The sequence below is a fragment of the Lacticaseibacillus camelliae DSM 22697 = JCM 13995 genome, from assembly GCF_001436615.1.
Lineage (GTDB): Bacteria > Bacillota > Bacilli > Lactobacillales > Lactobacillaceae > Lacticaseibacillus > Lacticaseibacillus camelliae.
In genome coordinates this window covers 1-57,671 of record NZ_AYZJ01000077.1, presented here as the reverse complement: position 1 = coordinate 57,671, position 57,671 = coordinate 1, and the positions used below count along the sequence as shown (strand labels likewise).

The following is a 57,671-nucleotide window of genomic DNA, read 5'->3' as shown; positions in this document are numbered from 1 at the left end:
GTCCGGGACCACCGGCTCAAGGCCGTAGCCAACCTCCAGCCAGTAGTGGTGCTCCTTGGGCTCGATGGTGAGCAGCAATCCGTTGTCCCAGTCGGCGTGGCCAAAGCCGTACTTTTTGAACTGCTCGTTGGCGTAGTCCTGCAAGTCGTCCTCGTCCTTGCCCGACGTGACGATGACCGCGATCTGCGGCTTGCCCTTGATCTTCTGAAAAGCGCGGTAGTTCGCGGTGTACAAAGCCTGCTGCGTGTGCGCACCAATGACCCCTTGCGGATCGCGGTACCACTCCTGCGTCTGCTGAATCTGCTTGTCAGTCAGCCCCGCCGCCTGCACCGGGTGCCCGATCCCCAGCATCAGTGCTAGGCCCAGCACCAGACTGAGCCAAAGTCCCCATTTTTTCATGATGATATCCTCCGTTGATAACTACAGTCTACTGCGGCAGATCACGGGCGGCCACCAACTTTAGGCCGAAAAAAATGCCCACCTTCTCAGGTAGGCACTGATCACACGCGAGGATTACGCCTGGTAACGCGACTCCCCGTTCAGGTAGGTCTCGGCAAGGCTCATATCCGGGTTCAGGACCAGGAAATCGGCATCGCGGCCCGGCAGGATACTGCCACAGGTCTTGTCGATCTTGGCGGACTTAGCTGGGACATAAGCACCCATGTTGACTGCTTCTTCAGGTGTGGCAACGTTCCAATCAACAACGTTCTTGACCGCGTCCTTGAGCTGCAGGATGGAACCTGCCAGGTTGTGGGTGTCGTCCTTCAGCCGCGCGGTCCCATTGGCCACAACGACTGGGAACTCACCCAGCATGTAGTCGCCATCTGGCTGGAGACCGGCGGACATGCAGTCGGTGACCAAGGCAATGTGCTCGGCCGTCTTTTCGCGGACCAGCACGGAAACGACTTCCGGCCGAACGTGGTGCCCATCGGCGATCAGCTCGTCGTCGACGTTCTTCAGGTACATCGCGGCGCCGACCATCCCAGGCGCGCGGTGAGCCAACCCGCTCATCGCGTTGAAGGTGTGGCAGAACATGCTTGCCCCGGCTTCGATGCAGGCCTTGGCCTGTTCGAAGGTCGCGCTGCTGTGGCCCAAGGCAACGACTTTGCCGTCGTCGCCGGCCATGTGGCGGATGAACGGCACGGCGTTGTCGCGCTCAGCGGCCAGGGACATTTTCTGCAGCAGGCCCTTGGCGCTTTGCTGCCACTTATCGTACTCGTCGATGGACGGGTCGCGGAAGTACTTCGGGTTCTGCGCGCCCTTGTGCTCCTCAGTGAAGAACGGGCCTTCAAAATGAATCCCCTTGATCTTGGCACCCTTCTCCTCGCCGGCGTGGTCGCCGATGGTCTTGCAGACATCATTCAACTGGTCAAAGGAGCCGGTCAAAGTCGTCGGCAGCCAAGAGGTGACACCAGTGCGCAGCAGGCCCTCGGACATTTCCTCAAGACCGTTCCAGTCATTGTCCATGACGTCGTGGCCCAGCAGGCCGTGAATATGGGTGTCGACCAGGCCCGGCGCGATCCACTGCTCGCCGTAATCCTTGATCTCACCGGCCGGCTTGTGGCCGTAGCTCGGGATGTACTCGCCGAACTTGCCGTCAGCCGTGACTTCCAGCCAGCCGCCGATCTCGGTGTTGTTCTTCAGGAAAAACTTTGCAGCATGAATGTAGTAGCTCATTGCGTGATCTCCTTAGGTTTGATGTTGAGGGTTATTTCCAATCACCAGTGTAGCACGGTTCGCGGTAGTGGTCTAGGCCAAAAACACGTAAAAAGCCGAGCCCGGCATCCCGCCGCACTCAGCTTATCATCTTGCATTCAGTTTTGCCCAGTCCAAGCTCAGGCCTGCTTGAAGACTTTTTCGTACAACTCCGTAATGGGGTCATCGTTGTTCGTCGCGTCCAGCACCAGCCCGGCCGCGTGCTTGACTGCCGGAATGCCATTGGCTACGGCCACGCCCAAGCCGACCTGCTGGAGCATGCTCAGATCGTTGGAGTTGTCGCCCAGCGCGATGATCTCATCCTTGTTGATGCCGATCTGCTCACCGAGCGCGATGGCCGCCTTGCCCTTGTCGATCGCGTCGGGGTTGAACTCGACGTAGCGATTGGACGAATAGGTCACGGTCAAAGGGGCCTTGATGGTGTCTTCGACCTTTTCGTAGAAGCGGCGCCGCACGCCGAAGTCCAGGTGCTGGAAGATCACCTTAGCGATGGGCTGGTCTTTGAACTGGCTGAGGTCCGGCGCCGAGAACTGCTGGAAGTCCACGCCGCGGTTTTCCAAGTAGTCGCGCTCGGGCTCGTTGATGTTGGCCACGTAGACGTGATGAAAGGTGTACACATGCGTGCACAGGTCGCCTTCCGCCACCGCCATGCGGTAAATTTGGTCGGCAATGTCAAAATCCAGCGTGTGCTCCACGAGGATGCGGTTGTCCTTGTTTTCGACGATCGCGCCGCCGTTGTACGAAATCACGTACTGACCGGCCAGGCCCTTAGTGCCGATGGTCGCAAGCAGCGGCTGGACGGACGCAAATCCTCGGCCGGTGTTGGGCACGAACTTCACGCCCTCATCGCGCAGCCTGTGGATCGTCTCGATGTCCCTCGGCGACACCGACCCGTCGTCCCGCAACAGGCTTTCGTCCAAATCGCTCACGATCATCTTATACATGCAACCAGCCCCTCATCTCTTCGTATTACCATTATTGTACCGCACGGTCAGCTGAAAAAAGGCTAAGACTTGGTCACATTTTCTACGCATTTTCCCGGTATATTAATAAATGTAGAAACAAGCCTCCAACCTGTTTCGCCCTTCGCCGGCGGTGCCTCTAACACCGCTGGCTTGTTTTTTGTCATTAAAGATTGAATTGACCAAAACAAATTATTCCTAACTTTTTCGTCACATTTTCTTCACATTCCGATATTAGTATGAACAACATAGAAGCGAGCGAACAACTCGTTCCTATCCAAACCCTACTTTTTCATTTTTACTCCTCCAAAGTAAAAATTCGGCAGCGTGCTCCCCCAAAGCACGTTGCCATCCCTACCCCAATTAGCCGTCGGCCCCCAACCGGCGGCTTTCTTTTGCCCAAAAACTCGACAAATCATTACAAAGCCTGCCAATCTCCATCACCGATTCTTCACAGATGCCCGGTAATATTAACACCATAGAAACAAGGCAAACTTGCTTCTATCCCATACCCCAATCTTCATACTTAATCCTCCTATTTGAATCTCATTCCCCCAAAGTGAGACTCATCCCCAAATCTTTTGCCGCCAGTCCCCCAACTGGCGGCTTTTTTGGCGCAAAACAAAACCGCAAGCAAAGCGGCTTGCGGCTCATCGAAAACTTAGTCTTGCTTGGCTTCATCCACCAGCTGCTGCTGAAGGTCGGCCAGCTTCTGGGTCACGTAGACGGTGTAGGTGTCCGGGTTGACCAGGCGCTGGGTTTCGATCGGCAGCTCGCTGAGCTTGCCCTTGGCGTAGCGCTGAATTTCAAACACGTCGCTTGGCGCCGGCTGATCCAGCGGCACCGGCGCCGCCAGCGGTTCAGCGTCAAATTCCTTCAGCACGATTCGCTTGGAAGTGAGCAGCGGGTTGCTGTTGACCACGGCCAGCGGCGCTTCCAGCTGTTCGTCCGCCAGCGCGATGACGTCGGCAAACGCCTCGTGGGTGCCCGGCGTGTACAAGCGGTAGGTCTGCTTGATGCCTGGCAGCGTGGTTTTTTCAATCGACGCGGAAACCTTGATCTTCGGCTTCAGGACGCCGTTGGTGCGGGTGGCCGCCAGCTTGTAGACACCGGACAGGACCGGCGAGGACGAGCTGGTGATCATTTTTTCCCCGATGCCGAAGTTGTCCAGCGGCGCGCCTTGGGCCAAAAGCGCCGGGATGACGTTTTCGTCGAGCGCGTTGCTGGCGGTGATCTTCACGTCCTGGAAGCCGGCTGCGTCAAGCATGCGCCGGGCCGCCTTGGCCAGCCGCGCGATGTCGCCGGAGTCAATGCGGATGCCGACCGGCTTGTGCCCCGCCGCCCGCAGTTCCTTAAACACGCTGATGGCGTTCGGCACGCCGGAGTTCAGCACGTCGTAAGTGTCAACGAGCAGTGCCGCATTGTCCGGGTAGTGCTTGGCCCAGGCGCGAAAAGCGTCAAGTTCGCTCGGATAGGCCTCGACCCAGCTGTGGGCCATGGTGCCGGCGGCCGGAATGCCAAACATTTTGGCCGCCAGCACGTTCGAGGTCGAGCCCGCGCCGCCGATGATGGCCGCACGCGTGCCGTAAATCGCGGAATCTGGCCCCTGCGCCCGGCGCGCGCCGAACTCCATGACCGGCCGCCCCGCCGCGGCGAACGTGATCCGCCGCGCCTTGGTGGCGATCAGCGACTGGTGGTTCAGGATGTTGAGCAGTACCGTTTCCAGCAGCTGCGCCTGATCCAGCGGCCCTTCGACCGTCATCAAGGGCTCTCTCGGAAACACCGGCGTCCCTTCCGGCACCGCAGACACGGTGCAGTCCAGCTTGAGGTTAGCCAGGTACTGCAAAAAGTCCTCATCGTACAGCTTCAGGCTGCGCAGGTAGTCAATGTCCGCCGCCGAGAAGTGAAAATCACGCAGCACGTCAACGACCTGCGCGAGCCCCGCCGCGAGCACAAAGCTGCCCTTGTCTGGGACATCGCGGTAAAAAATGTCAAACACCCCGCGGGTCTGCGGCAGGTCGTGGTGGAATCCGCCCGCCATGGAAAATTCGTACAAGTCCGTCAACATTTCAAGATTACGCATGATAGCCTCCGTGTCTTGTCATATATTGACTTCCATAATAGCACAACGCCGATACCTTTTTCGCCAGGCAAAGGCTAAACTACTAATAGGAGGCACACCATGCAAGCAACCATTGACCAAATAATCGCGGCGCTGAAAGCCGCGGACACCATCATCATCCACCGGCACCAAAACCCGGACCCGGACGCGTTCGGCTCTCAGGGCGGCTTGGCGGCGGCGCTGACTGCCGCGTATCCGGAGAAAACGGTCCTCAAGGCCGGTGAACCCGATGCCGGCCTGGCCTGGATCACCACGCCGGACCTCGTGCCGGCCGAGGCCTACGCGAATGCCGTCGTGGTCGTGATTGACACGTCCAACCTGCCGCGCATTGCCGGCGCCCACTGGCAGGACGGCAAGCAGCTGATCAAAATTGACCACCACCCGGACCGCGAGCCTTTCGGCGACCTGAGCTTCGTCAACCCCAAGGCTTCCAGCTGCTCGGAAATCGTCGCGGACATGATTGCGGCGAGCCCCGACCTGCAGCTCACCAAGTCCGTCGCGGCGATGCTGTACGCCGGTATCATCGGCGACACCGGCCGCTTTTTGTACGACCTGACCACGCCGCACACGCACGAGGTCGCGGCTGACCTCATGCGCACCGGCATCGACGCGCCGGCGATCGGCCGCGCCGAGTCCGATTACTCGCCGGCCATTGCCCACCTTGAGGCCTACGCCCTAGGCAACATGCAGGTCTCCCCGCACGGCGCCGGCAGCCTGTTCGTCACGCAGAAGGTGATTGAGGAGCTGCAGCTGCAGCACGGCGAGGCCCAGGCCGCGGTTGCGACCGTCGGCAAGCTCACCACGGTCCAGTCCTGGGTCATGTTCACCGAGCGCGCCGACGGGCAGTGGCGCGTCGAGCTGCGGTCCAAGAACTGGCCAATCAACCAGCTCGCCGTCAAGCACGGTGGGGGCGGTCATCCCCTGGCCTCCGGCGCCGTGGCCAAAAACCTCGAGGAGTGCCAGCAGATCATCCAGGAGCTCGACGCACTCAACGCGCAGCACCAAGGCTGATTGACAAGTTTAGGGAAAAATTTTAACGAACGGAAGGATCAACGATGAAAACTCTCTATCTCATGCGCCACGGCGAAACGCTGTTTAACGTCTATCACCGCGTGCAAGGCGCCTCAGACTCCCCACTGACGGCGCGCGGCATCGCCCAAGCCAAGGAAGCCAAGGCGTTTTTCAAAAAACGTGGCATTCACTTCACCGACGCAGTGTCCTCCACCCAGGAGCGCGCGTCAGACACCTTGGAGCTGATCACTGACCTGCCCTACCAGCGGCTGAAGGGCATCAAGGAGTGGAACTTCGGCGTGTTTGAGGGCCAAAGCGAAACGCTCAACCCCAAGCACCCCGGCGAGGCCAGCTACGGCACCTTTTTTGCCGATCACGGCTACGGCGGCGAGGCGATGCTGGACGTGCAAAAGCGCATGGTGGCCACGCTCACTGACGTCATGCAGCACGCCAAGGGCGACACCGTCCTGGCGGTCAGCCACGGCGGCGCGATGCACGCGTTCCTGCTGCACTACCTGACCTGGCCGCTGACCGGCTACCAGATCTACACCGGTAACTGCGCGATCCTGAAAATGAGTTTTGACGGTAGCGAATTCCATTTCATCGCCAGTTACGACCCGCTGCAGCAAAACTGAATTAATGACGAAAATAGCGCCACGTACCGCAGCAGATTGCGGCGCGTGGCGCTTTGATTGACCCTAGAAAGCTCAATTGTGATTCATGTCAGGGCCCACTGTTAGCGTATCACCGTCAAGATTGGCGGCTTCTGCCCCAGCGAGGCCACCGGCATAGTTGACGGTAATATAGTCATTGCTCGTGGCCATGCCAACTGAATACGTATTGTGGCTCTTGGGTAATAAGTAAGCAGCAACGTTGGTGGCTTTTTGCTTGTCCAACTTGTCAAAGACGGTGAAGACCTGCTCGGGAAACTGCGAATTGGTCGTCTTCGTGGAGCACTTTGTATACACGATGACGCTGCCATTGGTGACCTGAACCATCTTGGTTGACGACAGGAACACGTACAAGTTGCCCCATAAGTCCCCGGAAGCCAAGGTGTGCCGGCCGATTTTCACCGCCAGCTTGGCCGCTTGGGCCTGCCGCAGGACGAAACTCGTGTTTTGATAGAGTGTAGTGGCCTTTTGCTTGCTGAGATCTTCGAGCTGCCCGCGGACAAACGCCCCGTTTTGAATCGTGACCACTTGCTGATCACGCACCATCGCCAGCTGGCCGGTGGTGCTTTGCCATAAACCACTCACTGCTTCAGGCTTCAGGCGCTTGCTGGCCGCATATTGATAGTGGTTAGAATACACGGTGCCCCGAATGACCGGCGCGGCGGTCGTGCCGCTCGTGTAGTCGATGTTGACGACGTACAAATGGGCGCCTTCGATCAAGAAGCCCGACTTGATCTGCGTTGTCGTGGTGCCACCGCTGGGTTGCAGATAGACCAGATCGCGATAATGCTTGATGGTCGTCTTCGCCCCCATGGCCGAAAGCGTCGCATTGATCTGCTTGATCGAAGCGACATGATAGTTTCTAGGCACCACAACGTCTTTTTTGGCGCGTTGCTTGATGTCTGCATAACTGGCGGTTGGCTTATAAGTGCCGACTTGGTACAAAACGCCGCGATCACTGATCCAAGGGGTCAAGGTCGCGTCCTTTTTCGCCTTTTCAGCAGACAGTTGCCCCTTTGGCGAGACCGTCGCCGTGACGGTGGCGACTTCCGCCCATGCATTATCCTTTTGCTTCAAAACCGCTTTGGTGTGGGCGGCGTGCTGGCTCACCGCCGCCGTCTGGGGATGGCAGGCGGCGAGGAATAAGACTCCGAATGCAACAAGTGCAAGCGACCATTTGCGCATAGTGTTCTCCTTATGATGGTTGAGATAGGCTCAGTATACTGGATAGTGGCGTCTCTGTTCGCTACCTTAACCAAAGTTTAAGTGCGGCGTGCCGCAGACAAGGGGCTGCAACAATCGTCACAGTCCCTGACTCAGTTTCTTTATTCGTACCGTAGCGCGGAAATTGGCACCAGCCGCGACGCGCGGATTGCTGGCAGGGTGCCGGCCAAAACTGCGATCACCGTGATCAAGGCCAGGATGCCCAAGGTGTTGCTTGCGCTGAACTGGATCAGCGTGAAGCCGGTCATGCCTTTTAGAAACGAGCTGGTCGCCGCCTTATTGACAAGGCCGCTGGCCAGCAGCGCCAGGCCGCAGCCGCAGCCCGCGCCGAGCAGGCCAATCAGGGCGGCCTCAAGGCTGAATGAGGCAAAAATCTTGCCGCGGCTGAGCCCCAAGGCCTTCATCAGGCCGATTTCCCGGGTGCGGTCGCGCACCGACATGTACAGCGTGTTGATGATCCCAAACGCGGCCGCGAGCAGGGCAATCGCACCAAACATGGTCAGGCCGCCGGTCACAGCGTTGATGGTTTGGTGAATGGACCCCACTTCATCCGTAAAGGTCGAGCTCGCCATTCCCTTTTTTGTCAGCGCCGCTTGGATCCGCGAAAGGTTCCGCTTGGTCGGGTGGCTCACCGTGGCCAGCACGTTGTAGTACTGGTTTTTGACACTGCTCGGCAGGCCGGCGTTGTTGACGCGGTTGATGGCATCAATGAGGCCTGGGCTGAAAACGACCTGGCCGCCATCGACAATGCTGGCGTTGCGGACACCGACGATTTTGGCCCGAAGCACCTGCCGGCGGTTCGTCGCCTGGTTAGCAGCGACGATGTGGACGGTGTGGCCAAGCGCCGCCTTGGCGTTCGAGTAGCCCAGCGCCTTGACATAGGCCTTATTCAAATCGACGGTGTACGCCTGGCCACTCGCCTGCAATCCTTGCGCCATGTCCACGTGCGTTCCCTGGCCATCGGTGGCAGTAATGGCGTACTTCTGCTTGCTGGCGCCTTGAATGTACTCGGCGGTAAAACTCTTCATCGGCGTGACCTTGGCAACGCCTTTCACCTTAGCAATCGTATTTAGCTGCTTAGTCGTCAGCATCTGGGTGCTGGCGGTGCTGCTGACGGCGGGATCGTATTTCTGTGGCTTATCGCTGGCACTGCCGGACGGCGTGTCGGCGTAGACCATCAGCTGGTCCTTTTCGCCTACGTTGTCCACCTGCTTGCTGATGTACGAGTTGACGCCGACCCGAATGCCAAGCGTCAGCGCGATGGTGAACGCACCGATCAGCGTGGCCAGCACCGTCAAAAGTGTCCGGCCTTTATTGCGCCACAGGCTTGCCGCCGCGGTGCCGATCAAATCACGCAATTTCATCGCACTCGCCTCCCACCAGTTGGCCGTCGCGGATCTGAAGCTGCCGGTCGCACTTGGCGGCCAGGTCCGGATCGTGGGTCACGAGGATCAGCGTGATCCCGTGCTCACGATTCAGCTTGAACAGCAAGTCTTCGATCATTTGCCCGGTCACCGAGTCCAAGTTGCCGGTCGGCTCATCGGCAAAAATGATCTTTGGCCGGTTGACCAGCGCCCGCGCGATGCAGACACGCTGCTTTTGGCCGCCAGACAAAGCGGTCGCCTTGTTCTTGGCCTTGTCGAGCAGGCCGACCTCGCGCAACGCTGCAAGTCCGCGCTCGCGCCGAGCCTTGCCGGTCACCCCGGCGATTTTCAGCGGCAGCACCACGTTGTCGTACACCGTGTCCTTGCTGTTGAGAAAAAACTGCTGGAACACGAAGCCAAACGTTGCCGAGCGCAGCGCGTTGAGCTGGCGCGTTTTGAGCTGGTGGGTGTCGCGGCCGTTCAACACCACGGTTCCTTTCGTCGGCTGGTCCAGCAGCGCCAGCAAATGCAGCAGCGTTGACTTGCCCGAGCCGCTTTTGCCCACGATCGCCAGCGCCTCACCGGCTTCGATCTGCATGTTCACGTCATGCAAAGCCGTGAACTGCGCCGCGCCCTTCCCATAAGTGCGCGTCAAATGCCGTGTTGCAATCATTGCCATGTTGCGTCCTCCAATCCCCTGCGGCCCCACGCCGCAATGTTCCCCATAAGCCGGCCCCACGCCGGCTGCTTACTTGAAACGACTCGGCTTTCTAAGCGTCGCTGCGTCCTTTTTGGTGATGCGCCAGGGACCTGCGCCCACCACTGGGAGGTGCTTCGTTTTGACCGCATCGGTGCCGCGGTACACAGTGAGCGTGATGCGGCGCTTTGTCTTCGCCACATGCAGCACATAGCGGTACGCGACCTTGGCTTGGGCCGGCAGCTTGGCCTTTTTGGCTGAGCCGAGGCGGCCGGTGATGGCCGAAAGCTTTTTCACCCCTGCCGTATCTTTGATTGTCGCCACGCGCTGGCCCGCATCGTTGTAGACCGTCGCATAATCAGCTTGGGGCTTGCGACAAGCCGCCAAACCCAGCAGGCAAGCCATCGCAGCGATAACAACTAACTTTTTCATCTTTTACCCTCCTACCCTGCGGCCTGGACCTGCTTGGTTTCGACCCAGTGGCTCAGCAAGTACATGTTGACCAGGCTGAGGATCAGCACGCCAACCGCAAACGTCGCAATGGCCAGCCACAGATCGCCGGTCACGGCCCCGTGGAACGTGCCGCCAACCGTGCCGGAATAGCTAAACGCGGCTGAAGGGATCCCGGTCAATTTAAACAGCCACGTCAACCCGGCGAAGAACCAGTCGACCAGCTTGATTGCCACCAGAATAATGACGAAGGTCAGCAGGCGCTTCAGCCATTTTTCCTGCATACCAGGCAGAAAATCAGTGATCATCAGACTGAGCATGTGGGCAAGACTGATGATCGCCCAAACCAGAAGCGCCAGCATGAGGATCAACACTGCGAGTGGCAACACGTAAGGGCCCGGCAACCCCCAGTGAATGTCCTGAGCCGGATCCACCAGCGCCAATCCGAAGCTAACAATGCTCAAAACCGCCCACAGCCCCAGTGACGTTGCCGCGTTGGCCAGCACACTGGCGCCGGATAGTTTCCACTCCGCGACCGGCACCAGCCGCCAGCGGTTGGTGACCCAGACCTGTTCCTGCCCCTGTGCCTCGGCAATGAACGCGACCAGCGCCGTCAACATGCCAAACATAATCGAAAAGCCCAGCAGATCTGCCGCGGTCAGGCGACCCAGCAGCCGCATCACAACTAGGACCGCCACTACGCCAAGGTCCACCCACAGCAGCTGGATGGCCTGTCGCCCGCGTTCTTTGGTCAGCTGCCACCACACCTTAAACCCACTTGTCATTGCCTTCACCTCCGCTTTTCTCTAGACAACCTGCTGCGGCTGCTTGGTTTCCACCCAGCGGCGCAGCATGATGCAGCAGCCAATGCTGAAAATCATTGCGCCAACGGCAATCAGCCCAATGGCGACCCACAAGTAAACGTACGCGATTGACGGCACGTGTGCACCGATTTCAATTGATGCATTCATGTCGATGCCGAGCAGGCCGACGAGCCACATCATGCCCCGGAACAGCCAACCGCCGAGTCTTAAGGCAATCAGGACAATGCCGACCGTCAGCAGCCCGCGCAGCCATTTTGCCCGCAGATCCGGCAGAAAGTCGGTGATCACCAGGCTCAGCATGTGCGCCAGGCTGATGAAGCTCCAGCTCAGGACCAGCAGCATGAACACGAGGAAAAACATGGTCGCGCCTAACTGGTCGATCTGCGGCTGAAAGCCAAAGTCGCGCCGGCCGTCGATCAGCCACAGGCCGATATCAAACAGCCAGATGACCAGCCACGCGCCCGCCATCGTCAAGGCGTTCGCAAGTGTGCTCACCCCGTATAGCTTCCAGTCGGCCAGTGGGACCAAGCGCCAGCGGTTTTCGACCCAGACCTTTTCCTGTGCCCGGGCTAGTATGACGAAGCTCGCGATGCCGGCGAAAATTCCAAACAGCCCGGCACCCATCAAATCACTGCTAGCCACTCGATGCAGCGCCCACATCACGGTGTAAATCGCCAAAATGATCAGCTCCACGGCAAGGACCGCCGCCACCCGGCGAACTCGTTCACGCAGCATCTGGCCCAGTACTTTCCCTGTTTTCGCCATCGCGCTCACCCCTCGTAAAAGCTTTCAAAGTAAGCTTCGATGCTCTGCCCCTTGGCGCGGATCGTGTCCGCTGCCTCTTGGGCGACCACCGTCTGGTCCTTGATCACAACGACCTGATCAAGAAGCTGGTCGATGTCCTGCACGTGGTGGTCGGAAATCACCAGCGTGGCCTGCTCTGGCGTCCACTTCAGGATGCTGCTCAGCATCGCCTTGCGCGTCATCACGTCGATCCCGTCAAACGGCTCGTCCAGCAGGTACAGCGCCGCGCGCCGCGACAGCGTCACCGCCAGCTGCAACTTGCGCTGATTGCCTTTCGAAAGCCGCTTGATGCGCTGCTTTTGGTCCAGGTCTAACAGCTGGGCCAGCTGGAGAAAATCGGCGAGGCGAAAGTCCGGAAACAGCGCCGTCATCACGTCGGCCACTTGGCCTACGCGCCAGTTCGGATCAAACCCGTCCATCTGGGCGGAAAAGCTGACCTGCCCCTTGCGCTGCACCGTCTGACCTTCCCCGGCCACTTCGATCGTGCCGCGGAAGTTGACCGCACTGCCGGCAATCAGCCGCATCAGCGTCGTTTTCCCTGCGCCGTTGGCTCCCAGCAGGCCGACAATTTGGCCCGTCGGCAGCGTCAGGTTGACGTCTTTTAAGATCTGCTTCTGGTTCCGTCGATAACTCAATCCTTGAATCACCAATGCCTCAGTCATGCGATTCACCACCCTTTCGCTCCTTGATGTACTCCTCCAGTGCCGCGACCATTTCCGCCGGTTGCATCCCCAAAGCGGCCAGATGATCGTAGGTGCCGGCCAGCTCGCCTTGGATCACCCGCTTTTTCATCTGGGCCAGCACCGCCGTGTCCGTCGTGACAAAGTTGCCCTTGCCGCGCTCGGACACCAGAATGCCTTCGCGGATCAGCTCCGTCAGCGCCCGCTGAATCGTGTTGACGTTGACCGTCAGCGTGAGTGCCAACTGCCGCACCGCCGGGACCTGCGCACCAGGCGCCAGGTTGCCGACGATGATCTCGCGGTCGATGTACTGCTCGATTTGAAAGTAAATCGGGACTTTATCGTCGAACTCCATGCCGCGCCTCCTTACTAGTGTTCTAGTTAGCTATTACACTGGTACTATACGTCGTCACTCAGAAAAGTGCAAGGCAAAACTGAATTATTTATTCAACCCTGTGTGGTCGCTCTTTTTGCACGTGATAAGCGGCTTGCTGCTGCCAAAACCAGGTTATACGGCGACTCTCGTTTCGCATTTTTCCGGCCGAAAGCCTACAATAAAGAGGCAAACTTTTGAGAAAGAGATGATCCTTTTGACGAAACGCTACAAAGGCTCCTGCACGACCATTCTGGTCGGCAAGAAAGCCAGCATTGACGGCTCGACCATGATTGCCCGCAACGAGGACGGCGCCGAGGCGCTGAACCCCGAGAAGTTCGTTTACGTGAAGCCGGAAGACCAGCCGCGCCACTACCAGGCTGTGCTCTCCAAGTTCCACGTGGAGCTGCCGGACAACCCGCTCGGCTACACCTCCACCCCAGACGCCGTGGACGGCCACGGCATCTGGGCCGCCGCCGGCATCAACAGCGATAACGTGGCCATGACCGCCACCGAAACCATCACGACCAACTCCCGCGCTTTGGGCGTTGACCCGATGAATCCGGACGGCCTGGGCGAAGAGGACATCACCGCCATCGTGCTGCCTTACATCCACAGCGCCCGCGAAGGTGTACAGCGCCTGGGCAAGCTGCTTGAGCAGTACGGAACCTACGAAACCAACGGCATCTGCTTCTCCGACAAGGACGAGTGCTGGTACTTCGACAGTATCGCCGGCCACCACTGGGCGGCGGTTCGCATCCCCGACGACGCGTACGTCATCGCGCCCAACCGGTTCAACATCGACCACTTTGACTTCGATTCCGATGACACCCTGTGCGCGCCGGACCTGAAACAGCTCGTCGACGAGAACCACCTGAACCCGGACCCTGAAGGCTACAACCTGCGCCACATCTTCGGCTCCTCGACCGTCAAGGACACCCGTTACAACAACCCGCGTGCTTGGTATGGCCAAAAGTACTTCAACCCGGAAATCGAGCAGAGCCCGATCGACCAAGACCTGCCGTTCATCTGCCGCACGGAGAAGAAAATCTCCGTCGAGGACATCAAGTTCGTGCTGAGTTCCCACTACGAAAACACCGACTTTGACCCTTATGGCACCACCAACACTGAAGGCCAGAAGAAGCTGTACCGCCCGATCGGCATCAACCGCAACCAGGAGCTGCACATTTTGCAGATCCGCAACGACGTGCCGAAGGAAATCGCCGGCATTCACTGGCTGGCTTACGGCCCGAACACGTTCAACGCGGTCGTGCCATTCTACGCCAACGTTGATGACACCCCGGCGCAGTACAAGAACACCGGCGCGCACTACACCCAAGGCAGTCAGTACTGGCTGTCCTACCTGCTCGGGACATTCGGTGATTTTGACTTCCACCTGTTTGAAGACTTCGAGAACATTTTCGAGCAAAACACGGTGGGCGAATGCCGCAACATCCAGCTGGAAACCGACAAGGTCGCGCTGGATAAGCCGGACACCACCGCTTACCTCACCGAGGTCAACGCCAAGCTCGCCGACGTCTCGTTCAACAACTCCAACAAGCTGCTGGGCCAGATGATCGAGCTCGCCGCCCCGCGGATGAAGCTGCAGTTCACGCTGCACGACTAACCAGAAGCACAAGTAAGGCCCAGACTCGCCGGAGTCTGGGCCTTTTTGCGTCAATTTTTGTTAGAACGTCTGCTTCCCATCAGGCGTATCCACGCTCACGCGGCTGTGGCGCCAGCGCCGCAGCACCATCCACAGCCACAGGGCCACGCCGACGCCCAGGTACACCGCAAACGAGAGCCACGAGTTCACGCCTTGGCCCAGCGCAGTGAAAAAGGCGATGCACACCGCGACAATCAGCGCGAGTACGCGCGTCACCTGCCCGCCTGGCAGCCGGTACGTCGCCCAGGTCGGGTGCGCGTGGTGGATCCGCATCGCGGAGATCATCGTCAGCGCGTACGCACACGCGCAGCCGAACGCCATCAGGTTGAAGAAGCTTTCCATGAAGGTGCTCGCGTTTTGCAGGAAGATGAACACCGTGCTGATCACCAGTAGGAAAATGTTCGGCAAAAGCGGCTGCTGATGACGGTTGACCTTCGTGAACGCCTTGGGCAGGAAGTTCTGCTCGCCCATCGCGTATAGCAGCCGCACCGTCGCCATCCAAAAGCCGAGCAGCGACGCCCCCATGCCCAGCAACACCGAGCACAGGCCGAACAGCAGCGGCCACACCCGCCAGCCGAGCAACTCCTTCATCGCGACAATGGTCAGAAAGCCGTTGCGGGCATGCGGCGTCAGCAGCTGACTGCTGGTCCCCAGCCCCGCGACGCAGAAGAAGTAGAACACGTAAATCGCCGCGCAGGTCAGCACCGAGCCGCGGATCGCCTTGCTGGTATTTTTAATGGGAAAATCGCCTTCCTCGACCATTTCCGGCACCGTTTCAAAACCGAAAAACGGGGTGATCAGCAGTGCCATGCCGATGATCCAAGCGGGGATGCCGGCGGTGCTGGTCAGGCCGGAGTGAAACAGCGGCGTGAAGTTGCTCAGCGACCAGTGGCCGGAAAACAGCAGCAGCACCGAGGTGATCAGGGTCGCACCAATGTTGGCAAACAGCATGAACCCCTGCGCCTTGATCAGCACCTTGACGTCCTGCAGGCTCAGGAAAAAATACAGCAGCAAGAGCACCAGCCCGCAGCCGATGATGCCGGAAAAACTGAGGTGAATGTGAAACTGGTAGTTCGCCCAGCTGATAATGCCCATGACCACGGCCGGCGGCACCGAGATCCACGCGGCCATGATCAGCCACGACGACAGGAACCCAAGGTGCTTGTTCAGCCCGACCGTGTTGTAGATCAGCTCGCCGCCATTTTGCTTAAACATCGAAGAGAGTTCCCCGTACACGAAGCCGATGGGCAGGATGCACACTGCCATCAGCGCAAACGCGATGAACGTGCCGGCCCCGGTGTACTTGTAAAACACCGAGTCCCAGTAGGCGACGAAGGTGAAAATGGCACCGGTCGCCGCAACGTACACGTACACCAGGTTGAGGCTCTTCTTTAACCCCGAGGCCGCCATACTCAGGCCCCGACCGACACGGTCTCCGGCAGGGTGCTGCCGCCGTCAATGACCACCGGGGTCGCCGTGATGTAGCTGGCCCGGTCGCTCAGCAGAAACGACGCCAGCTCGCCGATTTCGTCAATCGTCGCCAGACGCTTTTGCAGCGGCACCGCATCGGCGATCCCGTGCGTGGTGGCGGCCGGGTCATCCGGCGTCGACTCCCGCGCGATCTGGTCGGCCATCGGCGTTTGCACGTAGCCCGGCAAAATGGCGTTGGCCGTGATGCCGTACTCGGCCACCTCGCGGGCCACCGCCCGGGTGAAGCCCATGATGGCGGCCTTGGTGGTCGCGTAGGCGCACTCGCCGGGATCGGCGACCTTCACGCCGGTCACGCTGGACATGTTGCAGATGTGACCGGCCTGCTTTGCGATCAGCGTCGGCAGTACCGCCTTGGTCACGTTCCAGACGCCTTTGATGTTGATGTCGAACTGCAGATCGCGCTGCTCATCCGTCGTCTCAAGCAGCGAGCCCAGCTTGATCACGCCCGCGTTGTTCATCAGCCCGTCGATGGTGCCGAAGTGGTCAATCACCGCCTTGACCGCGGCCGTGACGCTCGCCGTGTCGGCCACGTCCATTTTGACGCCGAACACGTCGAACCCGTCCAGCTTGAGCGCCGCCACCGTGTCCGGCAGCTTCGGTGAGATGTCCGCCAGCGCCACCTTCGCGCCGTGCTGCGCCACCACGCGCGCGATGCCTAACCCGTTGCCCATGGCCGCGCCGGTGACCAGCACGACCTTACCCGTTAACTCGTCTGTCGCCATGAAAATGCCCCCTAATATTTTTTATGAATCCTTGAACAGCTTTAAGTTAGCACGGTGAGTAAGCGCTTTCAATTAAGACGTTCGTCCTTTTGCCGGGGTTAAATAGGGCATGTTGTGAAACCTGCCGGCACGCAAAAAAGGACCCGCCGCCACTGCTGGCAACCGGGTCCTCAGGCCGGGATTCGTTCAGTCAGGCACAGCCCTCACTGAATGATCACCGGCACCTTGATCACAATTTTTTCGACTTCCTCGGGGTCCCCCAGCGCCACGCCCGGCTGATGGGCGTCGCACGGGCCGACAATGGCAAAGTCGCCGGCGTGCAGGACCACCGCCCCGGTCGCCACGGCCGGTTGCTGGTACGTCACCAGGTCGCGGTCCGGATCGTAGTCACCGGCAGGCTCAAGGGTGTCGGTGTGCGCGATGCCGAGCAGCTCATCGCCGCGCACCATGAACTGCACATCATAGAACTTGAGGTGTGATTCAAACGTCGCCTCTGCGCTGGCCTTGGTCAGGTAGCACTGGTAGTGCGCGACGCATTCATCATTGACCGCGGCCGTTGTGCCGTCGGTCACAGGCGCCGTCAGCGCGTTTTTCATAAAGGTCAGGCAGTCGGCGAAATTGGCCGGCAGGAGCGCCGAGTGATTCTGATTTTGAACATTTCCGTAGTACATGTTGTTCTCCTCCCTACCTTTAGCATTCAGGCGGTTTCCTGCACCGTCAGCTGCTGCAGCTGGGCCAGGGCCGGCTCGGCGCCGGTTTTGGCGTACTGCGACAGCAGCAAAATATTGAGGACCAGCGGTGAGTACGTCAACTTGTTCAGCCGCCAGGAAAAGGCCATCGCGGCGATTTCCGACACCGCGCGGACCGTGGACTGGTGGTGGTAGCCGAACAGCTGCCACAAGTCGACCTTGGCGGTTTTGGTGTACAGATCATCGTACTTGCCTTCCGCGTAATGGAACAGCTCGTGGCCGGTCACGATGTTTAAGATCACGTCGCGGGTGAAGCCGGGCACCTGCAGGTCGGCCAGCTTGGTGATCGGCGTGTCGAACAGCTTGAGCTGATTGGGCTCGGTGAAGGTCGCCAGGAACACCTGGTGCAGGATCGCGTCGGCGTCGGTGTGCGTGATGACGCACAGCTTCTCCGCCAGCGCGGTCGCGTCTTTTGTGCCGTTTTCCTCTTTCAGCTGCTTGGCGATCTTTTCCCCGCAGGCCACACCGCCGGCGATCAGCTCCGCGCGCCGCTCAGGGCTCACCTTGTCCTTCAAGGGGTCCTGGTCGAACAGGTACTCGCACCACACGGATTCCGGGATCGGCACCAGCTGCTTGAACAACTCGGCCGGCGTCATAGCTGATCCACATTGGCCGCCACGATGATCATGTCGTCGTCCGGCTCCAGCGAGTCCACTTCCAGGTCCGTCAAGAGTTGCAGCTGCTCAAAGTCCGTGGAGGAAAAGTCCATGACCCGCGCGCCCAAGCACAGGTAGAAGTCCGGCCGGGCGATGTTTTCCGGCTGGTACACGGCCATGTCCTCCCACAGCTGCTTCATGGCGGTCACGTAGTTCTTGGCCTTGGTCTTGAGCGCCATGGCCCGGCCGCGCTGCACCTTGATGAAGCCCTTCTTGTCGACAATGCGGACCGGTTCCGCCGGATCGTCGCCCTTGTGCGGGCCGCCGAAGACGTAGAAGTACGCGTCGCTCATCTCCAGCTTGGTCTGCTCCGGCTTCAAGCGCATGTCCGTCGCGGCAATCTCCAGCGCCTCTTCCTCGGTCGCGTTCTTCGACAGGTCCGCCGTTTTGACTTCGGTCGACCCTGTCGCGATCGCCGTGATCTTGTTGGTCTGCTGATCGATTTCCACGTGGACGTCGACGGATTCAGGCGTGGCGCCGGATTCGACGGCCTTGTTGCTGGCCTCGGCCTTGATCGAGCGAATGTCTTCGGCCGTCGGGTTCGGGACGATCCGCTCGACCACGTCCCGGACCATGGATAGCGCGACCCCGATGGAGGAAATGACCTCCGCGTCCTCGGGGATGCTGTACTTGACGCCGGTCTTGTTGGAGAAGTACGGCACCAGGGCAGCGGCCCCACCGCCGACCCCGACCAGCGTGGTCTGATCCTTTTCCAGCTGGTACTTCTCGACCAGCTCGTTGTAAATGGCTTCGACCTTGCCGAACGCCTTCTCCATGATCTGCGTGGCGATGTCTTCGACCGTCGTGTTGCAGTAATCCGCAAGCACCTGGATGCCCTTCCTGCAGGATTCCTGGTTGCCATAGGAGAAGTACTTCGGCTCGACCAGCCCGAGGGCGTTGGCCGCGCAGGTGTTGGTGATGGTGAAGGCAGAGCCGTCCTCATTCACCAGCTTGACGTAATCGTCCGGGTCGCCTTCCTTCGGGGAAAAGAACTCGATGTGCGGGTTCTTAATGGTGCTCGGGTCGGTGAACGCGGCATAGTCCAGGCCGGCAATGTGCGCCGAGCGCGGACCAACATCGATGACGCCGTTCTTGTTCGCCCGGATCATGGAACCGCCGGCATCGCCGACAACCCGCACGTCCAGACTGGAAATGTATGTCTTGTGCCCGCCCACGATCGAGTAGTCGATCGCCGGCCGGCCGTTTTTGATGACCCCAATGTTCGAGGTCGTGCCACCCACTTCAAAGTAGATCCCGTTCGAGGCGCGCAGGTAGATCAAAGAGCCCATGACGGACGCGGCCGGGCCTGACAGCATTGTCAGCACCGGGCGCTTTTTCATTTCGGAGATCTCCATGACCCCACCGTCGCCGCGCATGATCATCAGCGGGACCTTGACGCCGGCCTCGCGCACGGACGCTTCCGTCGAGTTCGCGGTGTCCAGCATCTTCGGCAGGATCGAGGCGTTGATGGCCGCGGTCCGGGTGCGCCGGGTCAGGCCGTACAGCTTGGTGATCTCAGACGCCGCCGTGATCGGAATGTTCTCCTCCTTGGCGACCTTGGCCACGGCCGCCTCCGGCCCACCTTCGTCAACCCCGAACGCCATGGAGGCGACCAGCACTTTCGCGCCTTTGGCCTTCAGGTGTTCGATGACCTGCTTGATGTTTGCCTCGCTGCACTGCTTGAGCGGCAGGAACTCGTTGTAGATCTTGATCGACTTTTTCTCGTCCAACTGAATGTCATCGAGTCTGGTCTGGCGCTTGGCCAAGAAGCCTTCGACGCCGCCTTTGGCCATCCCGATGACGCCCACCGGCGCGACGTCCCCTTCAATGAGGGCGTTCGTCGCCTGCGTCGTGGAGTGGGCAACGAATACGACCTCATCTGGGGTGATATTGTTCTGTTTTAAACAGGTCTCAAACGATTGCACCACCCCGGCGGCGACCCCGCGCGGGTCATCGTGCGTGGTCTTGACCACGGAAGGTTCGCCAATCATTTTGTGAGTCTCATTGTCGATGGCGACGGCCTTGGTGTGAGTCCCGCCGACATCGATCCCCATACGTACAGAGCGTTTCATTGCGCATACCACCTTAATTAAGAATTTTGATTACATTGCACCGTACATGACATAGATCACCAGGCACATGATGGCCGCGCAGATCCAGCCAGTTGGAATCGAGCGTTTCATGTAATCGCTCGAGGACACTTTCGCGTAACTCATGCCCCAAGCGACCCAGGACTGCGTCAGGTCCAAGTGCTGAGGGAAAATGGTGACCGCGGCGGTCAACGGATACATGAACTGAACCGCGATCCCCGGGTTGGACGCCAGCACGACGGAGAAAATCGCCGCACCTGAGCCGACCCAGTTCATTGGGCCACGGAAGAAGGCCAGTGGGGCGAGGATTGCAAAGACAATGGCCAGGACCAAGTGGTTCGTCGGCACGATGCCGCCGATGATGGCGGTGAAGTACGGTGACGCGTAGGTCGCGGCGTTGTTGAACATCGCCAAGGCCAGCAAGAAGCCGATCATTGGCGCAACGTCGACGGTGCCGTCAGAGAAGTACTTGGCAAAGCGGCGGCAGACTTCCTTGTAGGAACCCCGCAGTTTGCCCGTGGTCGCCATCGCGTAAACCGCGGAGATGATGAACCCGGCAATGACAGGCACCTTCCAAGCAACCAGCAAGATCACTGGCAGAATGACGGCAAACCAGGACCACCAAGGCGCGTTGGTCGGCCCAGCAGTGCCGCTAGGCTGCGCGTCCACGACCCAGTTGTGGGTGGTTTTTTTCATGGTCAGGTTCGAGATGGTCAGGACCACGATCAGGCCGACGATCATCCCGATGATGCCGATAGTGAAGTAATCATTATAGCTGTAACTTGCGGCGGCTTTGACGAACCCGGCATACATCGTGCGGTACTGATAGAAGTTGACCGTGTTCGCGAAAATGCCCGCCATGATGGAACCCATAAAAGCGAATAATGCCACTGGTGCTTCGATCCCCAGTGAGAACAAAATCGGCAAAACAATAACGGCGATTGAAATAACCGGCCCGATCCCGGTCAGTGACATGAAAATGACCGAGGTGATGATGCACAGCAGCGCCATCGTGATGCGTGGCCGGTCGCCCCCCAATTCAACGACCTTGCGGATCAGCGTCGCAGCGATCCCGGTGTCGATCAGCACGCGGCCGAAGAAGGCCCCGAAGAAGATGTTGACCAGGATGGATGACGCGTAGGCCGCGGGCCCGTCCGCATAAACGAACGTTAGGACATCGACGATCGACTTCCCCTTGAGCGCGACCGTTGGTTCGATGGCATTACCAATGAGTACCAGTGCTGTCCAGACCGTGGCCATGATGAAGAACCCAACCATCAGGTTATAGCCCTTCATGCAGTACCAGACCATGAACAGGAATGATAAGATCAGCAAGATGCCGATCACTACATTTACCATGTTGTTACCCTCCTTTTTTTCGCACCAGTTGTCCCTCAACTGATGTTTCAGTTGCATCATACGTGCTCGTCAAATAAAATGCAACCGCTTCCAGCAAAAATATTTTGGCGGCCTTCCGCAAGCGTTGACGGGCCGGCTTTTCTTGTGAAATAAATATCAATATTATATTTAAAGCCCAGAGTTATTGGCCTTGATTCCCACGATTATAGTATTATGAAGCCAATATCTTAATGCTCTTTAAATCACTAAATTGAGCAAGCGTTCTGACACTCAATGTAAGCCGGTCGTGAAACCAGCCGATTTTTTGTGGTGGCTGTGCTATACTGCCAAGTAGAGTGAAACATCAGTCCGGGCTGTACTAGTCCCTCAAAATGGCACCGGATTCCCGAACATTTCGGGCTTAAAACTGAAACATCAGTTTTGCAGGCCACTGATAACTGCATTTCCGCAGCACGCGGCCACCGCCACCCCATCAATAAGCCAAATCATGCTAGGATAGGTCCTATGACTCAGACAACCGATTTGCAAACAGAAGTCTACTTACGAATAAAACAGCTGATTCTGCATTTCGACCTCACGCCGGGCAAACGCGTCAATAAGGCCGCTTTGATGACTCTGCTCAACGTCTCCTCGACCCCGGTGCGCCAGGCGATGCTGCGGCTCGAACAGGAAGGCCTGCTGACAGTGCGGCCTCAAAGCGGCTCGTACGTCAGCCTGATCGATCCTGCCATTGTGAAACAATCCGGGTTCATTCGCGGCAACCTCAGCGGCGCCGTGATGGGCAAAGCCATCCCCCTGTTTGATGCCACCAGCCTGGCGACGCTGCGAAACCTGACCGCCCAGCAGGAGGCCTCCCTGTACCTGCCGGACTACGACGAGTATTTTCGCCTTGAGGACCAGATCCAGGCGTTGTTCTTCCAGGTCGCCGACATGCAGACAACGTGGGACTGGCTGCAGGTCGTTCAGCTGCAGTTCACGCGCCTGCGATTTTTGCGGCTGCAGCTGGTGGAACTCAACTGGCACCAGATGTTCGTCACCAACGAGGACTTGGTCACCGCGGTTGAGGACGGCGATATCGACGCGGCAGTGGTCCTGAGCAAGCAGAAAATCACGCTGATGGAAGACGACCTGGGTCTCATCCAGCAGATGCATCCGGAGTACTTTGACAAAGGCTGATTACACCAAAAAGACGTACCTGCTTTTCGCGGGTACGTCTTTTGAGTCAGATTGTCTTCCGCAAAGCCCACTTAACTCAGCGAAGAACCTTCACTGATCCACGGCAAAGCCAGCGTCTGCTCCAGTTTACCATCTGGTAATTCGTCAAAGCATTTGATTCCATACGGCTGCCACCGGTCAACCAACCGTATCAACGCCGGTACATCGACCACTCCTTGGCCTGGTACAACAGTTTCAATCCGGTGGGCCGCCTCACTCACCCACCGGAAGTCTTTCAGATGAATCGCAACAATCCGCTCGCCGAAACGTTGCAATGCTTCTTGCAAGATTTGCTCAGGTTGGTCGGTCCCTGAAAGAACAAGATTCGCAGGGTCAATGATCAATTTTAGATTGGGGTCCTCCCCCACAGCTTGAATTAAGTCTGCCACTCTATCCAAGGACCAGAGCGGGTGGTTAATACCAGGTTCCAATGCTAGGTAAGTTCCAGAGTCATGCGCCACAGGGAGCAAAGTTTGCACATTTTTGATCAAAGTTTTAAATGGCGCAGAGCCGAAATTGTTCTTCGTGAAGACAAATGTTGGGTCCAAGCTCCCCGTTTCCGTGGCCACAATACGGGTACCAAACATCGGGGCAAGCTGAAGATAGTGGGCCAACTGGGCAATAAGTTTCGTTTGCTCCGGCTTGTTTGGATGGATCATATTCACGTAACAACTTAATGTAACTATCTCGGCATCATATTGTGCCAATCGACGCCGGACATAATTCGCAAGTCCAACGTTAACTGTTGTTCCGTTTCTAGTGGTAACTGGCAGTGATTTTCCTGGGGAATAGGCCAAACTGTGCACTTTAAGGTGCTGAAGTTCACGACCAAACTGGTCTAAATCATCAAATTTTAAAACGTCATGCCCACGGACGGCAAAATCGCGTCTCATTGGCCATCGTCCTTTCCTTTGTAACTCAGATACTCGGCACATGCGCATAGTGCGAGTGCTTGACCATAGGCCATCGGTAACTGTTTGATTGCCTTATATGCAGATCGATCATCCGTGAGTGAGGTTCCAGCAGAAACATGATGGAGAATACCTTGTTCATCCACGTTGCCGAGCAACGCTCTGAGTCCTGCTTGTGCTTGATCCAGATAGTAATCTGATAGAATGCCTAGCCGAAGTGCTAGAAACGTCCCAGCGAGGATCCCTGCCGAACCGGAAGCTTCGATGTAAGAACTAGAGTCGTCAAGAAGTGTGTGCCACAGATGCTCTGGTGATTGTAACGCAAATAATGCCCGCAGCTGGTTGCTAATGACTACTTCCAGATAACGGGATTCAGCTGGTGCTAGCGTAGGCCCAACCATCTCAAGATAAAGTGGCAGACCATATGCCAGCCAGCAGTTGCCGCGACCCCAAAAGGTCTTACCTAAATTATTCCGCTGATTAAAATCCCACCCGTGGCTGAACAAACCCGTGGCTGGATCCAGCAGGTACTTGATATGAAGCAGGGTTTGATAGTTAGCTTCCTCCAGCCACTGTTCATTGCCTGTCGATTGACCCATCTTGGCAAGAAAAAGCACTGTCATAAAGATTGTATCTGCCCAAAGCTGCCCTGGATTACGCGAAATACTGTTCTTATCCGCTCCCGTCGTAAAATGTTCTAATCCTCCCTCGGCGGTCCGGGGAAATTTAGTGTAAATATCAGTGGCCCAGTCAAGTGCCATTTTTTCATACTCCGGGTAAGCACTAAGGGTGAGCATCGGCACCGTGGTGTTAATATTACGCATTGGCAGACCCTGACTAATCCGTTTTTTCGCCCAGTTACGAATAAAATGATCATACGGATTTCCTTGCAAACGGGCCAGTCCAAATAGACCAACCCCCTGTGGCCAGTCCCAAAAGGCCATTCCAAAATCCCGTGGGAAGAATCCCTGCTTCTTCAGCTGGTCGGAAGATCCGTCTCCTTCCCAATGCACATCTTCACTGGTTAAAGTTGTCATTCGAGCGGCCAACAAATTGGCTTTTTCCTGCACCAAATCGTCAAAAGTTGCCATCTTTCCCCTTCTTTTTTCCATGTCATCCTGAAAACAGAAGCAGCCCTCGAGCGTGACGCCCGAAGAGCTGCTCAACAGATCAATCTGGCTGATCCTCATTGGACCGATACATGACCGAAAGCCCTGCCTGCTGATTCTGTTTGACTCGACCAACCAACCCACTTACCGGCATTATGAGAGACTGACGCTTTTCACTAGGACGTAGGTCATAATGCCGCATCTTGCCCACCTCTGTCGTGATCCACAATTGAGTCTGCACAAAACGAATATTCTTAATCCGTCCAGCCACATCACTGTATATTAGCGCACCAGTTGGACTGTTAGCATTGATATTTGAGAACTGAACATTCTCGATCCCATCATCAGGCTTAATAACAGTTTCGTGGTCACGCGCTACAAAAGTTATATAGATTGGTTCAGCATTTCCCCACCACTCTTCTGAAAAGTCTCGCGTAGAAATCTTAACGTCAGAAAACTGAAAGTTACGGGCAAGACCGCCGTCTCTCAGTTGAAACGCAAGGCCACGATTAGAGTTAACGATCAGTAATCGCACCACCTTAACGCTGAGAAAATTACCGAAGCTACTACTCCCAACCTTAAACGCTGCGCTTTGAGAATGAATCTGACAATCAGTAACTTCAATATCAGTGCAGTCGCCAAAACGCTTGGTCTCCTCAGTGCATTTTAAGCAAATACCGTCATCCCCTGTACTGATCTTGCAGCCTTGAACTACGACATACTGACACCGATCTAAATCAATACCATCAGTGTTGGGCATCCGGACCTCATTGTTGATGGTCAAATTAGCCAATTTCACTTGCTGGCAGCCAGCGAGATGAATAGTCCAAAATGGCGAATCGATAATTGTCAGCCCTTCTACTGTGACATTTCGCGAATCCTGAAGATAGATCATCTCCGGCCGCGGATAGTGGTGGGACTCAATATGAGCAGCCTGTTCCTGATTTGCCTTGATAAAGCACCGATAATTACCGCTGATTGTCCCCTTGCCGGAAATCACGCAATTATCACATTGATTTCCAAAGATCAGTGCGCATATCGGGGTCTGGTTACGAAGTAGCTCAAACGGCCCAGGGCGATGATGATATTTATCTTCATTACCACTACCCATCAGCGTAACGCCCGCCTGCACGTCAAGCGTCACCCCAGATTTCATCAACAGCCCGTCAATTACGTATACCCCTTTCCCAGCGAGGGAAACAACCCCAGCTGTGTGGGCAGCGCGATTAATTGCGCCCTGAATTAATTTCGTCCTACTTTCTACTGACTGCTCTAAAGTTAATTGAACAGTCTGAAATTTTTTTTCGCTCATCCGTTCGCCTCACACTTGCTTCGCATCGGCGATAGGAAAGATACCATATGTCCTGATTTCACCAGGCTTGAAGGGTGCTAGCTTTAGACTGGTGACAGAGTCTGCAATAGAACGCTGGCTCTTCCCAGCAAGGTCATCATCAGTGACATCAACAGGTCTGGTAAAGACTAACTCGCCGGGCACATCGACTCGAAAAGTGTTTGGGTTGTACAGGCGAATCTCACAACCAGCACCATCGGGTGCCGGTGCAAAAGCACTGAGAGTGACGCGAGAATTCTTGAGCGTCATCAACGGGGCATGCGTCACTGACCGCGAAAGCACATTGATCCTGAAAAACTGGATTGGCGTCGTGTACTGATTTAATGTCTGATTTTGATAGTACAATCCCTCCTGAGCCAGCCGCAGATATTCAGACTGGATCTGTTGAGGATCATAATTTGGGGAAAGCAGGATTCCCCCTGCAAACTTCATCTTCCCAAGAAGCTGGCTATCAGGCGTTGGCATTGCCTTGTTGATCATTCCGGAGGCTTTACCTGGGCGACGCAACATATCTGGCCGGCCAAGGTAGCCTACGCCCCGAAAAAGGGTAAGGGCTAACTCGTTAAACTGCTTACCAATGATTTGGAAGTCCTTCTCACCCAAGCCCAAAAAGGTCAGGCTTTCACTCTCGTTGTGCATATTAGCAAAATGAATCATCGGTCGCAGACTCGTTGGCTCTTCGTGATAACCGATTGCCCGCCAGTCTTTGAGATGTGGGTCCTCTAAGGGACGCTCAATGGTGCCAAACTGGGTGTCGGCAAATGACGACTTAACTGGTTTTGCACCTTTCAGGACCAACCGCATGCGGTGATCGCAAGCTTGATTGTTCAGATGCAACGAGAACTGAATGATTGGCGTTCCCGATTTAAGTCTTAGCTCGAGCTGGTAGTCTACGGTGCCACTTGTGACTTCTGTTCCTCGCTCTGCAAGGTCTTTTGGCACTTGCCAAGAACCACTCAGCTGCATTCTTTGTTCCAGTTTGCCATGCTGAGTCGTAACTTGGGCGTCATCAAATTTGAGCAATTTCACGGCATCGCGATAAGGCTGTGAGTAATCATAAGTATCCCCTTCGTCACCACCATCCTCAAGCATCAGCTGATACGTCTTGCCGAGCCCTTGTTTAGGGTGAATAAACAACTGGCCTTGATCGAATTCCACTAAATTGTTGTCATCTTCAATGGCCTGCTTTGTAACAGGAGAGATTAACACTGGCTTACCGTCGCTGAGCTCAACGCCATACCGACACCAGTCCATTGCAGGGATTTCAACCTTAACCGCGATAGTACTCATGAAGTACCAATGATTCTCCCGAGTCGCCGGGTCACGTGTCAGAAGACCGGCATTCATCCTCTTCTGACTGATCAGGTCATATTGGACAGGATTGCCTTTCTCGTCCGTCAGTGAAAATGATGGTTTGGTCGTCGCAATCGTCACCTCATGAACAGTATCATCCGCCAGTGGTAATGGATTCCACACAACCAGCGACCCGTCATCAGGACGCCCATCCCTCAATGAAATACTCAATTTCCGGAGCAGGTAATTGCGCAACGAGGTCGCCGTTTCCAAGGCGGCAGTACCGCGTGCGTATATGTCTCGGTTGGTGGCATCACTGTTGCTGCCGCCAGCGCTATCATGCGCTTGGCCCATAGCAATTGAACGCCAGACAGAATCAATCAGCCCCTGCTTGATACGTACTCCAAATTGACTGGCAAGTACCGAGAGCGGCTCAACAACCGTCGTCATCAAACGCTCAAGGTGGTCATAGAGCTGTTTCAAATCGGCACGCGAAGAATAGATGCCACGATGGATTTTCGAGGTCGACGGATCGATGAATTCACCTTCAAGAGTGGGTAGTGTGGTGCGACCGATGGCCGAGAAGACTGCTGGATAATTTGTCTCCATCACTTCTAGTTTCCCGACATTTTCCGTGTTGACCCGCTTGATCACCTGCTTTAGATTCAAGGTTACAGGCAGCTGATCTGATCCCACCGGTAAAATTGAAACAGCATCAGGATCGGCTAGGACATCGCGGACAACTTGGCCTGATTTGCCCGTAACAAATGGCACCCCAGTGCTGTAACCATTAGTTAAGTTTGCGGTGAGGACATCAGAACCGTCCTGACTGCGCCAGTGAAAAAACTTGTGATTTTTTTCCAACGGTAACCCGCGCCAGAAAACTGCGTTGTGAATACCAAACCCACCATAAAGCTTCGGAATATCTTGACTTTGGCCAAACGAATCTGGCAGATAACCAACCGGCATCGCCCCACCTAACTTATTGGCAGCACGCAATCCCAAGCGAAGATTATGAACTGCTGATTCACCAGCGGTCGTCATTTCATCAATTTGGGTGTACCACGGGCCAATGAACAAACGGCCGGCCATCACAAATTTTTTGACTTCCGTCGCGCGATCTGGGTTGTCCGCGAGATAATCCATCAGAATCGACATCTGACCATCTAGCAGGTAGTAATCCAGCTGGTTGTGCGCCAAGGCACTTAACACCTCATCCATATGGTAAGCAAACTGGACCCTAGCTTCCTGACGCGTAAAGTACCATTCAAAATCCCAATGCGTATGTGCAATTGCGTATACTTTCTTCATGAATCTGACTGTCCTCTCCCAGCATCTTTAATCAGCTGCAGCGACCCCTGCATCCTCTGCCGTCTTCTGCTCACGAGCCATGCGTTCTTCGTTGTTCATATGCATCTTCATAAATGGCGCATAAAGAACAGCATCCAGTATGATCAGCAGTACGCATAGAATAGCCGGGCTGACGTGGAAATCAGCCATCACCCAGTAATTAAATACAATGGGGACAGAGCTACCCGGGTTCATTTCAACTAATGGGAAGACCCAGCCCAGCGAAGTTGCAAAGTATGCAATTACCGCATTGATCACCGGCACAAGCATCCAAGGTATGAACAGAAACGGATTCAAGACAATTGGCAACCCAAAAGTGATAGGTTCATTAATGAAGAAAATCCCGGGAATCAAACCAAGCTTGGCGACTTCTCGCTCCTTCGTGCCCTTATGGCAGATAAAGAGCGCAGCAATAATCAATCCGAAAGTAGATCCTGAACCACCAATCATCGCGTACATGTTGGTAAACATATACGGAATAATCTTAACTGTAGAAGGATCCTGCGTCTTCGCAAAAATGGCGATGTTAGCAAAATGCTGTGAAAGCCATAGACTGGCAATAACTCCCCAAACAATGTTGAACCCATGCATACCCAAGAACCAAAGGAATTGTTCAATCAGAATTACGATGATGATTGCTGGAAGTCCATTAGTCACAACAATCAGTGGCTTAACCAGCAACTGTGTGACCATGTCGTTCAACGAGGCAAAATTCATCGCTTCAATAATCAATCGAACTGCCGCAAAGATGATAGTGGTTTCCATCAAAGGAATTAGTGAGAAGAACGACTCAAAAATATTCTGAGGGACACTTGATGGCATCTTAATGTTGAACTTACCACGAGAAAACATTGCAAACAGTCCAACCCCGATCATCGAGATAATGACCCCTGTGAACATGCCATTGTAATTGAAGAAATCGAGACTGAACCCAGGTGTCTTGCTTTTCGTTGCAAAGTCGACAGCCGTTGGGACGATGACGAAGTATGAAGCGACTCCCGCCGCCGTCGAAATAATTGGGTTGAGCGCCTTGTTTTTTTCCTCTGTCTTCAATGCCAATGAGTATTCATAGGCAACAAAGACCACTACGAGTAAGGCGATGATCCCAATTGTCGCGGAATTAACATAACCAAACCCCTTGGTTATCTCATCAAGAATCGCGTTCTTTATATTCAGGTACTTCTCCACTGAACCAATCACAGAAACAATGATGTTGGCAAATGAAGCGACCAAAGTAAATGGAATGACCCGAATAAAGGCATTCTTGATCGCCATCAAAATCTTGACCTGGCTAACCACGCCAGCCACTTTAATGAGCGGCTCCGAGATTTTATCAAATTTGAAAGCCATGATTTTTCCTTCCTTCAAGCGCCAATAAAAGCGCATACAATATTAAAAAAAGGCAATTTTGTGCACAAAGAAATAAGGAACCGCATTTCTGATGCGTCCATGTTTAAAAACTAGTGTCCACTATTTCCGATTTGTTGCGAGATAGCGCTTAGGCGATACTCCTTGAAGCGCCTTAAATTTCTTGATAAAGCTTGAATCGTCTTTGTAACCGACTCGGAAGGCAACTTCATGAACCGGCAACCCCTGAAGAACTAACGCCCGCGATTCCATAATACGGGCATAGGTAATAAACTTGTAAGGTGTCAGCCCCATGTGCCGTTTAAACGTACGAATCAGCGTCGACTTACTAGTAAAAAAGTGTTCTGCGACGCCATCCAGTGTAAGATCCTCACCCAAGTTCTGTTTGATGTACTTAGTTACGTTCGTCAACAACTCATTTTGGGGACTTTTTTGATACGGCGTCACACTATCACGGTCAGAAAACTGTTCGTTCAAAAAAACCAGTAACTCAATGAATTTCTGCCGGACCTTGATCCCATGTAGAGAGGAATCAGGCTCTGAATAAATTTCGATTAGTTCATCAAACAGTTTGGACAATCGGCTCTGGTCCACCAGTCGCAAAGATAGGACATTAACGAAATGGCGTGGTCGACGATAGAAAATCATCAGCAAATCTGGATATTCACTGAGCGCAAGCTCGATGAATTCAGGCTTGAAGAGCAGGTAATAACGCTCATAACTCACCCCACGTTCCACAAAGACACGATGCATTTCTTGCGAATTAAAGACCATCACGGTTCCGGAATTCACGTGATAGTGCTTGTCATCGACGTAAACATCGGTATTGTCATGCAAACAAAAATTTATCTCGCAGCCATCATGATAATGTGGCCGCCGCTGGTAGTGCGTCGTGGTGATTTTATGTTCCACTTCAAAACCATTGGGAATTAAGACTTGGTGGACCTCACTTGCATAATCCACTGCGTTCTGCCACCTCTCAGCTGAGATACTTACTTGAGCTCATGTTCAGTATAAGCGCCATTGTAGCAAAATAATGGGCCAAAATTTCAATTCTATGCCGTAAAATCGTCATTTTCGGTAGCGCTTTCTTTTTTGGCGAGAACATGTTTTAACGTGCTTATCGCGACATTGGTATAGATGAGCACAAAAAAGGCGGTGCAGAAAAACTGTACCGCCGGCGGATTGCGTATGAAATGTTTTCAGCTTAAGCGTGGTCCTTTTCCAGTGATTCCCACAGCCCGTTGAGATAGGTGATGCCCAGCGCGCGATCGTACAGGCCGTAGCCCGGCACCCCGTCTTCGCCCCAGATGTTGCGACCGTGGTCCGGCCGGATGTAGCCGTCAAAGCCGGTGTCGTACAAGGCCTTCATGATCTCGTACATGTCCAAACTGCCCTCGGAGGACAGGTGCGCCGATTCGTGGAAGTCGCCCTGCGCGTTCATGAACTTGATGTTGCGGGCGTGGATGAACGGCGCGCGGTCCTTTTTGACGAACTCGCGGATGATCGCCGGCACGTCGTTCTTAGGGTTCTCCCCTAAAGAGCCGGTGCAAATGCAAAAGCCGTTGTACGGCGACTCGTGCATGGCCTCGATGATCCGCATGTCCTCGGCGTTCTTGTACACGCGCGGCAGGCCGAACAGTGGGCGCGGCGGATCGTCCGGGTGCATCGCCATCCGGATGCCGACCTCCTCGCACGTCGGGATGATGGCGTCGAGGAAGTACTTCATGTTTTCGCGCAGCTTCGCCTCATCGACGCCCTGGTAATCCTTGAACAGTTTTTCGATGGTTGCCAGGCGCTCCGGCTCCCAGCCGGGCAGCACGTAACCGCGCGAGCCGTCGCGGGTCGAATCGATGATCTCCTGCGGATCGTCGGCCAGCTTGGCCTGTTCGAAGGCCATGTCGTTTGACCCATCGGCCAGCTGGTAGTGCAGGTCGGTACGCAGCCAGTCAAAAATTGGCATGAAGTTGTAGCAGATCACCTTGATGCCAAACTCGGCCAGGTTGCGAATGGTTTGCTTGTAGTTGTCGATGTACTGGTCGCGCGTCGGCAGCCCGATCTTGATGTCATCGTGGATGTTGACGGACTCGATGACTTCCAGCTTCAGCCCCGCGGCCTCGACCTCGTCCTTCAGGTGCTTGATCTTCTCCTTCGGCCAGACCTCCCCGACCGGCACGTCGAACAGCGCGCCGACGACCTGCGTGGTGCCGGGGATCTGGCGGATGTTTTGCAGCGTAATGGGATCATTGTCCCCATACCAGCGAAACCCCATATTTTTCATGCTAATTGCCTCCTACAATTTCGTGGATCGTCGCCGCGACCGCGCCCGGCCCCTGGACCATCTTGGCAAAATCCGCCTCGATGGTCGGGATCAGCCCGGTCTTGGCCAGGTCGACGCCAAAAATCTGCTGGTTGGCCAAAATCGGTGCGAGCACGCTGTGCGCATCAACGGGCTGCCCCAGCTTGACGTTGGCCACGAACGGCTGCACATCGCCCAGCAGTGGGTCGGGGCTCGGCGTGAAGGCCGTGCCGTCGTCCTTGACCGCCATCAGGTAGCGGCACCAGCCGGCCAGGATCAGCGGGATCGCCTTCAGCTGCGTCAGGTCTTTGCCCTCGTCCAGGTAATGGGTCAGTGTCACGCCGTAGCGGATCGGGATCTTCTGCGAGGTATCACTGGCAATGCGCTGCGGCGTGTCCGGAATGTTCTTGTTCGGCAGGCGCTTTTCGATCAGCTGATCAATGAACTGCTTCGGGTCAATGATTTTCGGATCCTTGACCACCGGCAGGTCCTCGTTGTAGCCCAGCTGCTTGATCAGCGCGACCAGGTCGGGATTCTCCATTTCCGCGGCGATCGACGAATCGCCCAGCAGCGAGCCAAAAATCGCGAGGCTGGTGTGCAGCGGGTTCAAGCACGCGGTGACCTTCATCTGGTCGGCGTCGTTGACCGTCGCGCGGTCCGTCATGATCACGCCGGCGTCCTCGAGCTTCGGCCGCCCGTTCGGGAAGCTGTCCTCGATCACCAGGTAGTGCGTGACCTCGGTGTTGCCAAACGGCGCGATGTTCGTGTGCTTTTCGGTGTGGATGATGGTGGTATCTTCAAAGCCGCTTTGCTTCAGGATGGTCGCCACACTTTCCGCCGGGTTCGGGGTGATGCGGTCGATCATCGACCACGGGAAGCTGACCTGCTTGGGGTCGCTGAGGTAATCGACAAAGTCTTGCGAGACGGTCCCGTTTTGCGCCCAGCCGCGGGCGATGGTCAAAATGCCGTCCTCAAAGCGCTGCCCATTCTGCGAAAAATTATCCGTCGAGACCATGGCGATGGGGTACTTGCCGGCCTGGTAACGCGCCAGCAGCAGGCGCGCGATGGCGCCCATGTTGGTGGTCGCGGCGTCGGGGTCCCCTGCGATGTCCGCCTCGGCGGCCGGGGTCAGGGCGCCGTCAACATTGCGCAGGCTGTAGCCCTTTTCCGTGATGGACATGGTGACCAGCTGCAGGCTCTTCTGCTCAAACACCGCCTTCAGCCGCGCCCAGCCGGCCGGGTTGGCCTTATTATAGTAGATGGCTTCAGCCACGCTGGCGATCAGCGTCTTGTCGTAGTTGCCTTTCTCATCCATCACGACCTGCAGGAACCGGTCGTTGAACGGGGTGTACGCCTGGTCGACCACGCCTTCGTCGTAGGTTTCGGCGACAATCACGCCGGCGTTCAGCGTGCCCTGATTCAATAGCTGTTGGGCAATGGCGGCGTGGAAGCACCGAAACAGGTTGCCCCCGCCGAAGTGGACCCACACTGGGGCCTGCGCTGCGGCCGCGCGGGCCTCGGCCTGATCGAACTGCGGCACCGTGATGCCCGCCTGAGTGAACGCCTGGGCGTTGCCTTGATAATCATCGACTAACTGCACCATGACAATATCCTCCTTTTCCGCGTTGTGAACACGGGACGACTACTGATATATCAATTCCTCTGTAGGATAGCACTTCCCTCAACCGCTTTCAACGGTCAACTAGCGGGATTAACTGTCCTGGCAGCCTGACACCGCCGTTGCAACCGACCAGTATTTGCTATACTAGCAGTAGTAAATTTTCGAGGTGTGATATGGCAGAAACCGTCAATTACCAAGATGCGGCCTACGCGGCGATCCTGAAGCAGATCATGCGTCTGGAGCTTGTCCCTGGTCAACGCATCAATAAAAAAGCGCTGGAGACCCAGCTTGGCATCGGCACCACGCCGGTGCGCGAGGCCATCATTCGCCTGCAGCGCGAAGGCCTGATCGTGGTTCAGCCGCAAAGTGGCACCTATGTGGCAAAAATTGCCTTAGCTGAGGTGTATCAGGCGCGCTTTGTGCGCGAAAGTCTGGAGAAAGTGGTGGTCGTGGAGAGCATTCCCAAAATGACGGCTGACGACTTTGCCACCCTGAATGACATGATCGCCCAGCAGAAAAAGTACCTGGCTAAGCACGATTACGACCACTTCTTCGACCTCGACGACGCCTTTCACAAGACCTTTTACCAGGTGGATGCCAAGGACTACGTTTGGAACTGGATCCAGCTGTGTAACCTGCAGTTCAACCGGTTCCGTTACCTGCGCCTGGAGGTCAAGGACCTCGACTGGCAGCAGATCATCGACGACCACCAGGCCATCCTCGACGCCGTCAAAAACAAGCAAGGCACGCGCGCCGAAACCGCGGTGTCACGGCACCTGCACATGGTTGACGCGGATGCCGCCGTGGCCGTAAAGGCCCACTCGGACTACTTCGCCTAAACCGATTGAAACTTTGCGCCCCTGCCGTCTCCTCGTGAGGCGGCCTTTTTGGGTTCGGCGAACCGATTGTGCTCGGCCCATCGTTGACAACGCTGGCTCATCATGCCAAACTGTAAGCGAATTCATATATCAGTTGAGCAACTTTTCAAAGGAGAGAAAGCACATGACCTTGTTGAACAAGGAGTTTCTGTTGACCAACGAAACCGGTCGCAAGCTGTTTCATCAGTACGCCGAAGGCATGCCGATCATCGATTTTCATTGCCACCTCGTGCCAAAAGAAATATATGAGAACCAAAATTACCCGAACCTGACACGGATCTGGATCAACGACGGGCTGTTCGGCGATCACTACAAGTGGCGCCTGATGCGGGCCAATGGCGTGCCGGAGGAGCTGATCACCGGCGACGGCGAAGAGTATCAGAAGTTGGTCGCCTGGGCCGAGACCCTGCAAAAGGCGTTGGGTAATCCGCTGTATGAGTGGTCTCACCTCGAGCTGTCGCGGATTTTTGGCATCGACGAGCCCTTCACCCCGGACAACGCCAAGGCCGTCTGGGGCAAGGCCAACGCCCTGCTGGCCACCGACGACTTCAAGCCCCGGGCACTGATCCGCAAGTTCAACGTCAAAGTGGTTTGCACCACCGACGATCCCGCCAGCGACCTGAAGTACCACAAGCTGCTCAAGGCCGAGGAGGCCGACAACGGCTTCAAGGTGTTGCCGGCGATGCGCCCGGACAAGGCGTTTGCCATCAGCGCGCCGGGGTACGCAGATTACCTGAAGGAACTGGGCCGTGCAGCCGGCGTCACCATCACCACCTTAGATGACCTCGTTGCCGCCTTCGACCAGCGGTTTGATTTCTTCGCCAGCCTGGGCGGCAAGCTCTCCGACCACGGGTTGAACAGCTTCCACTTCAACAAGGTCGACAAGGCCACGTTGGATGCCATCATGGCCAAGGCGCAAGCCGGCGAGACCCTGACTGCAGCTGAAGTCGACGGCTACACCACTGGCCTGATCGAAGCGCTGATGCGCCTGAACCAGAAGCACAACTGGACCATGCAGTTCCACATCAACGTCATTCGCAACGCCAACCAGCCGATGTTCAACAAGGTCGGCCCGGACACCGGGTTTGACTCCATGGGCGGCCAGCCTGACATTGCCCAGGAAATGATGAAGCTCTACATGGACATGGGCAATGCCGATGCGATCCCGAAGACGATTTTCTACTCCCTGAACCCGAACGACTGGATGGTGCTGGCCTCGGGCATGGGCGACTTTTACGGCGACGGCATCAAGCAAAAGCTGCAGCTCGGCGCCGCCTGGTGGTTCAACGACACCCGTGAAGGCATGCGCGAACAGCTGCGGACCATGGCCCAGCAAAGCCTGCTCGGCAATTTTGTCGGCATGCTGACGGACTCGCGCAGCTTCCTCTCCTATCCGCGCCACGAGTACTTCCGCCGCGTACTTTGCGACTACATTGGCGAACTGGCGGAGCGCGGCCAGGTGCCTGACGACCTCAACATCCTTGGCAAAATGGTCCAGGACATCTCTTACAACAACGCGCATGACTACTTCGGTTTCTTCGACTAAAACAGCTAGGCGTTAAATAAGGCCCAGACTCACCGGGAGTCTGGGCCTTGTTGCGTTATCGCGCCGCTGCATGAATTATGAGAATCCGGTTGACGTTTGATTAACAGAGTCTTAGAATCAGCGTTAATCGAATAATTCGTCCTAAACCGTTGAGGTGGAAGTCAAGATTGTTGTGCACGCCCAGAGAGCGACCAGTGCTGAGAGTGTCGTCGAACGCAGGCAATTAAATGGGCCACTGAGGGACAGACCAAAAGCCAGAGCGTAGGTGCCGCGCACTTAGGACTTCGGCTAACCAATCACGAGCGCTGCGTGCAGAGCACGCAAGCGAGTGATGGTTAGACGTAAGTCCATTGCGGCACCGGAGCTCGACGGCAAGTCAGTCTGTACGAGAGGTATGCGTCAGTTACCAGGAGAGTGTGGGCTCTTCGGCGAGCGGCGCGCTGGATCTTAAAGTCCAGTGCGCAATTAAGGTGGCACCGCGGAATGATCCGTCCTTAATCAGTCCTAGCGACTGGTTTAGGGCGGATTTTTTTATTCAGATTGGAAATTGGGAAAGGACAATTGAGTATGGCAATGAGAAACACGTATCTGCTTGGCGGCGCAACCGCGGCTTCACAGTCCGAAGGTGGGTTCGGCGAAGGCGGAAAAGGCCTTTCGACCCAAGACCTGCGCTATTTGGACCCCACATGGGATCCTGAACAAATCGAGGAAAAGCACCAGCACGATCCTTTTTCTAAGCGCGAGTTTGACGCGGCCCTCAAGGACCCGGGCACAACTTATTACCCGCTGCGACGCGGGGTCGAGTTCTACCACCACTACAAGGAAGACATTTCACTGATGGCCGAGATGGGGCTGCAGATTTTCCGGACGTCGATCAGCTGGTCGCGGATTTTTCCCAACGGCGACGATGACACCCCAAACGAGGCTGGGATTCAGTACTACCATGACGTGTTTGAAGAATGCCAGAAGCATGGGATCAAAGTTCTGGCAACCATGGTCCACTACGACATTCCGGTCCACTTAGTGACTAAGTACGGCGGCTGGAAAAGCCGCCAGATCATTGCGTTCTTCGAGCGGTACGCCACCGTGCTTTACCAGCGCCTAGGCGACGTGGTGGATTACTGGCTGCCGTTTAATGAAATCAACGCGGCCAAATTTTCTCCTTGGGACGGCGCCTGCCTGATCCCTGGCACGGAGTCCAACATGGACCAGGCCATTTTTCAAAGCCTGCATCACCAGTTTCTGTGCAGCGCTCGCGCCGTGCAACTCGGTCGCAAGCTAGTCCCGAACGAACCGGTCGGCGCCATGATTGCCCGGTTCACCACGTACCCCGCCACCTGCAAACCCGAAGACAACATGCAGGCGATTCAAGACGACCAGTACTCGAACTGGTTCTACCTGGACGTGCTGGCCCGCGGCTACTACCCGACCTACATGAAGCGGTACTTCAATCTGCTGAACGTCCACGTTCACCAGGAAGCCGGCGACGCGGCGCTCCTGCGAGACGGCACCGTTGGCTTTGTCGCCTTCTCCTACTACTTCTCCCAGGTATCGACCAATCAGAAGAATTGGGCCAAGACCGCCGGCAACCTAATTATGACGAAAAAGAACCCATACCTGAAGGCTTCGGAATGGGGTTGGCAAATCGATCCCGTCGGTCTGCGCGTGTCCCTGAACCAGCTTTATGACCGCTATCACCTCCCAATCGTTGTCGCTGAAAATGGGTTGGGGGCCCATGATCAGCTCGAGGCCGACGGGTCGGTCCATGACCCTTACCGTATCGCGTACCTCAAGGCGCACTTGGATCAACTCGACCTGGCCGTCGCTGATGGGGTCGACCTGCTCGCCTACACCATGTGGGGCGTCATCGATCTCGTGTCATGCGGCCCGTTGACCATGGATAAACGCTACGGGGTCGTTTACGTGGACCGGGATAACGCCGGACACGGCAGCGACAAGCGGTATAAGAAGGACTCTTTCTACTGGTATCGCGACCGGATCAAGCAGCACTGCCAGCAGACTAAAACGGAGGAATCATGATGGATAATCATACCTTGGCATCTGCAATCGTCGCTGACTTGGGCGGCAAACAAAACATCACCAACTATTTGCACTGCGTGACCCGCTTGCGCTTCAGCCTGGCAGACGGCAGCAAAGCCGACATGGCTGCGATTGGAAAACTTCAGGGCGTCCTGGGGGCAAAGTTTCAAAACAACCAGTATCAGGTCGTGATTGGCCCGAATGTCAGTGAAGTATACGACGCAGTGGTCGACGTGATTGGCGCTGATCAAAAGACCGCGCCGGCGATCGCCTCAGCCGCCGCGCAAAAGCGGAAGCTCTCGGCCAACGTCATTTTCACCGCGATCACGGATATCTTTTCACCAATTCTGCCGGCCTTGGTTGCCGGTGGGATCCTGAAGGGCATTCTAGCCATTGTGGTGACGATTGCCCCAGTCCTGGCAAAGAACTCGACCTACGCGCTGTTTTCACTCATCTCTGACGTGCCCTTTTATTTTCTGCCGTTTCTGCTGGCCGTGTCTTCCGCGCGCAAGTTCAAACTCAATGAATTTCTTGGCCTTTGCATGGCCGGCGCGCTGCTGTACCCGACGTTTACCGCGACCATCGCCAGCGGCAAGTCTGGCCTCAGCTTGTTTGGCCTGACAATCCCGACTTTCACCTACTCGACCTCCGTCTTTCCGGTCATCCTAGGCGTCGGACTGATGGCCATTGTCTATCATTTTATCGACCGCTACGTACCGGAAGTGCTGAAAATGGTCGTCGTGCCGGCGCTGACACTGGCCATCGCCGTGCCCATCGCGATGTGGATTCTTGCACCGCTTGGCGCGTACGGCGGCCAATACCTGGCAACCGGGATCGTTTGGCTGTTTAAGAAGGCCGGCCTGCTCGCCGGGTTCCTGCTCGGTTTCTTCATGCCGCTGATCGTCCTGACCGGCATGCACCAGTCGACCTCCCCGATTCAGATTCAGAACATCGCGACGCTCGGCTACGACTACCTGCTGCCAATCTCCTTTTGCCACAACATGGCCGAAGCCGGCGCGGCGTTTGGCGCAGCCCTGAGAATGAAGGACAAGGAAATGCGCTCAGCCGCGATGTCGACCAGCTTCTCCGCGTTTCTTGGCATTTCCGAACCCGCTTTGTACACCGTCAATGTGGTCAACAAGACGCCGTTTATTTCGGCGATGATTGCCAACGGCATTGGCGGCGCGTTGACCGTCATCTTCAGCGTCAAGTGCTACGCGTTTGTGATGCCTGGCATCACATCGCTGCCAGTTTACGCCAAGGCCGGTAACTTGATGAACATGGTGTGGATCGTCGTCTGCATCGCCGCCACTTTTCTGCTCAGTGCCGTGCTGTCCTTTGCCCTTGGGCACAAGATCAGTCAACACTCCGCGGTCGAGCAGGCTCAGGCGAAAACTGCAGGCCAGACCGCACTGAACGACCAGACCTTGGCAATGCCGGTGGACGGCAATCTGATTCCGTTAAGCCAGGTCCCAGACGCGACCTTTGCTGCTGGCACGATCGGCGCCGGGTTTGCCGTTGAACCAACTGATGGTATCGTGGTGTCGCCCATTGCTGGCAAAATCACCAACATCTTTTCCACCAAACACGCCATCACGATTGAAGGCGAGGGCGGCATTAACGTCCTGATCCACATGGGTATCGACACCGTCGAGCTTAAGGGCGCCCCGTTCACGCTTCACGTGGCGGAAGGCGACACCGTCGCCGCAGGCCAAGCGCTCGCCGACATGGATCTTGACGCCATCAAGGACCACGGCAAAAATGCGGACGTGATCGTCGTCTTCCCTGAGCTGCCGAAAAATGTCACACTCTCTGTCGCCGCGGCGACTGGCCCCAAAAATGCCTCGGCCACGATTGGCGACTTGGTGCTGGCCTAACCAACTTTGCTGATGGTCCTGGGCACCAAAAACGGCCGCCTAAGAGACGGCCGTCAGGGCTTTGATTTTGATTGTTGACCAGATTATTTCCGTTAGTCTCACGCAGACGCTATTCGTTGCTAGATAGCGTCTGTTTTTGACTCTCTTTGGCCCACGCTAATCCTTCAAACTGAACTCCACCGTTTGCGTCTCATCTGAATTCGGACCAATCATCAGTTCAAACTTGCCGGGCTCGATCACATACTTACCCTGTTGGTTGTAAAACCCCAGCCGATCCGCCTTGACTACAAATGACACCATCAACGTTTCGCCAGCAGGCACCAATGCACGTTTGAAATCGATCAAACGCTTGACCGGTTGGACAATTGAAGCCACTTCATCGTGCAAATAAAGTTGAACGGTTTCAGTTCTGTCAATTTCGCTAGTATTCTCGACTGGCACACGAATCGTCACTGATTGAGCTGAACTGATTTGGCTCTGGTCAATCGTCGGCTGGTGATAAGTGACCTTGCCGTACGATAGCCCATATCCAAATGGAAATAACGGGCCAGTTGGCGCGTCTGTGTACCTCGAAACAAACCGACCAACGTGTTGAGAGGTCTTTTCAGGCCGCCCTGTGCTGAGGTGATTATAGTAAATTGGGGCTTGGCCCTCGACCGCCGGCATACTCATTGACAGCCGTCCCGAGGGATTGTAAGCGCCAAAGATAATGTCCGCCAATGCGTGCCCGCCTTCGATACCCGGGAACCACGCCTGGATGACGGCATCAGAATCCGCGAGGACATCAGTCAAGACTAACGGCCGGCCACTGATGATCACCGAAATGATTGGCTTGCCTAACGTCGCGAGCTCGTCAAGCAAGCGTTGCTGGTTATCAGGCAGTCTCAGTTTAGTCCTGGATCCCGCCTCGCCGCTTTGCAGCGTATGCTCGCCACCGGCAAAAATAATAATGTCAGCACGCTTAGCCGCAGCAACTGCACTATCGTGATGCTTCTTCTCAGTGGCCGAATCGGAGATCTGACCGCTTGCTTGATCTTCCGGGCGCCCGGACTCGGCGAAGAAATCAGCATCGCGTATGATATCTGTCCCTTTTTCTACGGTCAACCGACTCGTATCCAGATACTCACTGAGCCCGTGCTTAAAGGTAATTGTATCCTTCGGGTAACCATGAATTGCCCACAAGCCCAACATCTTAGACTCATCCGCATAGGGGCCGATCAGTGCAACCCGCCGATGGCCTGAACGGTTAAGTGGGAGCAAATGCCGCTCATTTTTGAGCAGAACCATCGCCTCCTGGCTGACCTTTCTGGCCAGCTGGCGCTTAGCTGGGGTCAGTAGGTTGGCTTTTTCCAGTGCTTCGGAGGAACCGCGGAACGGATCTTCAAACAGACCCAGCTCATTCTTCAGTGACAGCACACGCCAAACGGCCGCATCAATTTTCTCCTCGCTGAGCCGACCATCCTCGAGCAATGGTTTCAACCCATTAGCATAGCATGGGGACTTCATATCAATGTCGACCCCTGCATCCAATGCCTTATACGCAGCGTCCTGCTCGTTTGCGGCAAAGCCATGCTGGGTCAACTCATAGATTGACGCATAATCGCTGATTACCACGCCCGTAAAGCCCCATTGCTTCCGCAACAGATCATTCAACAGCCACTTATCGGCAGTGGCTGGCACGCCGTTCAGGGTGGTCAACGAGGTCATCACCATTTTCGCGCCAGCTTGAATCGCCGCCTTGTATGATGGCAGATAATTCTGGTAAAGATTACTCATAGACATGTCTGCAGAGTTGTACTCGCGGCCGGCTTCGACCGCGCCGTAGCCCGCAAAATGCTTCACGCATGAGACAATGCCCTTGCCGTCCTTGAGGCCACTTTGAAACCCACCCACCATGGCTTTGGCAAATTGCGCGTTAAGGTATGGATCCTCGCCGGTTGATTCCAAGACCCGGCCCCACCTGGCGTCATGCACCAAGTCAACCATTGGGGCAAAGGCAACTTGTTGGCCGCCAGCATACGCTTCCTCGGCAGCATTCTCATAAGCCCTCTTGATTAACCGAGGATCCCAGGAAGCACCCATCCCCAATGGAATCGGGTAAACCGTCTTGTAGCCATAGACAATGTCCGACATGAACAGCAGCGGAATGGCGTGCCCACCTTTGGCCAAATATGCTTCCTGCAAGCGATGAATCTGCTTTGCACCGGCCACGTTCAGAACCGATCCGGAAAGATCGACCATCCGTTGAGTGATGCCAAGCTTGCGCTGAGGCCCCATTGAGATGTCTGAGGCGTTGTAAAACTCCCCAGATAGCTGAACCAACTGGCCAATTTTTTCTTCGATTGTGAGTGATTTCAATAACTGTCTAAGTTTTGCTTCTTCCAAATTCATTCCTCCATACTTCAGCCACTGAGGCACTTTGCTTGGCTTACTGAACTGCTAACTGCGCTTTGTAGACGCCCGGACCAACCCGCAGCAACATTATTTCGCGGTCAAAGCCGTCACCGCAGCTTGCGCGAAAAGCACCCGGTCCCGTTCCTCGAAGTACCGGGTCTTCCGAATCGTCGCCGCACCACTCAGTTTGATTGCACCAGCAGAATGGCCAATGGAAAACTGGTAGTCGCCCTGGTCGATGACCCATTTCATGTCGTCATTCAAGTAGGCGAGCTGACTCGGTTGCACGGTGAATGCCACCTTCTTCGTCTCCTGTGCCTTAAGCTGCACTCGGACAAAACCGAGAAGCTCAATGTTTGGCCGCACCATTGAAGCGTGGCAATTGCGGCCATACAGTTGAACAATTTCCGTGCCCTTGCGGTGGCCGGTATTGGTGACAGCGCACGAAACATGGATTGTTCCAGCCGAATCTGTCGTCGCTTTAAACTCACCGTAATCAAACGTTGTGTAGGCCAGGCCCTCACCAAAGAAGTACCGCGGCTCATGGGGACAGTCCACATAGCCGTCAAACGCACCGCCGGTCGCCTGGTGATAGCTGGATCCGTTCGGATGATTGTAGTAAAGCGGCAGTTGGCCGGCGGTATAAGCAGTGGTTGCCGGCATTCTGCCGGTCGGCTCACTGTCTCCGAAAATCACACTGGAGATGGCTTCACTGCCGCATTCGGCAGGATTCCATGCTTCCAAAATTGCCTCTGCGTAGGTGTCAGCCGCATCACTGGAGATTGGTCGACCGCCAAAATGCACGATGATCAGCGGCTTATTCAGGTGCGCTGCGGCTTTGATGAAGTCTTCCTGGCACTTGGGCAAATTGATGTCAGTGGCATCGATTCCTTCCCCTTGTGACGCGGAAGAGCCAGTGCCGTACTTACCCCCAACTGTGATGATGGCGACATCACTTTGACGAATCGCATCAAGGGCCTTGGCAAAGTGACTTTCATCATCCCCGACATACGGGAACCCATAGGCATAATTGACTGTCGCACTCGGCACGTCAGCTTCGATTTGTTGCCGCAAAGACATCATCTGCGGCTGCTGGGAACGAGCAAAGGCCTCAACGTCGGGATTTTCCACGTCAACATTGGACCCTGAGTAGTGTTTCTTAGGCCCCGCCGGCGCCTGATCAGTCTTGACATCCTCGACCCCGGCCATCGTATTTTTGACCCCAAAATGTTTTTCGATTGTCGACATGTAGGTATAACCACCAAACATGGTGCGAATCGCGTCGGCGTGCCACCCAATCAGCGCAATCGATTGCTTGTTCTTGCTTAAAGGCAGAATGCCCTTATTTTTGAGCAGGACTAACGACTCGGTGGCAACGCGCCGGCTAGCCGCAATGGCTGCCGGTTGCTTGAAGCTTCGCGCGGCCTCGGTTGGTGCATCTGCGAAGGGATGGTCAAATATTCCCAGCTCAAATTTGAGCGTCAAAACCCGCTTCACAGCGGCAGCAAAGGCGTCATCAAAGTCTTTTTGGCCCTCGTACTGCTTCAGCACCTCTGGTTTGTATGCGTTCATCGAAGGCAGCTCCTGATCGACGCCGGCAAGCAGCGCCCGGTGTGCAGCGTCAGCCAATTGTTCGCCTAAATGATAACGGGTGAAGATTTCACTGATGCCGCTGTAATCGGAGGCAACGATCCCTTTAAAGCCCATCTGCTGGCGCAGCAGATCGGTTAGCAGGTGCCTCGACCCGGTCACCGGCTCGCCATTAATGGCGCTGTAGCAAGGCATAACTCCCTTCAGCTTGCCGAGTGAAATGGCGGCCTGGAACGGCTTTGCATACACTTCATGGAGCAGCCGCTCCGGAATGTTCGCCACAGCCGCATGAATACCACTTTCAGCCGCTTGGTAACCGAGAAAATGCTTTGCAACAGCAGCCGTCCTGCCAGACTTCTGGATTCCCGTCACCACTGCGGCACCCATCTCGCTGGCAAGCGTTGGGTCTTCCCCAAAGGTTTCGCCTTGGCGGCCAAACCGCGCGTCTCGAGAAATGTCTAAGACCGGTGAAAAAGCCAGTGTCGCACCCACACTCGCGGTTTCCTGACCAATTGCCTCGCCCATTTTCTTAGCGGCTGCAGGGTCAAACGTGGCGGCCTGAGCGATGCCAGTAGGAAAGCTGGTGGCACCAGGAAGTTTGACCCCCGTCAGTGTTTCAACGTGAAACAAAGCGGGAATGTGGTGCGGTGAAAGTGCGATGATCTTTTCCTGAATCTCGCGCTGGACCCGGGCAACGTCCTCGATATTTTGCATCTCCTCGCCCACCAGCAAGGAAACCTGGCCTGACCCCTTTGGAAAGTCGCGTTCCAAATCATCGTTCGACCAAGCCGCCTGATTATAGCCGACCAACTGAGCGGCCTTCTCGTCGAAACTAAGGTCATTAAAAAGTTGGTCTACGCGTTGCTTAATCGTCGTGTCAGCATCTGACTTTGCCATTCTCAATTTTTCTCCTTTTTCCATCTCGATTCAAAATCTCATGTGAGTGTGACCTCACATGAGATTGATGAGCTGAATTGGCGCTACTTAGCGTCGGCTGCCGCTTTGTTGGCCTCGGACCGAATCGCCAACTTAACAAACGGGATAAACATCACCACGTCAAAGACGAAGCAGATGATTTGGACCAGCACCGGCATGATGTGACCACCTGAGGCCAGATATGTGTTCAGAAATGGCGGGGTGGTCCACGGCACGGCAATCGCAATGGCCGGGATTGCATGGATCATCTCAAGCCAATAGTAAATTGTCCCGGTGATGGCACTCGCGAACACATACGGAATTAACATGAACGGATTTAGAACGATTGGCAGGCCATAAATCATCGGTTCCCCGATGTTAAAAAGCCCCGGGATAATTTCGATCTTCGCGATTGAAAGATAATGTGGTGACTGCCGCGCCACCAGGAAGATTGCAACACACACAGCGACGGTCGTCAGGCCCATGATGATCTGTAAGGTCTGGCCGATTGGCGCCCCTTTTAAGTTCATCACTGAGGCACCGTGAAGGAGCTGGTTGGTTAGATCATTCTGGTTGATTGTGTTGATCGGCTGGAAGATGGGCGACAGCGCAGCAGGGTGAATCCCAAAAAAGAACACCAAATTCTGCGCGATAATCGTCACAAACGCCCCACCGACAGAAGTCCCAACACCCTGGAGCGGCGCTTGAACTAGTTTGTAAATCAAATCCTGCATGCCTGTAAAGCCAAACGCGCGAATGATGAATTCGATTGCGTTAATGACAATCACACTGATGGCTAGTGGAATCACGGCGGCGAACGCATTCAAAATCGCTGGTGGAACCGAATCCGGCAGTTTAATTGTCAACTTGGTGTCGGACAAGTGAACGTACATGATGGTTGAGAGTAACGCGACAATCATCCCCAGAATCAGGCTAGTGGCGCCAAACGAATCCTGCGTCCAGACGCTGCCAAGTTTGCCTGCAGCACTTTGCGGGAAAACCAGGAAACTACCGAGCAGGGCGATAATGGCAGCAACGAGTGGATCAGCGTGCTGATACTTATTGTCCTTCTTCCCCGCTTCAATATAGTTCTGAGTCAGCATGTAGGCGATGGTCAGTGTGACCACGATTGAAATCAAGTTATTGCAAACGTTAGTGATTGCATTAGGAAATGCCGTCCAGTGTTTCCCGAACACAAAGACCAGAAACTTCTGAAAAGGATCTTGATCCAGTGGCAATTCCGTATTCAGTAAGTTAATGCGAAAATTCTGAAGCAAAAGCCCAACCGACCCAACTAAGCTCATTGGCATTGCCATGATGAACCCGTCGCGGATCGCGGCTAAATGCTTTTGGTTGCTGATTTTACTGACTACCGGTAAAATCTTCTCGCCAATTTTTTCCAACTTCACGATCTTCACTCCTTCTCTAATGATTACTGTAACTGTTATTCAATGGGATTTGAGCAAAACGATCAGTACAGGTGAGTCTTAATTTTGAGCAGCTGAGGCGTCGCCCCGACTTGAATTCTGACTCTCTCGTCGCCGTTCAGGATTCGACCAGCATGCCATTGACCATCCTGCCAGGTGCCTTCTTCGAGGCTGATCAACCCAACGTTCCGATTGGGCTCAAGGGCAGACAGATTCACGCTAATGTTGAGACCAAACAGCAGAAACTCATTTTCGGAGAGCTCAAGAATGAACCCCGCAGAAGGCGATACGTTTCCCTCCTGCTTGACAAAATGAACCGCCGCCTCACAACTAGCCAGTTTGATTCTCCGGCCCCGGTCGGCCGCCTGGCTGATCAGAAATGAATGCATTTGCGGCTGCTGGCGCTTTTGAACAATCAGTGGCAGCATCCCTGCCAAAAGCGCATAAGCTTTGGCCAGTACTGATCCCGTCTTAGACCAATCAAACGCGTCTGCGTCAATGGCAACTGCTTTCAACAGATGAGCGTCCAGTGTCACATCCTGGTTAAAGAAATCCTCTGCGCCAAATGGCGAGAACAATAAGAGGTTATAATGACTAATTGCATAGATGAGGTTCGAAACTGTTCGCAGATCCTGCCTGGTTTCGGGAACGAGCAATGCTTGTTGCGGCGCCGCATAAGCATCACTCACCTCTTCAAAATTCGGCACATAAAGATCTGGGGCCACTAAGTCGACTGCCGTTGCCACTTTCTGCCAAAGAGGCAACATTTTTACTGTCGGCCCACCGGTTGGATAAGCCCCTGGGCGACCGAGCGGCTTCTCCAGCCATGCGTTCACATACATCGGCAGGGCATACTGCGCTTTACCGGCGGCGGCAATCGTTTGCAGCGCCGAGGCATACAGAAATGCCATATAGTACTCGCCGGCTTGCGGGCCAAACTGGCTTTGCCAAGTTGCTGCTGGCGCGGCGCCAAACACGTCAGGCAACGGTCGGTTTAGCGCCGGGCCCTTGGCCACCGAGTAGTCGAAATCTGCGTCTAGCAGCCCGACCTCGTTTTCAACCTGCACCATGATCACGGTCGACTGCTGGGTATCCGTCTTCTTAATGAAGGCCATCAGGTGACCGAATGCCTTTGCGTCCAAGTCAACTGCAGTTTGATCAGCCGGGGAAATCGAGTACAAATGCTGGCCGTCTCTTTTTTGCGCATAACGAACGGTGGAATCTTCTTTCAGCCATCCCGGAACATAAGACGAAAGGCCATTCTTCCACAGTCCGAACCAGAGTAATACCAGTTTTACTTGATGCTCCCGCGCTTCTGAAATCAGGTCCTGAACCGAGGAAAAATCGAACCGGTCTGGCTTGGGCTCAATCATCTCCCAATAGACCGGCACCAGGAGCGTATTAATGTTCAGTGGCAGGACTCTGGGCCATACCTGAGTGTTCATATACGCTGTGCTGCTGGCACTGGAATTGTGGCATTCCGCTGCCAACCCGATAAATGGTTTATCGTCAACCATGAGCACAGTCTGGCCATCATTGTCTTGCAAATGTGGAATGGTCATCAAAAAGCCTCCCTTGCAACCAACTGCTGAACGATATAGGAAGAAAGCACGATCTCCAATACTTTTTCATTTTGAACTACCGCCTTGCCGTCAGCGCTTCGTCGAGGCCTCGAAGATGTTAACTGAAACGCAGCATTCGGATGATCAGACACTGCCCTAAGCTGTGGCGCTCACGGGCATCCAGGTCCGTTTTTCTCCTACAAGAGCTATCATAGGTCAAATGTAGGGGCTTTCATTTTCGTATCAGAGTGGTATATTCAGTCTAAAGGCTAGTATTCACAAACATGAAAAAATTTTCAAAGGGGCAAGCAAATGACGTTACAGGAAAGCATGCTTCAAGTCTTACAGACGAATACGATCAACTCGACTCCTTGGATGTTGGCCGATTGCATCCTGCGCTTGGGCCCTCGACTGGCCAAAATGTCCATCACCGAGCTGGCGCATCAGTGCAACGTCTCTGAACCAACGGTGAGTCGCTTTGTCGTTGCCGCGGGGTTTCGAAACTACACCGACATGCGAGACAGTGCCAAAAAAGAAAGATTAGCGCTCAAATCCTCTGGCTTTCACATCTCGGAGACAAAATTAAACTTGATCAAAAATGAGCCAAAAGAATACCTCAGATTTTTTGGCCGCGAGCTTGATCGCACCATGTCCGAGTTCATCGCAAATGCTGACATTGCACTGTTCGATCAGCTCGCACAGGCCATTCATCGGGCACCGCGAGTCTTTATCTTCTGCTTCTCCACCTCAAGATTGATTGCAAATGTGATTCAGACCGACCTGGCAAGATACGGAAAAGTGCTCTACGTTCCCAGCACTAGTGATGAGCAGGTGGTTGAAGCTAAACAACTTAGGCATGGTGATCTCGCAATCGTGATTTCAACTTATGGCTACTTCATCAGCAAGTCTTCAGCCACCATCGACCTGATTGCCAATTCACCTGCCGACACTGCCCTTTTCACCCAAAATCCGGGGATTCCAGAAGCATACCTGTTCAAATCAGTGTACCCAGTCACCAAGACAAATAATCCCATCACCGGCAGCTATATCATGCTTCTCGCCGCGGAGTTTCTTGGCCGGCGGTACGCAGAGACCATTGGGGACATGCGCTAGCGGCAGGTCGGAAGCCTTTTCCAGTCTCTTTCCCCTTTAGTCAAAACGCGCAGTGCCAGACCATAATGAAAAGCAGACGTCTCGTTAAAGACGACTGCTTTTCATTTGCTGAGAACTGGTTCTTTATTGATCGTCTGGCAGAATACGCCGCTACGGTTCCAACTCAAATTCCATGCGGGTCGGCGTGTGATCCGAGTATTTAAAGCCGGTATCGACGATTTTCACCGACTTAGCCTTCACATTTGGCGACAGAATGAAGCCATCGATCAGCGTGACGAAGCTCTTGCCCGGTTCCCATGGCTTGTCGAGCGCACGCACCGACGGCTGGGCCGCCTTGGCCAAGCCCATGGTCGGCACGTGGAAGCCTGCCGGCAGCTGATCGTACGGGAACAGGTGGGTCCAGGTCTCGTCCTGCGGCTTGGTGTGGAAAATGGCCGCGGAGTCTTTGAGCAGCCGGTGATTGTAATCCCCGCCGACAATCACGTAATCGCCCTTTTGGTAGGCCTGATTGATGTACTTGAACAGCTTGGCAAACTGTGCCTGCTGAATCGACCGGTCCTTGGTGAACGCCGACATGTGGATGTTGACCAGCTGCAGGTGCTTGCCGTTGCTGGTCGGGGCCTGCGTCACGGTGAAGGCGCGGTCGAGGTCGGTGAACTTGGTCGGGTTAGTCGCGATCGGCAGCGAGTACCGCCGGGCGCCGGTCACCTTGAACTTAGTCAGCGTCACCAGCCCGGACTTGGCGGCACCGATTGGCTGGTTAAATGGGTAAAAGAGGTACGGCGAGTCGTAGTTTTGCCCGTAAACACTGCTGTACTGCTGACCAAATGCGCGGCGCAGACCCGCCACTTCGTCGACGTGCTGCGAGCGGTCACCGTCCTGATCCACTTCCTGAAAAAAGGCGAAGTCCGGATCGCCTTGGCGCGTCGTCTTGATCACGCCGGCCAGTGAGTCCTGGACGGCCTTCTTGCTATAGGCGCGCGAGTACTTGCCCCCGTCCATGAAAAACGAATAGCTTGGCGGGTACGAATCGTAGCCAATGTTGTAGGACTGGGCACGGTAGGTCTTGCCCACCTGGACTGCGCCGGCCTGGTTGTGCTGCGGCCGCAACTTCAGGTTGTCCGGCAGGCGGTAATAGGCCGCGTACAGGTACGCAATGTAGCCGCCTAGAACAACGACCACGGCCCCAAGCAGGCCCCCAATAATTTTCAGTGCGCGATGTTTTTTCACTTCAATGGTCTCCCCTTTTTTGTGAACACGCTTCATCGTACCACGACCACCCCCTTTTTCCACCAAATAAAGCGACCCCAAGCGCGTTACAGAACCCAACTGGCGTGTTATTCTCAAGGTAAGAATTGGGGGTTTTAGTATGACCATCACCATCGGCAGCGGCGCCACTCGCCGCGAGCTATCCGACCAGGACGCGATCAAACTCACGTCGGGCCAGGACTTTTGGAGCAGCGAAAACGTCGCCGGCATCCCCGCCATTCGCATGAGCGACGGGCCGCACGGGCTGCGCTACCAAGCCCAGGCGTCCGACCACCTGGGCATCAACGAGGCCGTCCCCGCGACCGCATTTCCCACCGCCAGCGCGTCGGCCTCCAGCTGGGATCCGCGCCTGCTGGTCAAAATGGGCGCGGCAATCGGCGAAGAAGCGCGGTCGATGAACGTCGACGTCGTGCTCGGCCCAGGCGTCAACATCAAGCGCAACCCGCTGGGCGGACGCAATTTTGAATTCTTTTCAGAGGATCCGCTGCTGACCGGTGCGCTGGCCACCGCGTGGATCAACGGCCTGCAGTCAAAAGGCGTCGGCGCCTCCCTCAAACATTTTGCCGGCAACAGCCAGGAAACTGACCGGCTGCGCTCGGATTCGCTGATCGACGCCACCGCCTTGCACGAGCTGTACCTCGAGGCGTTTCGCCTGGCCGTCACCCAGAGCCAGCCGGAAACCGTGATGATCGCCTACAACCTGCTGAACGGCACGTACATGAGCGACCACGAGTACCTGCTCAACACCGTGCTGCGCGGCCAATGGGGCTTCAAGGGCGCCGTGGTGTCCGACTGGGGGGCGCTGAACGACAAGGTCAAAAGCCTCAACGCCGGCACCGACCTGGAAATGCCAAGCTCCGGCCACCTGTTCGACAAGCCGGCCCTGGCCGCGCTGAAAACCGGCCAGCTGGACCGCGCCCGCCTCACCCGGGCCGTGGCGAACATTGCCGCCATTGCCGACCGCAAGCGCCCAGCTTTTACCGGCGACCGCGACGCCTTGCTGCAGTCGCATGTCGCCCTTGCCCAGAACATCGAGGAAAACTCGGCCGTCCTGATGAAAAATGACGGCACCCTGCCGCTGCAACCGGGCCGCAAGCTGGCCGTGATCGGCGCCTTGGCCGACCAGACGCGCATTCAAGGCGCGGGTTCGTCGCACATCACCACGCCGCAAAGCATTTCCATCTTGGCAGGGCTCAAGGCGGCCGGGCATGAGTTCGCCTATGTGGCTGGCTATACGCTGGACGGCCAGGCCGACCCGGCGCTGGTCAAAGCGGCCGTAGCCACCGCGAAAAAGGCCGAAGATGTGATTGTCGTGCTGGGGCTGCCGGCCACCGCCGAGGCGACCGGACATCCATGGCGCTGCCGGCCGACCAAGTCGCGCTGCTGCACGCCGTGGCGCAGGCCAACCCGAATGTCGTGGTCCTGCTGGTGGCGGGCTCCGTGGTCGCCACCGACTGGGCGAAGGACGCCAAGGCCGTGCTCAACTTGTTCCTCGGTGGTGAAGCCGTCGGGGCCGCCGCGGAACGCCTGCTGTTCGGCGCGGTGTCGCCCTCTGGCAAACTGACCGAGACTTACCCGCTCCGCTACGAAGACGTGCCGTCCAGCACGTTGTACGGGCACGACCCGTTATCGGTCCCGTACGCCGAGAGTCTGTACGTCGGCTATCGTTACTACGACAAGGCCAAGCAGGACGTCGCCTTCCCGTTCGGCTTCGGGATGAGCTACACCACCTTCGCCATGAGCAACGCGCGCCTGAACGCCGATCACCTTGGTAAAACTGATCAGGCACTGACCGTCACCGTTGACGTGAAAAACACCGGGAGCCTGCGCGGCGCCGAAGTTGTTCAGGCCTACGTCAGCGAGGACGACCAGGACCAGCTGGTCCCTAAACAGGCGCTGGCGGCGTTTCAAAAAGTCTGGCTTGACCCGGGCGAGCAGCAGACCGTGACGCTGACGCTGCCCAAGCGCGCTTTTTCACGCTGGAACGAGCAGCATCAGCAGTTCACCCTGGCCGGTGGCGCGTGGCACGTGTGCGTCGGCAACAGCAGCCGCAACATGATCACGCGCCTGCCGCTGACGGTGGAAGCACCAGCCTTTCGCATCGAAGCGCCAGCCTGGTACCGTCAGCCCACCGGCCTGCCAACTGTTAAAGACTTCACCGCACTCAGCGGCCTGACCCCGGCGCCGGCGCGCAGCCCGCAGCCCGGCGATTTCACCCGGCTCAGCGTGCCGCGCGACTTGGCCAAGTACTCCGTGGTGGCGCGCATTGTCGCCACCGCCGTCATCGCGAACATGCAGAAAAACGACGGCACGCCGAAGAACTCGCCGGAAGGGCAGTTCCTGGCCACCATCGTCTGGGACACGCCGCTGGTGCGCCTCGCGCAGCAAAGCGGCGGCAGCCTCAAGCTGTGGATGGTCGACGCGCTGGTCGCCTTGGCCAATCACGGCAAAAAAGCTCCTCAGCGCTAACCCACTTTTCAGCCGCCAACCGTTAAAACAGGAGGGATCACCATGAGCGCAGTCAACATTCATCGCCACCAAGCGCCGGCGTGGTTTGAAGCCGCCGACTTTGGCATTTTCATCCACTGGGGCCTTTACAGCGTGCCGGCGTTCGCGCCAGCCCCGGTGACCGGTCCAGGCAAGCACCCGACCCTGTACGAGCAGTTCAAACACCAGCCCTACGCCGAGTGGTACGGCAACTCGATGCTGTTTCCGACCGGCCCGACCGGCCAGTACCACCGCGCGCACTACGGCAACGCGCCGTACTCGGACTTTGCGGCCACTTTTCGCGAAAAGGCCCGCAACGTGGACGTTGAGGCCTGGGCCGATGCGTTCGCCGCGGCGCATGCCAAGTACGTCGTGGTCGTCACTAAGCACCACGACGGGTTTGTGATGTACGACACGCAGGTGGAAAATCCGCGGCGGCCCGGCTACCACCTCGATTTTGACTTCGTCGGCCAGCTCGCCAAGGCCGTTCGCGCCCGCGGCATGCGCTTTGGCGTGTACTACTCCAGCCTGCTCGACTGGACCTTCAAGCACGACCGCATTCAAAGTGCCGCGACCTTGCTGCTGGGCTCCGACCACTCCAAGCAGTACCGCGATTACGTCTGGGCCCAGTGGCACGAGCTGATCGACCGCTACCACCCCGACATTTTGTGGAGCGACATCGGCTACCCGGAGGACGCGCGCCTGCCGCAGCTGTTTCGCGACTATTACGCGGCGGTGCCCGAGGGCATGGTGGACGACCGCTGGAGCGACTACCCAAGCTGGATGCGCCACAAGGCCTTGTACCCGCTGTTTAACGCGGGCGGCGCCTACGTGAACTGGCGCCAGGAAAAAACGAACAAGACCGCGGCGCCGCAGTACTACGATTACCGCACGCTGGAATACCACACCGTGTGGACAGGCGCGCCGGATTACTACGAGATCACGCGCGGCATGGACTACTCCTTCGGCTACAACCGCGCCGCCCGCCCAAGCGACTTCATCACCGCCAAGCAGGTACGCGAGATGATCGCGGCTGCCCGCCCGCAGCGCGGCCGCCTGCTGCTGAATGTCGGGCCGAAAGCCGATGGCACGTTGCCGGCGCCGCAGACCAAGGTCCTGCGCGATTTGGCCAGCAAGGCGCTGTAAATTCAATATGTTCTGACTGACCGTCGCGCGAATCGTGACGGTTTTTGCGTGCACCAAAAAAGTGCGACCGCCCGGGTCACACTTTTCGTTAGCTCACCTTAGTACTTGTTTTTCATCTGCTTCTGGGCCGTTGCCCGGTCCAGTTCACCGGCGTTGACCTTCGCCATCAGCTGGACGTCGTGGTCGTTAAGCTTATAGAAGGACAGAGCAATCGAAGCCAGCACGGCGCCAATTGCCGGCACCAGCGCAGTGACTGCCCAGAGGCCGCTCAAAGCGCTGGCGCTTTGGGTCACATTTTCGGCCTCCAGCGCGGCAAATGAGCTGGCCGTGATGGCCTTCCAGCCAAACCAGCTCAGCACCGCCAGGCCCAGCGGCGCGTTCATCGAGGACAGCTTCGCGGCAAACGACTGCACGGCAAACGCGATGCCACGCGCGTCGATGTGCGTTTTGAACTCGCCGTACTCCACGATATCGGGCGTGAAGGTCAGGCCCAAAACGCCGATCAGGCCGATTGGAATCGCCCGCAGGACCACCATGATCAGATAGAGCGTCTTATTGTGGTAGCCGACAAAGTACATCGCAAACGCCAGCACTGCCAGCGCAATCATGCTGTAGTAAAACAGCTTGAACTTATCGATACGCTTGAGGATGCGGCCCATGAACGGCGAGAAGATAATGGTCGGGATGGCGACCAGCACTGTCGTCAGCGTGGCAAACAGCGCCGTGCCAAACAGGCAATAGGCCGTGAACAGACTCACCACCTGATCGGTTTGGGTCAGCCCCCAGAACAGGTAGCCCAGGTAATAAATGCCAAGAAACTTGTTGGTGCGCAGGTAGTGAATGATGTCTTTTAAGTGGTAATGGCTCTCCGAACCCGCTTTTGGCTTAATGCGCTCCTTACCGAACACTGACACCGGGAACATCAGTACCAGCGTCATGACGGCGATAATAGCGACCATCTGGGGAAAAGTCATGCCCACCCGCTCGGACACCAGCACCGGCCCGATCACCGTGACCAGAAAGCTGCCGGCCAGTGCGAACAACCGCGCCATTGAGAGCAGCGAATTGCGCTCGTTGACCTGCGTGGTCATGCTGGTGACCATGGCGTAAATTGGCACGTCGCTCATGGTGTAGCTCGTGTCCCAAATGATATAGGCGATGACGAACCACACCAGCTTCATGGTCGGCGTCAGCCCACTGGGAATCAGGAACAATATCAGCGTCGTGAGCGGCACCGTGAAGCTCGCCAGCCGCAACCACGGAATCGCCTTGTTGCCAGAGCGCCAGTGCACCTTGTCGTACAGCACCCCGAACAGCGCATCCGCAAAGACGTCCCACAGTTTAGCAATGAACATCGCCGTGGCCACCGCCCCGACGTTGACCCCGTTCATCATCAGATAAGTCGTGGAAAAGGCTGTCAGGGTCATGTACCCCATGGCCTGCCCGGTAAAATAAAGCCAATACGTGATGCGTTCCCGCGGCCGCGTCTCCCTTTTAGGCGTGGGCGCCTGCGTTGAGGTGTTCTCAGTCATGAGCGGCTTCCTTTCCCGGCCCCACATGCGGCCGTTGACCTTTTCAACTAATTACAGTTGTCCACGATGATTATACGTTATTTTTCAAAATTCTACCTGTGTCAGCTCGAAAAAGCCGAATCGCACACCGGTCAGCAAAGTGACGAGTTGCGCCCGTCGCGCGGACATTCTCCGGAGGCACAAAAAACGGTCCCCGTGTAAGGGACCGTTTCTCTGCAACGCTGTGGCAAAAAACGCCTATATCCAGTTAGTTGCGCCGACGCTTGCGTTCCGTGCCAACTGCCAGAAGTGCACTCATCGCACTGATCAAAAGACCCGCAGCACCCAACGGACTGACCTTGTCGCCAGTCTTTGGAAGCGTCTTGCCTTTGGCCGTGTTAGTCGTGCCTGAAGCATTTGCCAGTTTGCTTGGCTTGGTGCCCGTCGTTGACGTATCAACTGTGGTGACCGTCGAAGGTGTTTGATTCTTCGTGCCGGTCGGGTTGGCATTATCGCCAGGATTGGTGTTACCACCTGGGTTCGTATTGCCGCCTGGGTTCGTGTTGCCGCCTGGGTTCGTATTACCACCTGGGTTAGTGTCGCCACCAGGATTGGTGTTGCCACCTGGGTTAGTGTTGCCACCTGGGTTCGTATTGCCGCCAGGATTTGTGTTACCGCCAGGATTGGTGTTGCCGCCTGGGTTCGTATTACCACCTGGGTTCGTGTCGCCACCAGGATTGGTATTGCCACCAGGATTGGTGTTGCCGCCTGGGTTCGTATTACCACCTGGGTTCGTGTCGCCACCAGGATTGGTATTGCCACCAGGATTGGTGTTGCCGCCTGGGTTCGTGTTGCCACCCGGGTTCGTGTTGCCACCCGGGTTCGTGTTACCGCCTGGGTTCGTGTTACCGCCTGGGTTCGTGTTACCGCCTGGGTTCGTGTTGCCGCCAGGATTGGTGTTACCGCCTGGGTTCGTGTTACCGCCAGGATTGGTGTTGCCGCCTGGGTTCGTATCACCACCGGGATTGGTATTGCCGCCAGGATTGGTGTTGCCACCTGGGTTCGTGTTGCCACCTGGGTTAGTGTTACCGCCTGGATTAGTATTGCCACCAGGATTGGTGTTGCCACCTGGGTTAGTGTTACCGCCAGGATTGGTGTTGCCACCTGGGTTAGTATCGCCACCGGGATTGGTGTTACCACCTGGGTTAGTTGTCCCACCAGGCAAAGTGCCGCCGTGATTGTACGGATATACGTAAATGACCAGACCGTCAGCTGATGGCGTTAGCGTGTAAGAAAGCTGTGTGCCCTCCGGATTATCCTTCGTCGGCTTGTAGTTGCCAGGCAGATTGTCAGGAACATGCACTGTGTAGATACCTGTGTCGCCGATGTGACCCGTAATCATTTCCGTTCCGACGAGCCGTTGCGGTTGTTTGAAACCAGGTTTGGCAACGTAGGAGACCTGCAGTTCATCAGCATCGGCAGTATAGTTCACATTCACTGTTTCGTTTACCGGCGACCCAGAGACCAGCGTCAACTTCGGTGTTTCTTTGGCCACCGTGGTCTTGTCAGGTGTATAGCCATCCAGGTTCGGTGTTGCCACTTCACCATAGTCTGCAGAAGGTGTGGCTGACGTGATCTCGCCAGTCACGTCATCTGTCGTCATCGTCCAGTTGACGGTCTGAACAACTGATTCAGGAGCACCATCTGTCTTTCCATTGACCGTGTAGTTGATGGTCCGAGTCGTCGTAGTCGTATCCGTTGTCGTCAG

At 56.0% G+C, this 57,671-nt stretch carries 43 protein-coding genes and 1 pseudogene (1 of these 44 running past the window's edge); 11 read left to right on the top strand and 33 right to left on the bottom strand.

The window, feature by feature from the left end; all coding sequences use genetic code 11:
* The 4 genes from FC75_RS10395 to FC75_RS10380 all read right to left on the bottom strand — a co-directional run.
* A protein-coding gene (locus tag FC75_RS10395) for a TPM domain-containing protein (protein ID WP_056989844.1) crosses the window boundary here: on the bottom strand, positions 1-399 show its beginning. It extends 966 nt beyond the left edge of the window; 399 of the gene's 1,365 nt are visible here — the first part of the coding sequence; the start codon lies at positions 397-399; its stop codon lies beyond the left edge, outside the window.
* Positions 400-513: 114 nt separating this feature from the next.
* Positions 514-1,677: an N-acetylglucosamine-6-phosphate deacetylase gene (gene nagA, locus FC75_RS10390; RefSeq protein ID WP_054665453.1), complete on the bottom strand. Its 1,164-nt coding sequence runs from the start codon at positions 1,675-1,677 to the stop codon at positions 514-516.
* A 158-nt stretch (positions 1,678-1,835) separates the two neighbouring features.
* On the bottom strand, positions 1,836-2,660 hold the full coding sequence (locus FC75_RS10385) for a Cof-type HAD-IIB family hydrolase (protein ID WP_056989843.1): 825 nt from the start codon (positions 2,658-2,660) through the stop codon (positions 1,836-1,838).
* A gap of 679 nt (positions 2,661-3,339) precedes the next feature.
* A complete protein-coding gene (locus FC75_RS10380) occupies positions 3,340-4,764 on the bottom strand; it encodes a nicotinate phosphoribosyltransferase (RefSeq protein WP_420843321.1) in 1,425 nt (474 codons plus the stop codon).
* Between the two features lie 96 nt (positions 4,765-4,860).
* Between FC75_RS10380 and FC75_RS10375 the strand changes: the two genes are divergently transcribed.
* Both FC75_RS10375 and FC75_RS10370 read left to right on the top strand, forming a co-directional pair.
* Positions 4,861-5,811, top strand: coding sequence for a DHH family phosphoesterase (locus tag FC75_RS10375; RefSeq protein ID WP_054663612.1), 951 nt, complete (start codon positions 4,861-4,863; stop codon positions 5,809-5,811).
* 44 nt (positions 5,812-5,855) lie between these two features.
* A complete protein-coding gene (locus tag FC75_RS10370) occupies positions 5,856-6,446 on the top strand; it encodes a histidine phosphatase family protein (RefSeq protein WP_056989841.1) in 591 nt (196 codons plus the stop codon).
* 72 nt (positions 6,447-6,518) lie between these two features.
* On the opposite strand, the gene FC75_RS10365 is transcribed toward FC75_RS10370, so the two are convergent.
* The 8 genes from FC75_RS10365 to FC75_RS10330 all read right to left on the bottom strand — a co-directional run bounded on the left by FC75_RS10365 (position 6,519) and on the right by FC75_RS10330 (position 12,880).
* Positions 6,519-7,667: a hypothetical protein gene (locus tag FC75_RS10365; protein ID WP_056989840.1), complete on the bottom strand. Its 1,149-nt coding sequence runs from the start codon at positions 7,665-7,667 to the stop codon at positions 6,519-6,521.
* A gap of 140 nt (positions 7,668-7,807) precedes the next feature.
* Entirely contained in the window at positions 7,808-9,070 is a 1,263-nt protein-coding gene (locus FC75_RS10360) for an ABC transporter permease (RefSeq protein WP_056989839.1), read from the bottom strand.
* Positions 9,057-9,749, bottom strand: coding sequence for an ABC transporter ATP-binding protein (locus FC75_RS10355; protein ID WP_056989838.1), 693 nt, complete (start codon positions 9,747-9,749; stop codon positions 9,057-9,059). The genes FC75_RS10360 and FC75_RS10355 overlap by 14 nt, the downstream gene beginning before the upstream one ends.
* Positions 9,750-9,818: 69 nt before the next feature.
* A complete protein-coding gene (locus FC75_RS10350) occupies positions 9,819-10,199 on the bottom strand; it encodes a hypothetical protein (RefSeq protein WP_056989837.1) in 381 nt (126 codons plus the stop codon).
* Between the two features lie 11 nt (positions 10,200-10,210).
* Positions 10,211-11,002: a hypothetical protein gene (locus FC75_RS10345; RefSeq protein WP_056989836.1), complete on the bottom strand. Its 792-nt coding sequence runs from the start codon at positions 11,000-11,002 to the stop codon at positions 10,211-10,213.
* 21 nt (positions 11,003-11,023) lie between these two features.
* Positions 11,024-11,806: a hypothetical protein gene (locus FC75_RS10340; protein ID WP_056989835.1), complete on the bottom strand. Its 783-nt coding sequence runs from the start codon at positions 11,804-11,806 to the stop codon at positions 11,024-11,026.
* Positions 11,807-11,811: 5 nt separating this feature from the next.
* Complete coding sequence (locus FC75_RS10335) at positions 11,812-12,507, bottom strand: ATP-binding cassette domain-containing protein (protein WP_054663636.1); 696 nt, start codon at positions 12,505-12,507, stop codon at positions 11,812-11,814.
* Positions 12,500-12,880 carry a GntR family transcriptional regulator gene (locus tag FC75_RS10330; RefSeq protein WP_054663639.1) on the bottom strand — a complete coding sequence of 127 codons (381 nt, stop codon included), beginning with the start codon at positions 12,878-12,880 and terminating at the stop codon, positions 12,500-12,502. The genes FC75_RS10335 and FC75_RS10330 overlap by 8 nt, the downstream gene beginning before the upstream one ends.
* A gap of 235 nt (positions 12,881-13,115) precedes the next feature.
* Between FC75_RS10330 and FC75_RS10325 the strand changes: the two genes are divergently transcribed.
* Positions 13,116-14,525 carry a C69 family dipeptidase gene (locus FC75_RS10325; protein WP_056989850.1) on the top strand — a complete coding sequence of 470 codons (1,410 nt, stop codon included), beginning with the start codon at positions 13,116-13,118 and terminating at the stop codon, positions 14,523-14,525.
* 60 nt (positions 14,526-14,585) lie between these two features.
* Here FC75_RS10325 and FC75_RS10320 read toward each other — a convergent pair whose 3' ends face one another.
* The 6 genes from FC75_RS10320 to FC75_RS10295 all read right to left on the bottom strand — a co-directional run bounded on the left by FC75_RS10320 (position 14,586) and on the right by FC75_RS10295 (position 21,631).
* Positions 14,586-15,974, bottom strand: a complete 1,389-nt coding sequence (locus FC75_RS10320) for an APC family permease (RefSeq protein ID WP_056989834.1) — start codon at positions 15,972-15,974, stop codon at positions 14,586-14,588.
* 2 nt (positions 15,975-15,976) lie between these two features.
* The gene (locus FC75_RS10315) at positions 15,977-16,777 is read right to left on the bottom strand and encodes an SDR family oxidoreductase (protein WP_056989833.1); all 801 of its coding nucleotides are present in this window, start codon (positions 16,775-16,777) and stop codon (positions 15,977-15,979) included.
* Between the two features lie 203 nt (positions 16,778-16,980).
* Positions 16,981-17,448, bottom strand: coding sequence for a NanQ anomerase/TabA/YiaL family protein (locus FC75_RS10310; RefSeq protein ID WP_056989832.1), 468 nt, complete (start codon positions 17,446-17,448; stop codon positions 16,981-16,983).
* A 26-nt stretch (positions 17,449-17,474) separates the two neighbouring features.
* A complete protein-coding gene (locus tag FC75_RS10305) occupies positions 17,475-18,122 on the bottom strand; it encodes a hypothetical protein (protein ID WP_054663645.1) in 648 nt (215 codons plus the stop codon).
* Positions 18,119-20,254 (bottom strand): hydantoinase/oxoprolinase family protein, encoded by a 2,136-nt coding sequence (locus tag FC75_RS10300; RefSeq protein WP_056989831.1) that lies wholly within the window; start codon positions 20,252-20,254, stop codon positions 18,119-18,121. The genes FC75_RS10305 and FC75_RS10300 overlap by 4 nt, the downstream gene beginning before the upstream one ends.
* Positions 20,255-20,284: 30 nt before the next feature.
* Complete coding sequence (locus tag FC75_RS10295) at positions 20,285-21,631, bottom strand: V-type ATP synthase subunit I (RefSeq protein WP_054663648.1); 1,347 nt, start codon at positions 21,629-21,631, stop codon at positions 20,285-20,287.
* A gap of 504 nt (positions 21,632-22,135) precedes the next feature.
* Between FC75_RS10295 and FC75_RS10290 the strand changes: the two genes are divergently transcribed.
* Positions 22,136-22,807: a GntR family transcriptional regulator gene (locus FC75_RS10290; RefSeq protein ID WP_054663651.1), complete on the top strand. Its 672-nt coding sequence runs from the start codon at positions 22,136-22,138 to the stop codon at positions 22,805-22,807.
* 71 nt (positions 22,808-22,878) lie between these two features.
* On the opposite strand, the gene FC75_RS10285 is transcribed toward FC75_RS10290, so the two are convergent.
* From FC75_RS10285 to FC75_RS10245, 8 genes are all read right to left on the bottom strand, one after another.
* A complete protein-coding gene (locus FC75_RS10285) occupies positions 22,879-23,739 on the bottom strand; it encodes a sugar phosphate isomerase/epimerase family protein (protein ID WP_054663655.1) in 861 nt (286 codons plus the stop codon).
* Positions 23,736-24,848 carry a glycoside hydrolase family 88/105 protein gene (locus FC75_RS10280; protein ID WP_235808737.1) on the bottom strand — a complete coding sequence of 371 codons (1,113 nt, stop codon included), beginning with the start codon at positions 24,846-24,848 and terminating at the stop codon, positions 23,736-23,738. Before FC75_RS10280 ends, FC75_RS10285 begins: the two co-directional genes overlap by 4 nt.
* 79 nt (positions 24,849-24,927) lie before the next feature.
* A complete protein-coding gene (locus FC75_RS10275; RefSeq protein WP_054663664.1) occupies positions 24,928-26,178 on the bottom strand; it encodes a glycoside hydrolase family 28 protein in 1,251 nt (416 codons plus the stop codon).
* 9 nt (positions 26,179-26,187) lie between these two features.
* On the bottom strand, positions 26,188-28,821 hold the full coding sequence (locus FC75_RS10270; protein ID WP_056989829.1) for a glycoside hydrolase family 38 N-terminal domain-containing protein: 2,634 nt from the start codon (positions 28,819-28,821) through the stop codon (positions 26,188-26,190).
* 27 nt (positions 28,822-28,848) lie between these two features.
* Positions 28,849-30,210, bottom strand: a complete 1,362-nt coding sequence (locus tag FC75_RS10265; protein WP_056989828.1) for a PTS sugar transporter subunit IIC — start codon at positions 30,208-30,210, stop codon at positions 28,849-28,851.
* Positions 30,211-30,330: 120 nt separating this feature from the next.
* Positions 30,331-31,191 carry an AraC family transcriptional regulator gene (locus tag FC75_RS12500; protein ID WP_082623145.1) on the bottom strand — a complete coding sequence of 287 codons (861 nt, stop codon included), beginning with the start codon at positions 31,189-31,191 and terminating at the stop codon, positions 30,331-30,333.
* 244 nt (positions 31,192-31,435) lie between these two features.
* Entirely contained in the window at positions 31,436-32,509 is a 1,074-nt protein-coding gene (uxuA, locus tag FC75_RS10250) for a mannonate dehydratase (protein WP_191982041.1), read from the bottom strand.
* Between the two features lies 1 nt (position 32,510).
* Complete coding sequence (locus FC75_RS10245; RefSeq protein WP_056989824.1) at positions 32,511-34,130, bottom strand: mannitol dehydrogenase family protein; 1,620 nt, start codon at positions 34,128-34,130, stop codon at positions 32,511-32,513.
* Positions 34,131-34,321: 191 nt separating this feature from the next.
* Here FC75_RS10245 and FC75_RS10240 point away from each other — a divergent pair, with 191 nt between their 5' ends.
* The 4 genes from FC75_RS10240 (at position 34,322) to FC75_RS10225 (ending at position 40,489) form a co-directional block, all read left to right on the top strand.
* Complete coding sequence (locus FC75_RS10240) at positions 34,322-34,987, top strand: GntR family transcriptional regulator (RefSeq protein ID WP_056989823.1); 666 nt, start codon at positions 34,322-34,324, stop codon at positions 34,985-34,987.
* Between the two features lie 163 nt (positions 34,988-35,150).
* A complete protein-coding gene (gene uxaC, locus FC75_RS10235; protein WP_054664918.1) occupies positions 35,151-36,572 on the top strand; it encodes a glucuronate isomerase in 1,422 nt (473 codons plus the stop codon).
* Between the two features lie 567 nt (positions 36,573-37,139).
* On the top strand, positions 37,140-38,612 hold the full coding sequence (locus FC75_RS10230) for a glycoside hydrolase family 1 protein (protein ID WP_054664915.1): 1,473 nt from the start codon (positions 37,140-37,142) through the stop codon (positions 38,610-38,612).
* The gene (locus FC75_RS10225) at positions 38,612-40,489 is read left to right on the top strand and encodes a glucose PTS transporter subunit IIA (RefSeq protein WP_082397800.1); all 1,878 of its coding nucleotides are present in this window, start codon (positions 38,612-38,614) and stop codon (positions 40,487-40,489) included. Before FC75_RS10230 ends, FC75_RS10225 begins: the two co-directional genes overlap by 1 nt.
* Before the next feature lie 156 nt (positions 40,490-40,645).
* Here the strand turns inward: FC75_RS10225 and bglX are convergent, their stop codons facing one another.
* The 4 genes from bglX to FC75_RS10205 form a co-directional block, all read right to left on the bottom strand.
* Positions 40,646-42,874: a beta-glucosidase BglX gene (gene bglX, locus FC75_RS10220; RefSeq protein WP_056989822.1), complete on the bottom strand. Its 2,229-nt coding sequence runs from the start codon at positions 42,872-42,874 to the stop codon at positions 40,646-40,648.
* Between the two features lie 96 nt (positions 42,875-42,970).
* Positions 42,971-45,370 carry a glycoside hydrolase family 3 N-terminal domain-containing protein gene (locus tag FC75_RS10215; protein WP_056989821.1) on the bottom strand — a complete coding sequence of 800 codons (2,400 nt, stop codon included), beginning with the start codon at positions 45,368-45,370 and terminating at the stop codon, positions 42,971-42,973.
* 83 nt (positions 45,371-45,453) lie between these two features.
* Positions 45,454-46,797 carry a PTS sugar transporter subunit IIC gene (locus tag FC75_RS10210; RefSeq protein WP_054664905.1) on the bottom strand — a complete coding sequence of 448 codons (1,344 nt, stop codon included), beginning with the start codon at positions 46,795-46,797 and terminating at the stop codon, positions 45,454-45,456.
* A gap of 62 nt (positions 46,798-46,859) precedes the next feature.
* A complete protein-coding gene (locus FC75_RS10205; RefSeq protein ID WP_056989820.1) occupies positions 46,860-48,377 on the bottom strand; it encodes a DUF5597 domain-containing protein in 1,518 nt (505 codons plus the stop codon).
* A gap of 312 nt (positions 48,378-48,689) precedes the next feature.
* Between FC75_RS10205 and FC75_RS10200 the strand changes: the two genes are divergently transcribed.
* Complete coding sequence (locus FC75_RS10200; protein ID WP_056989819.1) at positions 48,690-49,490, top strand: MurR/RpiR family transcriptional regulator; 801 nt, start codon at positions 48,690-48,692, stop codon at positions 49,488-49,490.
* A gap of 150 nt (positions 49,491-49,640) precedes the next feature.
* Here the strand turns inward: FC75_RS10200 and FC75_RS10195 are convergent, their stop codons facing one another.
* Positions 49,641-50,720 (bottom strand): endonuclease/exonuclease/phosphatase family protein, encoded by a 1,080-nt coding sequence (locus FC75_RS10195; RefSeq protein ID WP_235808736.1) that lies wholly within the window; start codon positions 50,718-50,720, stop codon positions 49,641-49,643.
* Positions 50,721-50,859: 139 nt separating this feature from the next.
* Here FC75_RS10195 and FC75_RS10190 point away from each other — a divergent pair.
* Positions 50,860-53,228, top strand: a pseudogene (locus tag FC75_RS10190) (glycoside hydrolase family 3 C-terminal domain-containing protein).
* Positions 53,229-53,270: 42 nt separating this feature from the next.
* Positions 53,271-54,392 carry an alpha-L-fucosidase gene (locus FC75_RS10185; protein ID WP_162261114.1) on the top strand — a complete coding sequence of 374 codons (1,122 nt, stop codon included), beginning with the start codon at positions 53,271-53,273 and terminating at the stop codon, positions 54,390-54,392.
* 98 nt (positions 54,393-54,490) lie between these two features.
* On the opposite strand, the gene FC75_RS10180 is transcribed toward FC75_RS10185, so the two are convergent.
* Both FC75_RS10180 and FC75_RS10175 read right to left on the bottom strand, forming a co-directional pair.
* On the bottom strand, positions 54,491-55,924 hold the full coding sequence (locus FC75_RS10180) for an MFS transporter (RefSeq protein ID WP_056989816.1): 1,434 nt from the start codon (positions 55,922-55,924) through the stop codon (positions 54,491-54,493).
* A 247-nt stretch (positions 55,925-56,171) separates the two neighbouring features.
* Positions 56,172-57,671 (bottom strand): mucin-binding protein (locus tag FC75_RS10175; RefSeq protein WP_156403615.1); only part of this gene is annotated, 1,500 nt, incomplete at its 5' end.

Excerpts from the sequence above, each read along its gene's own strand:
- nagA (WP_054665453.1), bottom strand. The coding sequence starts at position 1,677 with ATGAGCTACTACATTCATGCTGCAAAGTTTTTCCTGAAGAACAACACC.
- FC75_RS10385 (WP_056989843.1), bottom strand. The coding sequence starts at position 2,660 with ATGTATAAGATGATCGTGAGCGATTTGGACGAAAGCCTGTTGCGGGAC.
- FC75_RS10375 (WP_054663612.1), top strand. The coding sequence starts at position 4,861 with ATGCAAGCAACCATTGACCAAATAATCGCGGCGCTGAAAGCCGCGGAC.
- FC75_RS10370 (WP_056989841.1), top strand. The coding sequence starts at position 5,856 with ATGAAAACTCTCTATCTCATGCGCCACGGCGAAACGCTGTTTAACGTC.
- FC75_RS10365 (WP_056989840.1), bottom strand. The coding sequence starts at position 7,667 with ATGCGCAAATGGTCGCTTGCACTTGTTGCATTCGGAGTCTTATTCCTC.
- FC75_RS10360 (WP_056989839.1), bottom strand. The coding sequence starts at position 9,070 with ATGAAATTGCGTGATTTGATCGGCACCGCGGCGGCAAGCCTGTGGCGC.
- FC75_RS10355 (WP_056989838.1), bottom strand. The coding sequence starts at position 9,749 with ATGGCAATGATTGCAACACGGCATTTGACGCGCACTTATGGGAAGGGC.
- FC75_RS10350 (WP_056989837.1), bottom strand. The coding sequence starts at position 10,199 with ATGAAAAAGTTAGTTGTTATCGCTGCGATGGCTTGCCTGCTGGGTTTG.
- FC75_RS10345 (WP_056989836.1), bottom strand. The coding sequence starts at position 11,002 with ATGACAAGTGGGTTTAAGGTGTGGTGGCAGCTGACCAAAGAACGCGGG.
- FC75_RS10340 (WP_056989835.1), bottom strand. The coding sequence starts at position 11,806 with ATGGCGAAAACAGGGAAAGTACTGGGCCAGATGCTGCGTGAACGAGTT.
- FC75_RS10335 (WP_054663636.1), bottom strand. The coding sequence starts at position 12,507 with ATGACTGAGGCATTGGTGATTCAAGGATTGAGTTATCGACGGAACCAG.
- FC75_RS10330 (WP_054663639.1), bottom strand. The coding sequence starts at position 12,880 with ATGGAGTTCGACGATAAAGTCCCGATTTACTTTCAAATCGAGCAGTAC.
- FC75_RS10320 (WP_056989834.1), bottom strand. The coding sequence starts at position 15,974 with ATGGCGGCCTCGGGGTTAAAGAAGAGCCTCAACCTGGTGTACGTGTAC.
- FC75_RS10315 (WP_056989833.1), bottom strand. The coding sequence starts at position 16,777 with ATGGCGACAGACGAGTTAACGGGTAAGGTCGTGCTGGTCACCGGCGCG.
- FC75_RS10310 (WP_056989832.1), bottom strand. The coding sequence starts at position 17,448 with ATGTACTACGGAAATGTTCAAAATCAGAATCACTCGGCGCTCCTGCCG.
- FC75_RS10305 (WP_054663645.1), bottom strand. The coding sequence starts at position 18,122 with ATGACGCCGGCCGAGTTGTTCAAGCAGCTGGTGCCGATCCCGGAATCC.
- FC75_RS10300 (WP_056989831.1), bottom strand. The coding sequence starts at position 20,254 with ATGAAACGCTCTGTACGTATGGGGATCGATGTCGGCGGGACTCACACC.
- FC75_RS10295 (WP_054663648.1), bottom strand. The coding sequence starts at position 21,631 with ATGGTAAATGTAGTGATCGGCATCTTGCTGATCTTATCATTCCTGTTC.
- FC75_RS10290 (WP_054663651.1), top strand. The coding sequence starts at position 22,136 with ATGACTCAGACAACCGATTTGCAAACAGAAGTCTACTTACGAATAAAA.
- FC75_RS10285 (WP_054663655.1), bottom strand. The coding sequence starts at position 23,739 with ATGAGACGCGATTTTGCCGTCCGTGGGCATGACGTTTTAAAATTTGAT.
- FC75_RS10280 (WP_235808737.1), bottom strand. The coding sequence starts at position 24,848 with ATGGCAACTTTTGACGATTTGGTGCAGGAAAAAGCCAATTTGTTGGCC.
- FC75_RS10275 (WP_054663664.1), bottom strand. The coding sequence starts at position 26,178 with ATGAGCGAAAAAAAATTTCAGACTGTTCAATTAACTTTAGAGCAGTCA.
- FC75_RS10270 (WP_056989829.1), bottom strand. The coding sequence starts at position 28,821 with ATGAAGAAAGTATACGCAATTGCACATACGCATTGGGATTTTGAATGG.
- FC75_RS10265 (WP_056989828.1), bottom strand. The coding sequence starts at position 30,210 with ATGGCTTTCAAATTTGATAAAATCTCGGAGCCGCTCATTAAAGTGGCT.
- uxuA (WP_191982041.1), bottom strand. The coding sequence starts at position 32,509 with ATGAAAAATATGGGGTTTCGCTGGTATGGGGACAATGATCCCATTACG.
- FC75_RS10245 (WP_056989824.1), bottom strand. The coding sequence starts at position 34,130 with ATGGTGCAGTTAGTCGATGATTATCAAGGCAACGCCCAGGCGTTCACT.
- FC75_RS10240 (WP_056989823.1), top strand. The coding sequence starts at position 34,322 with ATGGCAGAAACCGTCAATTACCAAGATGCGGCCTACGCGGCGATCCTG.
- uxaC (WP_054664918.1), top strand. The coding sequence starts at position 35,151 with ATGACCTTGTTGAACAAGGAGTTTCTGTTGACCAACGAAACCGGTCGC.
- FC75_RS10230 (WP_054664915.1), top strand. The coding sequence starts at position 37,140 with ATGGCAATGAGAAACACGTATCTGCTTGGCGGCGCAACCGCGGCTTCA.
- FC75_RS10225 (WP_082397800.1), top strand. The coding sequence starts at position 38,612 with ATGGATAATCATACCTTGGCATCTGCAATCGTCGCTGACTTGGGCGGC.
- FC75_RS10215 (WP_056989821.1), bottom strand. The coding sequence starts at position 45,370 with ATGGCAAAGTCAGATGCTGACACGACGATTAAGCAACGCGTAGACCAA.
- FC75_RS10205 (WP_056989820.1), bottom strand. The coding sequence starts at position 48,377 with ATGACCATTCCACATTTGCAAGACAATGATGGCCAGACTGTGCTCATG.
- FC75_RS10200 (WP_056989819.1), top strand. The coding sequence starts at position 48,690 with ATGACGTTACAGGAAAGCATGCTTCAAGTCTTACAGACGAATACGATC.
- FC75_RS10185 (WP_162261114.1), top strand. The coding sequence starts at position 53,271 with ATGAGCGCAGTCAACATTCATCGCCACCAAGCGCCGGCGTGGTTTGAA.
- FC75_RS10180 (WP_056989816.1), bottom strand. The coding sequence starts at position 55,924 with ATGACTGAGAACACCTCAACGCAGGCGCCCACGCCTAAAAGGGAGACG.